This window comes from Bacteroides sp. D22, from assembly GCF_000163675.1.
Taxonomy (GTDB): domain Bacteria; phylum Bacteroidota; class Bacteroidia; order Bacteroidales; family Bacteroidaceae; genus Bacteroides; species Bacteroides xylanisolvens.
The window spans coordinates 56337-100867 of the sequence record NZ_GG774810.1 but is presented as its reverse complement, the minus strand read 5'-3'; the positions used below and the strand labels follow the sequence as shown (position 1 = coordinate 100867).

26 protein-coding genes and 1 pseudogene are annotated in these 44531 nt (G+C 42.4%); 3 read left to right on the top strand and 24 right to left on the bottom strand.

Features of this window, described 5'->3' with window-relative positions:
* From HMPREF0106_RS27120 to HMPREF0106_RS09530, 12 genes and pseudogenes are all read right to left on the bottom strand, one after another.
* Positions 1 to 132, bottom strand: a pseudogene (locus HMPREF0106_RS27120) (IS5/IS1182 family transposase); the annotation flags it as partial.
* Positions 133 to 491: 359 nt separating this feature from the next.
* Positions 492 to 1439: a cysteine synthase A gene (gene cysK / locus HMPREF0106_RS09480; protein ID WP_009040328.1), complete on the bottom strand. Its 948-nt coding sequence runs from the start codon at positions 1437 to 1439 to the stop codon at positions 492 to 494.
* A 121-nt stretch (positions 1440 to 1560) separates the two neighbouring features.
* A complete protein-coding gene (locus HMPREF0106_RS09485) occupies positions 1561 to 1902 on the bottom strand; it encodes a cupin domain-containing protein (protein ID WP_009040327.1) in 342 nt (113 codons plus the stop codon).
* A 28-nt stretch (positions 1903 to 1930) separates the two neighbouring features.
* The gene (locus tag HMPREF0106_RS09490; RefSeq protein WP_032851456.1) at positions 1931 to 2731 is read right to left on the bottom strand and encodes an alpha/beta hydrolase; all 801 of its coding nucleotides are present in this window, start codon (positions 2729 to 2731) and stop codon (positions 1931 to 1933) included.
* Between the two features lie 301 nt (positions 2732 to 3032).
* Positions 3033 to 4217, bottom strand: a complete 1185-nt coding sequence (locus HMPREF0106_RS09495) for a glycoside hydrolase family 26 protein (protein ID WP_009040325.1) — start codon at positions 4215 to 4217, stop codon at positions 3033 to 3035.
* Between the two features lie 13 nt (positions 4218 to 4230).
* Positions 4231 to 5715 carry a hypothetical protein gene (locus tag HMPREF0106_RS09500; protein WP_032851455.1) on the bottom strand — a complete coding sequence of 495 codons (1485 nt, stop codon included), beginning with the start codon at positions 5713 to 5715 and terminating at the stop codon, positions 4231 to 4233.
* A gap of 10 nt (positions 5716 to 5725) precedes the next feature.
* Positions 5726 to 7189: a hypothetical protein gene (locus HMPREF0106_RS09505; RefSeq protein WP_009040323.1), complete on the bottom strand. Its 1464-nt coding sequence runs from the start codon at positions 7187 to 7189 to the stop codon at positions 5726 to 5728.
* 17 nt (positions 7190 to 7206) lie between these two features.
* Complete coding sequence (locus HMPREF0106_RS09510; RefSeq protein ID WP_009040322.1) at positions 7207 to 8184, bottom strand: hypothetical protein; 978 nt, start codon at positions 8182 to 8184, stop codon at positions 7207 to 7209.
* Between the two features lie 16 nt (positions 8185 to 8200).
* On the bottom strand, positions 8201 to 9739 hold the full coding sequence (locus tag HMPREF0106_RS09515) for a RagB/SusD family nutrient uptake outer membrane protein (RefSeq protein WP_009040321.1): 1539 nt from the start codon (positions 9737 to 9739) through the stop codon (positions 8201 to 8203).
* A 10-nt stretch (positions 9740 to 9749) separates the two neighbouring features.
* On the bottom strand, positions 9750 to 12878 hold the full coding sequence (locus HMPREF0106_RS09520; protein ID WP_009040320.1) for a SusC/RagA family TonB-linked outer membrane protein: 3129 nt from the start codon (positions 12876 to 12878) through the stop codon (positions 9750 to 9752).
* A 224-nt stretch (positions 12879 to 13102) separates the two neighbouring features.
* On the bottom strand, positions 13103 to 14128 hold the full coding sequence (locus HMPREF0106_RS09525) for a glycosidase (RefSeq protein WP_008018960.1): 1026 nt from the start codon (positions 14126 to 14128) through the stop codon (positions 13103 to 13105).
* A 14-nt stretch (positions 14129 to 14142) separates the two neighbouring features.
* Positions 14143 to 15720 (bottom strand): sodium:solute symporter, encoded by a 1578-nt coding sequence (locus HMPREF0106_RS09530; protein ID WP_009040319.1) that lies wholly within the window; start codon positions 15718 to 15720, stop codon positions 14143 to 14145.
* A gap of 158 nt (positions 15721 to 15878) precedes the next feature.
* Between HMPREF0106_RS09530 and HMPREF0106_RS09535 the strand changes: the two genes are divergently transcribed.
* Complete coding sequence (locus HMPREF0106_RS09535; protein WP_004317421.1) at positions 15879 to 16745, top strand: AraC family transcriptional regulator; 867 nt, start codon at positions 15879 to 15881, stop codon at positions 16743 to 16745.
* Positions 16746 to 16755: 10 nt separating this feature from the next.
* Here HMPREF0106_RS09535 and HMPREF0106_RS09540 read toward each other — a convergent pair whose 3' ends face one another.
* From HMPREF0106_RS09540 to HMPREF0106_RS09575, 7 genes are all read right to left on the bottom strand, one after another.
* Positions 16756 to 19326 carry a beta-mannosidase gene (locus HMPREF0106_RS09540; RefSeq protein ID WP_022199449.1) on the bottom strand — a complete coding sequence of 857 codons (2571 nt, stop codon included), beginning with the start codon at positions 19324 to 19326 and terminating at the stop codon, positions 16756 to 16758.
* Between the two features lie 1020 nt (positions 19327 to 20346).
* Positions 20347 to 22851, bottom strand: coding sequence for a glycoside hydrolase family 31 protein (locus tag HMPREF0106_RS09550; protein ID WP_032851454.1), 2505 nt, complete (start codon positions 22849 to 22851; stop codon positions 20347 to 20349).
* A 36-nt stretch (positions 22852 to 22887) separates the two neighbouring features.
* Entirely contained in the window at positions 22888 to 24669 is a 1782-nt protein-coding gene (locus HMPREF0106_RS09555; protein WP_009040315.1) for a glycoside hydrolase family 66 protein, read from the bottom strand.
* 14 nt (positions 24670 to 24683) lie between these two features.
* Positions 24684 to 26201 (bottom strand): SusF/SusE family outer membrane protein, encoded by a 1518-nt coding sequence (locus HMPREF0106_RS09560; protein WP_032851453.1) that lies wholly within the window; start codon positions 26199 to 26201, stop codon positions 24684 to 24686.
* A gap of 36 nt (positions 26202 to 26237) precedes the next feature.
* On the bottom strand, positions 26238 to 27701 hold the full coding sequence (locus HMPREF0106_RS09565; RefSeq protein ID WP_410491999.1) for a RagB/SusD family nutrient uptake outer membrane protein: 1464 nt from the start codon (positions 27699 to 27701) through the stop codon (positions 26238 to 26240).
* 42 nt (positions 27702 to 27743) lie between these two features.
* Complete coding sequence (locus HMPREF0106_RS09570) at positions 27744 to 30743, bottom strand: SusC/RagA family TonB-linked outer membrane protein (RefSeq protein ID WP_050427876.1); 3000 nt, start codon at positions 30741 to 30743, stop codon at positions 27744 to 27746.
* Between the two features lie 212 nt (positions 30744 to 30955).
* Entirely contained in the window at positions 30956 to 32605 is a 1650-nt protein-coding gene (locus HMPREF0106_RS09575) for a DUF6377 domain-containing protein (RefSeq protein ID WP_009040311.1), read from the bottom strand.
* A gap of 170 nt (positions 32606 to 32775) precedes the next feature.
* On the opposite strand from HMPREF0106_RS09575, the gene HMPREF0106_RS09580 reads away from it, so the two are divergent.
* Positions 32776 to 33909, top strand: coding sequence for an AAA family ATPase (locus HMPREF0106_RS09580; protein ID WP_004298606.1), 1134 nt, complete (start codon positions 32776 to 32778; stop codon positions 33907 to 33909).
* Positions 33910 to 34152: 243 nt separating this feature from the next.
* A complete protein-coding gene (locus tag HMPREF0106_RS09585) occupies positions 34153 to 35880 on the top strand; it encodes an ATP-binding protein (RefSeq protein WP_004298610.1) in 1728 nt (575 codons plus the stop codon).
* A gap of 761 nt (positions 35881 to 36641) precedes the next feature.
* On the opposite strand, the gene HMPREF0106_RS09590 is transcribed toward HMPREF0106_RS09585, so the two are convergent.
* The 5 genes from HMPREF0106_RS09590 to HMPREF0106_RS09610 form a co-directional block, all read right to left on the bottom strand.
* Positions 36642 to 37103 (bottom strand): hypothetical protein, encoded by a 462-nt coding sequence (locus tag HMPREF0106_RS09590; RefSeq protein WP_009040310.1) that lies wholly within the window; start codon positions 37101 to 37103, stop codon positions 36642 to 36644.
* Between the two features lie 531 nt (positions 37104 to 37634).
* A complete protein-coding gene (locus HMPREF0106_RS09595) occupies positions 37635 to 39839 on the bottom strand; it encodes a glycoside hydrolase family 2 protein (RefSeq protein ID WP_085931325.1) in 2205 nt (734 codons plus the stop codon).
* Positions 39840 to 39844: 5 nt separating this feature from the next.
* Positions 39845 to 41512 carry an arylsulfatase gene (locus HMPREF0106_RS09600; protein ID WP_004298622.1) on the bottom strand — a complete coding sequence of 556 codons (1668 nt, stop codon included), beginning with the start codon at positions 41510 to 41512 and terminating at the stop codon, positions 39845 to 39847.
* Positions 41509 to 42696: a family 43 glycosylhydrolase gene (locus HMPREF0106_RS09605; protein ID WP_004307753.1), complete on the bottom strand. Its 1188-nt coding sequence runs from the start codon at positions 42694 to 42696 to the stop codon at positions 41509 to 41511. Before HMPREF0106_RS09605 ends, HMPREF0106_RS09600 begins: the two co-directional genes overlap by 4 nt.
* Before the next feature lie 47 nt (positions 42697 to 42743).
* On the bottom strand, positions 42744 to 44297 hold the full coding sequence (locus HMPREF0106_RS09610) for a sulfatase (protein WP_009040308.1): 1554 nt from the start codon (positions 44295 to 44297) through the stop codon (positions 42744 to 42746).
* Between the last annotated feature and the right edge of the window lie 234 nt (positions 44298 to 44531).

Sequence of the window (44531 nt, the reverse complement as noted above, 5' to 3'; positions counted from 1 at the left end):
TAGCGGGGAGAAAGCTTCTTCAAAACGGCGCCAGTCTATCTTATTGGCAAGCAGGTATAAGGGATGCCTGGGATTCAGCTGGTCTGTCAAAGAGCTGAACAAGGAGGGCTGAGGGGTGGTCTTGTTTATCATAATAATCTGCAAGTTTTCAACCATAAAGATACAAAAACTTGCAGATATATCAAAGCAATTTATATATTAATATGTTGATTATTAGGCGTAAAAGCACATTCTAAGGGGCGACTAAGTAGACATTTATAAGTAAATGCGCATTATTAATGTATACACTCCCGACAATAACTCTATGAGACACTGCGTTACTTTGTGGTGAATTCAAATTATCATCTAACCGGCTGAACAGCCTCTAACAGCTGTTCAACCAAATTTAAACAACCGCTCCTCTTGATCCAAACGACCGTATGTCTACAACAAAAAGACAATCGTTTGAGCCCAAAGGAGCGGTTGTTTTTATCTGAAGGAAAGCGGCATTATTACAAAGGGTATTCCTCAAAAGCATACAAAATGGTAGATAAATAACGTTCACCTGTATCGGGTAATAATGCAACAATCATTTTCCCGGCATTTTCCGGTCGCTTCGCCAGTTCCGTAGCAGCATATACGGCTGCTCCTGAAGATATGCCTACCAACAAACCTTCCTGTTTGGCTAATTCACGACTCGTACGAATGGCATCGTCATTCTGCACCTGAATAATTTCATCTACGACAGAAGCCTTGTACGTTTTAGGAACAAACCCTGCACCGATTCCCTGAATCTTATGCGGACCTGGTTTACCTCCCGATAGTACCGGAGAATCAGAAGGTTCTACTGCCACGATCTTTATACTCGGATCACGCATCTTCAGCGCTTCCCCTACACCGCTAACTGTCCCGCCAGTACCTACTCCGGCCACAAAGATATCGACTTTCCCCTCGGTATCTCTCCATATTTCCAGACCGGTAGTCCGTAAATGCATGGCAGGGTTAGCAGGATTCTCAAATTGTTGTAAGATGACAGCTCCCGGAGTGACCGCCTTCAGTTCTTCAGCTTTGGCAATGGCTCCTTTCATACCATCCGCACCAGGAGTCAATACTAATTCCGCCCCTAAAGCTTTCAGAAGATTACGCCGTTCGATACTCATGGTATCGGGCATCGTCAGAATCAGTTTATAGCCTTTAGCTGCCGAAACAAAAGCCAACCCCACACCGGTATTCCCGCTGGTCGGTTCAATGATAGTTGCTCCGGGATGCAAAATTCCTTTCGTTTCTGCATCCTCAATCATAGCCAATGCTACACGGTCCTTCACGCTTCCTGCCGGATTGAAAGATTCAATCTTTACAATCAGACGAGCTTTCAGGTCGTTACTTGTATTATAGTTACTAAGTTCCAATAACGGAGTATTACCCACCAAATCCGTCAATTTTCTTGCTATCTTTTCCATATATATCTGTTTTAAATTTCTCTTGTTTTAATATATGACAAAGATAGTGCGGATTCTGTTCAGGGTAAATACCATATATGTGGTAAATTCATACCACATATATCTGACTTCCTGCTAGATATTATATTAAGAAATCAGCTCTCATAGGGCTGAATGTATCAATCAATACACCTGCTTCCAGACAAACACATCCATGAGGCTGGTCAGGTTCCACATAATAACCATCACCTGTAGAAAGAATTTCTTTCCGATCTCCAATGGTCAATTCAAACTTACCGCTTGCAACATAAGTAACCTGGCTATGATAATGTTGGTGCATAGAACCGACGGCACCTTTCTCAAATTCCACTTTCACCATCATCAGTTGCCCGTCATACCCCATTATCTGGCGGCGGATTCCCGGAGCCGGTTTCTCCCAATCCAATTCTTTCCAAAACTGAAAAGCATCACTGCGTGTTTTCATCTTCCAATCTATTCTTATTATAACTATATTATTTGAATCTCTTCACATAATCTGCAATCAGATAACATGCCGGGCCAAGTACTTGACCATGATCGAATCCTTGCATTTCGTACAAAGTCACCTTCTCGTTACCTATACTTTTCAAGACAGCTTCCAACAACGCATTTTCTTCATATCTTGCCGCCATCTCCAGATGCTTGTCCCCCGTAATCAACACGAGAGGAGCAGTTTCCTTGCGGGCCTTATTTACCGGAGCATACTCATCAACCACCGGAATACCGTCAGGCAAACCTCGTTCCTTGCGAATAGTGAAATGTGTCACCGTCTGACCACTCACCGGAAGATAAGCAGCTACACTATCGGCATTTGCTCCGTATGCTGCCATGTACTTTTTATCCATTGCCAGAATCAACGAAAGATAGCCTCCCGCAGAATGACCGGAAACAAAAATGTGATCCTTACGACCACCATACTTCTTAATATTCTTGAAAACCCATGCCACAGCTTCAGCCGCATCTTCGATGTAAGCCGGATTTTTTGCTTTCGGACTCAAACGGTAATTCACCGCCACTACTGCAAACCCTTGTTCTCTCAATTCTTTGGGAATAAATTTATTTCCACCTTCCATACCACCACCGTGAAACCAGACAATAGTTGAGAAATCCTTCTTGTTTTCAGGATAATAAATATCCAGTTTACAACGTTCCAAACGATAGGTATCCGTTTCGGAACCAGAGACATAAGATATATCTTTGTCTGTGCGATAAGCATTTTGTGCTTGAGCAATGCAAGTACAAAACAAAAAGAGAAGAAGGCAAATCTTTTTCATGATCTTATTTATTTCAGTATTTTTTAGTATTCTTTCCCAATAAGCAGCATACAACCAAATGGCATCCACGTTTCTTATAAAATGCAATATTACGAAATTCTAATAAGAAATAGTCCTTCTACATACAGCTAATTCTGTTCATGCAAAAAATTATTCGTCTGACGACTGTTGAACTTTCGTCTAACAACTGTCAGACAAAAAGTATACAGTTGTCAGACGAATAAAGTTATTCAGCTAGAAAACTAGTCTTCTGTATACATAAGACTAATTCTTATATAAAAAGCGATAACATCAGCGTTTATCATTTCACATTCATTCCTTCAGCCATTGTATACATATCCGGCAAATCGGCAGAGAAAAGCGAAACCGGACTTTCATACATCTTTATAAAACTCTTTTCAGAGGCATGCCCTTTAAAAACAGAGTAGAAATGCGACTCACTTTCACTAGGATCATATTTGTTTCTCCACATCACAATCATGCTGACAAACTGTCCCGTAGCAGGGGTAAGGATTTGCTGTGTCCAGTAGTTTTTCTCCGGAACACCATCACGTTGAATACCCTCTACTCCGGTTTCTGTAACCCCACACGGTTTTTTCAGTTCTTTTGACAGACGAGACAAGGTATTCATATTGGTAGTCAGCACAACCGGACTCAAACCATGATAAGAATCCATTCCTAAAAAATCTACATAATCATTGCCGGGCCATCTAAATAGGAAGTTCTCACGTCCCTGCACAGAATCTATTTGCGGGGAAATCGCATAAATAAGGTTATGCACATTTTTTGTGTCCCGCAAATAATTGACGGTAAACTTCCAAAAGGAAGTAAATTCATCACTGGTCGTACATGAACTCCCCCACCACGACCATGTTTGGGTATGCTCATGATAAGGGCGGAAAATGACCGGAACTAATTCACCATTCTTACCTTTCAAATTCAGTGCAAAATTCGCCAAACGATCCAGCCAAGTTTTAAATTTAAGATGTGTAAGACTTCCCTCTTTAAGAATCTCCTTCACAACCTCATTACTGGAATTATCCCATGAATCACCTCCGGTCAACGGATTATTCAGATGTGCACATGCAATAAGTACCTCGCCACGCTCATAAGCCTCTAAAGCGACTCTTTTACGGATTTCATTTTCCGGGTTCTGATAACGATCATCCATTATTTCAGCAACATCAAAACTGAAAACCGCCGGATAGTCACCACAAACATCATGAGTGTCGGAGCGTCCTTCCTCATTATACCATTTACGACCATACCAAAGATCATCATGATGTCCGAACATGAAACCTTTTGACTGAATAGCCCAAAGATTCGAATACAAGGCTTTAGTCTCGGAAGTCGCATTTTTATCTACAATGGAGAGTTCTTTCACTTCTTCATATTCCGGATAAAGCGCCGATACCTCTTCCACATCGCTACAACTCATAAAGACGGATGCTAATCCGACCAAAAGTATATTGATTTGCTTTTTCATAATTATCTGTCTTTTAATCTATATTCGTTAATAAAATAAAACTTTGAGCCTTGAGGATAGTCTGATAAGTTCCATCAACAGTTAATCCTGTCTGGACAGGGACGGGGTGTCCTTCATTGTTAGTTTGCCTATTCCCTTCTTCATATACATATAAAGAAACATTCTCGAGAGCAGCAGGCAAAGAAATATCCAAAGATCGATCCTCGTCTCCTATATTAACGGCAGCAAAAACATATTTTCCTTGATATTCTCCAGCAGCCGCATAAACACCTTTCGTGCGATCAAGCGTTGTTTTAAGGATATTAGAACCAGTCGGAAAATAACGGCACATCAATGACCAAGTGTAATACCACGGACGGATTTCTTCCTGCGAAGGGTCATCGAAGACTTCTTCTCCTAAGATATTCCACATTCCCCACAACTTAATATCTTCCGTCTTACCAGAATCACCGCTACTGTGCATTGCGTCATCCAACATCCAGGCAGCTATTCCCGAATATCCTCCATTCATTACCTCCATACAGAGCAATGGCATATCAAGACCATAAAAATAGTCGTATACCAACATATTAGAATCTGTACCTTTAGTAAACGGATGACCTTCGACACGCCGGTTATACTCTTTCATTAACAACGAATCTGCTTCACGCCAATATTTGTAACCGGCCTCTCCCAACACAATCTTTTTACCAGCAGGAATAAATTCCTTATGGCGAGCCAGAATCTCCGCATATTGCCCAGAACGTACTTCATGTTGTCCGGGATAGGCATGAATATCGTAAATACCGATGTGCGAATCCAAGTCGGTGGCCGCCTGTTTCACCCATCCTGCCGCGTCAAATGGAGAAGACGGATTCTTGTAATCAACGACTGCATCAGGGCCGGCAAACTTCACTTTGCCGTCTAGTCCGGGATATTCTTTCATCTTATCCGCAAAACGGAGTAACATGGATTTCCACAGGTCGTAGTCACCGTCAGTTGAAGCCCAATTCCCATCAGGTTCATTAAAGATCACAAAATATTTGATACAGGAAAAGCCAAGATCATTGACCAGATAATTCAGGTAATCGACAGACATATCCACCCAACATTGTTCATCCTTCATAGCCCAAGTAGGGGGATTATATTCACCATACATCACCACAATATTATGATCCGTACAATACTGCAACAAGCGGGAAAGTGACGCTATATTACGTGTTTTATCATACTTTCCCGTCTGCGGATCATAATAACGAAAAGGACTGTTAATCATACAACGCACATACCCCATACGCATAAAGTCAAGGCGTTTAAACAGTTTCTGCCAGTCTTCGTCAGAAACGGAGGCTCCCCATGACTCGGCTTCATCGTAAGGGTCCCACTCCACACCATTTCCTATGTAACCGGAAGTAACAACCTCTTGAAATACATTCACTGTCAGCCGGTTGTCAGAGTGCGTACATGAAACAAGCAACATCCCCACCACAAAAGTTCCTATTATTGTTTTTAAATTCATCATTCTGTTTTTAATAATCGTAATTAGTATACACTATCAGTGATTCTGCCGGCATAGTCACTGTCTCTCCTTTCTCAAGGTGAAGAATCAAGTTCTCATCATTCGGCAAAAGGAGACAATCTCCTTTCTGTTTCAACGTACCGTCCGAATAGATGAACTTTTTACAACCTGACAGAGAAGAAAGAACATCACTTTTTAGTTTTACCGTTTTGGGACTATCAGAAACATTCACCAAAGCAATCATATATTTCCCATCTTTTCCTGATACGGCAGCCTTTACGAAAGGCTCTCCGGTGGTGTCTGTTCTATAAACCGCAGTTCCGGCAGGCATATACCTGGTCAGTAACGACCAGGCATAATACCACGGACGGACGTTTTCCTCTTCTGCCCCGAAACATTCTTCACCGAATATATTCCAGAATCCCCAAATCTTCAGTTTGTCAGGTGCTTCATTAGAGTGCATGGCATCATCCAGCATCCAGGCAATGGAACCTGAAAAACCTGTATTGACAGTTTGAATAAGAGCATCTGCCATATCTGTTCCATACATATAATCATAAACAAACATCTGCGAATCTTCCAACGAGGCGTTAACTTTACTCCTGGCTCTACGAATATTCTCCTTCTGATACAAAGAATCAGCCTTTTCCACAAATTTAAAACCAATTTCTCCCATCACGATTTTCTTTCCTTCAGGAATCTTCTCTTTATAGGCAGCAATAATATCTGCATATTCTCCAGAATTAACGGTGACTTTAGACGGATAAGTATGGATATCGTAAAGTTCTATTTGTTCGTTCAACTGCACTGCACAGCTATCTATCCATCTTGTCTCCGCTTTATCCCAGATGGCAATATCCGGACCGACGATACCAACTTCTCCGATCAAGTCAAATTCTTTCATATATTGATAAAACTGCCGGACAGATGATGCCCAAAGAGGAAAACTCTTATTAGTGGCAGCCCAATAACCATTCGGCTCATTCACTAGATTGTAATAGCGGATACAAGAATATCCTTTATTATGAACCAGATAATCAACCAAGGCAGCTGCGTGACGAAGACTTTGACTGTCAATCTCTGCTTCGCGGGCACGAATGACACTCCATCCCCAATCTCCGAACATGACAGTCACATTACGACTCTGGCAGTAGTCTAACATTTTGGATAATACTTCCATCCCCCGTTCCGGCACCAATCTCCCCTGGTCAACAAACGAAGAAGTATTAATCATGATACGAATAAACTGCGGACGCATAAAATCAAGTCTGTCATACAGTTTCTCCCAATCGGCTTCCGAAATAGTTAGTTTACCTTTGCCATAATCCAGTTGATAAGGATCCCACTGCGCCCCATTGCCTATATAGCAATCATTTAGCACCGTTTCCGTATCTATAGTGATTATTACATCCTGTTCTACCGGAGCACAGGATGCAAAAAAGGCAACTATAAAAAGAAAGAAGTATTTCTTCATATTTTATCATCCATTAGTTAATCCTCATTTTTTGTCACGAGTACAAAGAACTTACGTGCCTGTTTAGCAAACACATCATAATCAGTATAAATATAGGTCCACTCATCCACACCATTGATTTGGAAAGAGAAAGCATTATTCGGCAAAGTTACCGTATTGGTATAACCTCCCCCCTGGAATAATGTATAAGTTCCCGGATTTTCGAGTACGGCAGTCGATTCATTTCCGTCCGAATCAATAAAAGTAATGGTACCTAAACTGTAATTACGAATCCAACGGCTCTCTCCTACTGGGATTTTCCGATAATACTTCTTCAGATCAATATCCGTCTTATCTGCCGGATTAGAAGAACCTTTAAATATAAAATCTGCATATTTCCCGTCAGGCCCGGCAGCATTTATACATTTCCCGGATGTGTTTCCATCATCTGTGATATTCTCCATAATAAAGGTCAGTGTATTGTCATACTCTTTTTCCGGGGAATATTCATCATACCAGCACCATGATTTGTCCATAAACGGATAAACTCTTCCGCCACCCCATTCCGGACCTGTACCACCATAAATAATCAAATTATTAATCGACCATGTACCTTCCAGACTTTCACGGAATTCATTCACATAGATCATATATTCACGTGTTTTTCCAGTTGCGGAAGTTACAGTAAGAACCGACTTTCGCTCCGGATTACTAAAATCCAATGTACTGCCTTTACCTGCAGAAGCTGTGGCTTGATACGACAATTCAATAGATTCTATTTCAACTTTTGACAAATCAGGAATAGCCCCCACATTAAGGGTTACGGTAACTTCCCCGGTTGTATCATCAATGCGTTCAATTTCAGCCTGTCCCACCTGGTTCTTGAATTTAAGATTCGTTACAGACCTCTCGTTATTCCATCCTCCATCATTCAAATCATCCTGCATGTCTTTCACACAAGATTGCATTACCCCCATACAAAGGATAAACAGTGTGTATTTTAATAGTTTATTCATAGCTCACGATTTTTTATTATTCTCTTAAACTTGGATTAAGATTAATCTCGGTTTGCGGCAACGGATAGAAAGAATATTGACTTTCATTTAGTCCGGCATCCTTCACTTCTTTGATTTCTCCAATCCTGCCCCAACGACGAATATCGTACATACGATCTCCTTCAAAAGCCATTTCAAACTTACGTTCTTCATATACTTTCTCCCGGAATTCATCTATCGGCAATCCTGGAGTCAAATCCCCCAATCCTGCCCTATGTCTGATAAAGTTTATCAGTTCATAAGCCTTGGTAGTCGGGCCGACAGCTTCGGCATACACCATCGCAATGTCAGTAAAACGAATGAGAAAGGGGCGTGTACTAGTCTTATCCCCATCAAATTTGGGATCGATGTATTTTCGGCAGAAGGGGTACTCAAAATCACCGCCATCCGGTTTCCATTCCGCTTTTACCGTTCCATCTTCATTATACACCTTGTCCACAATGAGATCTTTCTTACGCAAATCGTTTCCATCAAACTCATTATAGAAATTCATTTCCGTACGATATTCTCCCCAACCGTCATGAGATTTTATATATTCATCTTTGTCTCCTTGCTTGATCCAGATAGTAGCACCCTCAATATAAGGAAGGAACATTTTGGATATCTTAGAATATTGTCCTTCTGCCTCTCCCGTTCTATCCATAGACATCAAGAAAATATTTTCTTTACCGGCAAAGTTCTCTACATCATAAATCTTGAGCAAATCACTTTCAAAACCATACGTATTCTGCGGATAATCCGGATCCAATCCTAATGCTCTTCCGGCATAAGTCATAGCATCTTGATAGAGAGAATTGACATCTTTCGCCATTTCCTTGTATAAAGGCACATTATTTGCTTTGGCAGAAGCTGCATATAAATAGATTTTAGCTAACAAAGCCTGTGCACCGACTCTATCGATACGTCCCATTATGGGGGCAGCGTATACAGGCAACAATTCTTCCGCTTTTTTACAATCGTCAATCATCAAATCATAAATCTCATCCATATTATTTGCCAAAGGAGTACCCGTTTGCGACAGTGTCTCCACTACTCCATAATGCATCGGTACCAAACCGAAGTTACGTGAAAGACAGAAGTAATTGTATGCACGTAAAAAATAAGCTTCACCCAAATACTGATCCTTTAGCTTGGAATCAATATCCGTACCCGGCATCTTCTTAATGACAGCATTCGCCCGATTAATAGCAATGAATGAGTATTTAAAGAAATTGACCAAAGTAGCATTGGTATCAAAGTTATCAATTCTCCACAGATTCAAGGCACGATTATCAACGGAGGCATCTCCTTTAGTAGTCATAATTTCAGTAGGCATATCACCGATGAAATAAAGAGCACGCGAATACTCGATATAGGTAAGAGTAGCATAAGCGTAATGAATAGCTGCCATTGCATCCCCCTCTGTTTTATAGAAGTTATCTTCGGAATAGAATCCGTAAGGCTCTTCATCAAGACTGCAACCGGAAAAGCCCAGGATACAGCTTATTAAAATGAAAGTGTATATATTCTTTTTCATATCATTTAATTTAGAATGTTATATCAAGACCTACTGTCCATTTCCTCAAGCGAGGATACCCACCAGAATAAATTCCGTTTTGCCCGACTTCCGGATCATACCCGTCGAACTTGGTAAATGTATATAAATTGGAAGCATTCATATATAGGCGTATTTTCGAGGCAAACACTTTCTGTTTAGGCAAATCAAAGGTATACCCTACTGTCAGATTCTGAATTCTCACAAAAGAGCCGTCTTCTATCCAATAGTCAGAAAAGCGAGTCTGACGTCCGTCACGCAGACTGGGATATTTGTTAGTCGGGTTGTCAGGTGTCCAACGGAGTGCAGCATTATGCGGATCACCAAAAGTCTTGGTGTTCAACACATCATTTCCAAACACACCATTCAGGAAAATACTCGCATCCAGTTTCTTCCAACGGAAAGAAAGATTCAGACTTGCCGTAAAATCAGGATTAGGATCACCGATAATACATTTATCGTTTTCATTCACAACACCTTGTGTCCCGTCCCCATCATACGTATTGACATATTTGAATTCTCCCGGCATAGCATCTTCTCCCGACAATCCTGCGTTAAGTCCTTCCGGCAAAGTCTGAATAATTCCATCACATTTATATCCATAAAAGACATTGATCGGTTGGCCAATAGCAAGTATATTAGTATAAGAGCGATACTGTTCACTCAAGTTACCGACAACTTCATATTCCATTCCCGTACGGGCATCTTTCAATAGACCCGATTCGACACTACTTCCCAAATCAACCACCTTGTTACGGTTCATAGAGAATATAAAAGTTCCATTCAAGCTCCAATCTTTTTTATCTACCATAACTCCGTCAATCGTTACTTCAAATCCCCGGTTGCGAATCTTACCATCATTCACCCACATGCGGTCATAACCGGAAGAAAGAGCCAGGTTTCTTTCTCTCAACAGATCAGACGTCTCTTTATTGTAAATATCCAAAGTGACGCGAAGTCTTCTGTTAAAGAAAGCCATATCAATACCAAAGTCCCATTGCGCAGTTGTCTCCCATTTCAGATCCGGATTAGGAATTCCACTCCAAATTTTCCAGATTCCGTCTTGCCCGGACTGCCCTGACTCATACCCGGGACCGATAGCAGTCAGCCATTGTCCCTGATGGTAATATTTAGTCGTTCCATAACGGCTAAGAGTCTGATAAGGACTGATTCCCTGATTTCCCGAAATACCGTAACTTAAACGAAACTTCAATTCATCAAATGTATTTAGTTTCTTTATAAACTTCTCTTCGTGAGCTTTCCAGCTGATAGCTCCGGAAGGGAAATACCCCCACTTGTTATTCTTACCGAATTTAGAAGAACCGTCGGCACGAAAAGTGGCAGTAAGCAAATACTTATTATCATAAGTGTAATTCAGACGGGCCATTCCGGAAACCAGTTTACTTTTCGAGAACCCGTTGGAAATAATATTGTTCGCTTTCTCTCCGGCTCCCATATTCTCATTTCCCAATGCTTCATTCACAAAACCATTAGCAGTCAGATACGAATCACGATATTGATACCACTCGTAAGAATGACCTACCATGGCGCCCACTTCATGTTTGCCGAACATTTGAGAGTAATTGGCAAATGTTTCGGAAACAAAATTTTGATTCTCTGTGTTACCAATGACTCCCCTACCACGATTCTCCGTACCGACTTGGGTGTATTTCTGTGGCAGATACTGGTCGTTGGTAGATTTTCCATATTTATAATTCAACTGGCTTGTGAGACGAAGTTGCGGTATCACTTGCCATTCAAAAGCTCCGGATGAGATAACATCCAGCATTTTGGTTTTATCCTTTTTATGCTCGCGAATAGCGATAGGATGACTATAATCTTGAGCAGTAGTCTGATAATAAGTTCCGTCTTCATTATACACAGGATAAATCGGATTTCTCCAATAAGCCATTCCGCCATTGTTATTACGGTTGCCAAGATATAGAATATTGGATGCACGAATCGTAAAGTTCTTATATATCTTATGACTGACATTCAGATTATACCCCCCTTTACTATAATCATCATCAATATACATTCCTTGGTCCGTATAATAATTAGCACTCAAGTTAAAACTCGTCTTCTCGTTAGCACTGGAGACAGAAACTGTTGTATTATTAGACACAGGCGCATCTCTAAACACTAATTCATCCCAACGGGTATTGGTTGTCCAAGTAGTCTGAAGCTCCTCAATAGACGGGTAATAAACACCGGCAGAATTATTTGCACCGATATAGAGCGGCTGTAATCCACCATTCACACGTCCCTCATTGTTCAACATTGCCATCATCACCGGGTCTCTCCACAAATCCAGTTTGGAAGAAAATTCAGAGAAAGTGAGCTGCTGTTTGACAGATACCGTCGTAGTTCCTTCTTTCGCCCTTCGAGTGGTTACAATTATAACTCCATTAGCACCTCTGGAACCATAAATTGCAGAAGCAGAAGCATCTTTCAATACTTCCATTGAAACAATATCATCGGTATTAATCTGTTTCAAATCACCGGCATCTCCCAATGGAAAACCATCTACCACAATCAAAGGTGAATTGGATCCGCGCAGCGAACTATTACCACGAATACGAACCGTTGATCCGGCTCCCGGATCCTGTGACGAATTGATTACTTGTACACCAGCCGCACGCCCCTGCAACAATCCTTCAACAGAATTAGCCGGTATATCACTTAATGCCTCCGGCTTTACCGTCGCAACCGATCCCGTCAAATCACTCTTTTTCACCGACCCGTACCCAATGACCACCACCTGATCAAGTAATTGAGTAGCATCACTAAGTACCGCATTTACCACCTTTTTTCCGGAAACCGATATTTCTATACTATTCATACCTACATAAGAAAACTCTAAAACCCCATTCACCGGCACATTGGCCAGAGAGTAATTCCCATCAAAATCACTGACTGTTCCTACAGCCGAACCTTTAATTTTAATAGTAGCTCCTATCAGAGGCTCACCTTGTACATCTTTAACCACTCCAGTCACAGTAATCTTGGAAGATGTTTGCTCTACCGCAGCCCATGCGGTAGAAAATACGGACAAAAAAAGGCATATCAACACAACTTTGCAGAGTGACATGCTACCAAGCCGTTTTTTCTGTTTATTCATCATAATATAAAATTTAAGCGTTGAATTCTTTACTGATAATTTGATAATACAAATATAGACTATAACCTTTCATTTTCATTCGCACTATTTACTCTATTATTATACTTTTTTGAACGATTTAATCTATGATTATCTATTTTTCGCATAGCAACCTCCCCAATGTACACATAAACAGTGTATACACATCACATTAAAAGACTAAAAGATAAAGGAGATTCAGTTAATTACACCTTGCAGTCGGTCAACAAGTAAGAGAGCAGTTCATTTACAGAGCAGGTAGCCACGCAGACATACTTATCCGCACTACCATAATACACAAAGAGCGTATCATCCACAATCACATTTCCCGTAGGGAATACACAACCGTTATAATACCCGTTTATCTCGAAGTCCTCTTCCGGTTCGAGAATTGATTCATGCGTTTTGGCTAGTATTTTCAGAGGGTTATCCAAGTCGAGCAATAAAGCCCCCACCCTATAATACCCTTTTCCGCCATGCTCCACACCATGATAGAGCATCAACCAACCCTTGTCCGTTTTCAAGGGAGGAGTACTTCCACCAATCTTTTCCTCCCAAGTATTTTCACGTCCTGTCAGAAGAAGATGGCTTTCCTTACCCTCCCAATCTAATAAATCATCCGAAAACTTTATCCAGATAGAAGGGTATTCTACACCAAATTTTTCGCCAATATACTGCTTGGGGCGATGTAACATAACAAATTGTCCGTTTACCTTCTCGGGAAAAAGAATCACATCGCGATCATCAAGCACCGGCGAAGTCAGACGTCCCAAACGGCGAAAATGGCAAAAATCTGTAGTAACAGCCAGCCCAGTATTACCTAAATTCTTAGCAATAGCTGCAGGAGCATACTTACCACATTCAGGAAGTAAAACTTCATCATGCCCAAACTTCCAATACTGCCCGGGTGGTACCGGCCGATAGGCATAAGTAATATAATACTCACCATCAAACTTCACAATACGAGGATCTTCCACACATCCGGAATCAGGCCCATCGACACTCGGAGAAAAAGCCGGCCGATCCGAGTGTCTTTCAAAATAAAACCCATCCCTGCTCGTAGCCAATCCCAAGCGGATAACATGTTCTCTATCATTACCTGCAGCACGATATAACATATAAAACATGCCGTTATCATAGAACACGCCAGGATTACAAGTCACCAAAGATTCCCAATCATTCTTTTCCGACGGAGAAAGAATCGGGTTTCCTTCAAATTTCTTTAATTTCATATATTCTATTTATTTTATTGAAAAATAATCCAAATCAATGCGCTTAACACAAGTAACACCCCTGCCCATACCTGATAGTTCTTATACCAGACTACTGTTTTCAAGGTTACATATTCTTCTTTCAGATCGCTAAAAGAAAAGGTGGTGTCAGTAAGCTTATCTTTACCCGGAGCCGCATAAAAGAAACTGCTGATGTAAATCACTATTATACTGAATATCAACAAGAAAGGAACCATCAATAAAAAGTGCAAATCACCAAAAACCGTATTTTTAAAGAAAAGTAAAAGAACCGCTACTACCAGACCGAGAATCAATCCCATAAAAGCTCCGCCACCATTCACTCTCTTATTAAAAATTCCAAGAAGGAAAGCCGCTACGATAGGAGGAGAAATATAAGAAAGCATTTCCTGATAATATTTTAGAAGAGATCCGAATTTACCAATTTGAGGTGCCCATAATGCAGCTAACAGAATAATCACACAAGAAGCGATTTTACCAACCAGTACCAGCTTTTTTGTATCAGCATGTTTATTAAACTTCGCATAAAAATCCATCGTAAACAAAGTAGAAGTAGAATTCAAGATAGCACTAATCGTAGAAGTCAATGCAGACAACAGAGCAGCCAGCATAATACCCAGCAAACCCACAGGCATTAATTGCATCACCATATTAGGATATACCATATCGGGTTTATCCAAACCTGGAAATAAATCACGGGCAATCAATCCGGGAATAGCGATAATAAACAATGTGCTCATCGTGAGAAAACCGGTGAATATAACACCTCTCCGACCTTCATCAATAGTTCTGGCACTCAAAACACGTTGTACTAAAGTCTGATTATTAGCCCAGAAGTAAATACCCAATATGGGCATCCCCACGATCAGCCCCAACCAAGGAGTGGCATTATCGGACAACGGGCGAATCAGCTTCACCAATATATCATCGTTTTCAAACAAATGATAGAAATAACTTCCTCCCTGTTGAAAACAGAAATAGGTAAGCAAAACCGAACCTAAAATCAAAACTACCGCCTGTATCAGTTCCGCGTTAATGGCAGAAGAAAGTCCTCCCGGAATTGTATATGAAGCTGCAATAATAGCAAAGACTATAATAATCATCTGAAGATCAGCTTCAGGTAATACCAGTTTGATAATTAATGCGGCTGCATAAAGCGCACCGGCAGCATCCAGAAAAATATTTCCGATAATACAAATAGCGGAAAAGTAGTAACGGGAACGCTTATCAAACCTCTTCTCCAGAAACTCCGGAATCGTAAAGACCTTCGACCTTATATATAAAGGTAGAAGGAAAACAGCAAAAAACACCATAACCACAATACCGGTCAGGTTATAATTGAAAACGGCAAGTCCCGTATCATAAGCATCACCCGATTGCCCGATAAGCGTAGTACTGGATATACTGGCGGCAAACAGAGACAACCCTACAACCCACCAAGGCATGGAACGTCCGGCAAGAAAATACGATTGGGCATCCGAACTCTTTCCGTTCTTTACACCCCACCATATAATAAATAGCAAATATACGACTACGATTATAATATCAATAGTTCCGATAGAAAATGATTCCATAGCATTCAATTAGTTATTAAGTATGATTCACTTTGCAAATGTAAGGCATATAATGATAGTTTTTTGATATTATATTGCTTAATAATTATACTTTTTTGAATAGCCTGTTTTTGTATTATTATTATTCGTACATTTGTATCAAGTTAAATACAGTTCTTATGAAAGACATTCAAAAGGAAATTACTCCCATTTCTTCTGATGATTTATTCATCGTTTTAAATCATCCCAATGCAAAATTTGATTATCCGGTACATTATCACTCCGACTATGAAATTAATCTTGTGATGAATACGTATGGAGAAAGAATTGTAGGCGATTCAGTCGAAAAGTTTGACAATCTGGATTTGGTAATGACTGGTCCCAATCTTCCGCATGCCTGGAAAGGGGAGATTGTAGAAGGCAATCATGTGGTGACAATTCAGTTCTCGGACAAACTGCTCAATTTTCCAATATTGGAGAAACGACTATTCAGCCCGATTAAACAACTGTTACTCGACTCACAGAAAGGAATTAGCTTTTCTGAAAACACCATGCTGGCAATGAAAGAGAAAATTCTCCAGCTTACCCGGATGCAAGGCTTCCACACCGTTTTAGAGTTTCTCTCTATCTTGTATGATCTCTCCACTGCCGACAGACATATTTTAGTCAGTAATCTCTATGACACCAAAGACACGATACGTACCTCAAAAAGTAGACGCATTGCAAAAGTCTGCGACTATATAGAGAAGAATTTTGAAGAACCTATCAAACTGGGAGATGTAGCAGCTCTGGTAAATATGTCGGAATCCGCTTTCAGCCATTTCTTCAGAAAGAAAACAAATTGCACCTTTATTGACTATATCAACAACCTCCGTGTGGCCCGTGCTTGCCAGATGCTGACTGAAACATCACACACGGTAGCAGAAATCTGCTACTCGTGCGGATTTAATAATCTATCGAACTTTATTCGGATATTCAAAAAGAAGAAAGGAAACACACCTAGCGAATACCGTACAATCCTGCAACAGATGTTGATTAAATATTAAGTGCATTTATTTAATATCCATCGACCAACGATTTGATTTTTAGCTGTCGGGAAAAGTCCGTATATGAAATATCGGTACGAACTTTCACTATCTTATCTTTTCCCGGCATCAAATCGAAATAATTATCTTCAAAGAAATTATCAATTCCATCAAGAGACAAGTATACAGCTCTTGCAAAACGGTCTGCTTTTAAAGTCAATTCATATCCGTCAGGCAGTGACTTTAATTGATATGATATATTCACTTGCGGATATAACATCTCCTTTTGCTTCGTCAAGAAATAATTATTTGTGTAAATCGTTCCTTGTTGATCGGTAAGGGTTGCGGAGATAACAAGCTGATTTTCCGGTTGTGATTTTATAAATGAATTCAATTTGTGGGACATAACGACTTTACTTTCATTAGCAGGAATAGTTACCGATCTTCTGATTGAATTAACAAGCTTTCCTTCCATGTCACAGACTTCCAGTTCCAGTATAGCGCTCGTTTTCCTTAATCTATCAGATACAATATATACATCAAGCCTGTCATTATTAACTATGGGAGATACAAGCACGTCCCGAAAAGCTGCCTTGGCAAAATAATGTTGCGCTTTCCAACGTCCGTAGTAATCACGGCTCGACCACGAAGCAACCGGCCAGCAATCATTATGTTGCCAAAATAATGTCCCCATACAGTAAGGCATATCCCTGCGATGTGCTTCAATAGCCGTCTTAATAGCATCCCCTTGCAGTACAAGGTTCATATACAGAAATGATTCGAAGTCTTTAGGTTTGCGATATTCGTTCAGCAAATAGTCTTCAATCAGTTTGTTCGCGAACTCACCTCCCCGTTGATGAGACATCATTACCTCGGAAGTTATTTCCCAGTCTTCAGGGTACGGAGCATACATTTTGACCGACTCAAATTCGGGAAAAGATTGAAAACCATATTCACTAAAGAAACGACTACGCACCTTATTATATTCGGAGATCGGCTTTTTTGCATGCCATACAGCCCAATAATGCGTATCCCCTTTATTATTCTCGGAAACTCCGTCATAACGACTGAAGGGCGATGAAGGCCAATAAAATGTTTCAGGGCTATTTTCTGTCACCACTTCCGGTAGCATTTTATGAAACAGATCTTCATACTGCTGCCAGATAATCCGGGCATACTCCGGATTCTGCTTCGCATAGTTTTCTTTCCAATTCCAACCAAACCAAGCTTCCAGACATTCATTATTACCACACCATAAAGCAAGAGAAGGGTGATTGCGCAAACGGCGAACATTATCAATCGCTTCCTGACGAATATTTTCCAGCAATTCACCTTCGGAGGGATATACGCTGCAGGCAAACATAAAATCCTGCCACACAAGAATACCATATTTATCGCATAATTCGTAGAAATAATCATCTTCATAAGTCCCTCCACCCCACACACGCAAAGTATTCATATTAGCATTGACAGCATCCAGGATCGTTTTCTCATACAGTTCCTTCGTCACACGAGGCAGAAAATTATCACAAGGGATATAATTAGCCCCTTTGGAAAATACAGGTATTCCATTAAGTTGAAAATAGAATGATCTTCCCTCTTTATCCTCCTTACGTATAACTTTTAATGAACGTATTCCTGTAGAAGTTATAAGACAGTCCTTATTTTGCTCGTTTGTTTTTACTTCGGTCCGGAATTCATATAGATTGGCTTTTCCGAGTCCATTGCTCCACCACAAATTAGGATTCTTTATAAAGAAGTTTACAGCAATCTTATTCAATCCTTTTGTCAGGCAGGTAGTAGTAGCACCATAAATCTTTCCAGTCTTATTGTCTCTGACCGTAACTTCAGCCTTCTCAATATCTTTATCGGCTAGTATTTCTACAATATTACTAATGTCGGCTTGTTTATAAGAAACCTCTTTTTGCCGGATAAACACATTTTCTATCCGCAAATCATCCCATGCTTCTAATAAAACAGGTCTCCAGATGCCAGAAGTTACCAGGCGAGGTCCCCAGTCCCAACCATAATGATAGCCTGCCTTACGGGCAAAAACACTAACCTTTCTATTGAATACTCCTCCATTCTCCGACTGGTCGTTGATTGCCTCATAGTGAAAAGGCAGCGCATCCCATTTAGGCATATCCCGTTTAATAGGAGAATGGAAATATATCCTTAATTTATTATCCTTTGCTTTCAGGTTATCTTTTACGGGAAGTTTCCATTCACGAAACATATTGTCTGCCTCCAATATCTTTTCTCCATTCAAATAGACATCTGCATAAGTATCAAGCCCTTTAAAATAAAGCCGTATATTGTTTTTATCCATCAATTCGGGTGCTACATCGAAGGTTGTTTCATAAATCCAGTCTTCCTTATCAACCCACTGTACACCTCTTTCATTTAAGCGATAAAAAGGATCTTCAATGATTTTATTATCAATCAAGTCAGTGTGTACTACTCCCGGGACTGTAGCAGGATACCAGTTAGAAAGACGAGCTTGTTTAAACCTCCATCCCGAATGGAGTTCTTTCTGAAGTGTATTGGCAGATATGTTACCATTCAGAGTGGAAAATGTAGTGACCATAGCTAGTGCAACCATCTTTAAATAAATTATCCTTGTTGATTTTCTCATAACAACTTTATTGTGTATTAGATTTCCATTTAAAATAACGTTGCAAACATAGGCAATTGTCAATCAATATTTTAATACTATATTACTTAATCATTATACTTTCTTGAAAAGGGTAATAGGAATTTATTTTATTTAAATAAACAACTGCTTATCGACTTGATAATATATACTTTCAATGTTCTATTTTTAATATTATACAAGGAAATGGCCAATTAGAAAATAACGAACCGGAAAATAAACTGCATAAATAAACGCATGAGCATACAAAAGAATGCCTAATATTGTATAAAAGCAAACAGGATATGCATCTTTCTCTATTCAGAAACCGCTCATTGCTTTAAAACCAACGAAGTGTTCCTCGGTGTGCATCGACTTGTTCCTCACCGAGGAAGCTATCGTTCCCCGGTGAAGAAGATAAAAATGAACTATTAAGAAACATTTTTTCTCTAGTTTACCATAATATATCGGAAAGGAAAAAATAATAAAATGATTAGTTATTCGGGCATCTGCTCTCCAAATAACAAAAATAATCAAAAATCTATCGCAGCTTGATTGGCATATTTTCGAAACAGCAGAAATAGAGAATCGTGTAATTACAAATACAGGACATTTTCTTGCTTTTCTTTACCAAACTGCAATTCACGTCCTTCTTGCAATGATTAAATATTCCTTTTTTAAGAATCATCGTTTTTTAAGAGGCTACTGATTCCTTCAGAAGGCTCTTTCAACTTTTATCCTTCAATAGTTCTTTTGTCTTATCCGCCAAAAACAGGGGGATATTAATCAAATTACCATCTTGTTTCAAATTCAGCATTGAATAGCGAACCAGGTAAGCGGGTTGGAAAAGCTTCTCATAATGAATCACACTTTTGATATCAGAAATGTGATAACTTACACATTTCTGATATGAGTTTCGTGCGAATCTACACATTATCCATATAAAACGAAAGAAAAACTCTAAATATTAGCTTGCCAACAGCTCCCTGTTTATTTAAAAGTAATCATCAGCTTTTCATCAATACCTTTATCAGGTATTCTCACACTACAGACACCTGTTTCCTTATCCCAACTCCACGCTACAGTTTCAGTGTCATTCTCTAAATCTTCTTCCAAGCGTTCCGGTTTAGTTTTCTTTATCTTCTTTCCTTTGACAGTTATCTCTTTCGGAGCTTTCGCAGAATAAATACGGAACAACAGATTTCTCGGACCGGGAACAGTGTATCCTTTTCCTTCACGGGCAGAGACGGTCAGTTCATATCCATTTGCCAGAGTGCTACAAATAATCGGTGTTTTGACAAATTCATCACGCTGATATCCTAAGTCTTCTCCTTCATCTTCGTAGAGAGTAAAGGCAGCCTGTGCACCTTCCTGTGCGGGGAAGACTTCAAAAGTAAGTGGATATACCGGTTTCTCATGGGTGTAGTTCATCACCGGCATGGTGGGGATGATGGAACCTTGCTTCACAAACATGGGAACAGAGGACAAGGGAGCATCAACAGTAGTCCATTGCTCTCCGGTGTAAACCATCTGCTTGTTGTTGTAGTCTATCCATGTGCCTTCGGGAAGGTACACGTTCTTTGTGCGGGCACCTTTCTTCACCACGGGAGCTACCAGTAATTCACGACCGAACAGGAATTGGGCATCCGTAGAAAATGTTTCCATATCCATTGGATATTCAAGAAACAGAGGTCGCATGATAGGCAATCCTGTATCATACGCTTCGCGGGCGTAAGTGTAGATATACGGTAACAAACGATATTTCAGCTCGATAGCCGCTTTCGCGTTCTTTTCCGCTTCCGGTCCGAAAAGCCACGGTTCCACCGGGTTATCTCCCTCATGGTGGATACGACTCAAAGGATTGAATGCACCGAATTGAATCCAACGGGTATAGAGTTCCGCCATAGCCGGATAATCCTCAATATCCCCACAGTAACCGGTAATATCACAGGAAGAAAATGGGATTAATCCCAAACCTGCGGAAAGCATTACAGGAATCTGATTGGCTAATTGTCCCCAACCTTGCAATACGTCGTCTCCGTTTCCGCTATCACCCGTCCAGCCGAACGTATAACGTTGCAATCCGGCATAAGCAGCACGAGTCATTTGAAAAACACGACGGTCCGGATTCCTCTTTTCAAATTGCTCCTTCACCACTTTGTCCCAGGTCAGGCCATAGACGTTATGGATTTCATCGTGCATACCCAAATGGTGCTTCATCACCAGGCGTTCCGTCTGCTCTTCGTTACTCCAGGCAGGTTCGCCCATATCTGTCCAGAAGCCGGAGATACCATCATCAATAGGTTTCTGCTGATAAGCCCCCCACCAGTCGGCTACGGCAGGCAGGGTGAAGTCCACCACTCCGCAGTTCCCACCCCACGGCCAGGGCATATCGTAGCTTTTGCCGTTCGTATTGTCCTTTACAAAATAGCCTAAGCGGTCAGCTTCTTCCCATTGTTTTTTATTGGCTTGTGCAATTACCGGGTCTTGAGATACGACTACCTTAAAACCCATCTCCTTCAAATCCGAAAGCATCTTTTTGGGGTTTTCATAGTTTCCTTTGCGCCATTCGAAATCCTGCAAGTATTCTGTCCAGCCGATATCCTGATAGATAATATCACAAGGGATTCCCCGTTTCCGGTAGCCTTCGGCTATTTCACGGCTTAACTTTTCACTTGTCAACAGACCGCGGCATTGGGCAAAACCCAACGCCCATTTCGGCGGCATGATAGGTTTTCCGGTCAGTCCGACATATTGGCTGATGATTTCTTTATAGTCTTTACCGAAGATAAAGTAATATACCATTTCCCCGTTCGGCGCTTCAAAACTGTAATAATCACGGCTTTCCGTTCCGAATTTGAATTCTGTCTTATAGGTGTTATCAAGAAAAATACCATACCGATAATTGCTCATAAAGAAAGGAATACTCTTGTAAAGAGGATCTTCTACCACACTATAACAAGGTTTGTCACTATTCCACATCTTATAAGACTCGCCACGACGATCCATCTTTCCCGCTTTCTCACCAAGTCCGAAGAAGTGCTCGTCACGACGAAGCACTTTATATTCCACCTTCTTCGTTCCTTCACTGACATGACCTTTATCGGCATAATCACTAAACAAGAGTTTCTGATATTTATCGAATATCTGAAGACTCATCGGAGATTTATTCACCCGGATACGCAACTTCGGAGTAAATATCTCGTAACAGGCCGCCTGTTCATCCACATGAATAGTTCCTACCTCTTCCAGTTCTTCATTAATCACTGCAAACGAAGCATTTCTTCGTTGCAATTGCCCGTCGGGTGAGAACCAGATTTTCACGACGGAAGAGCTGCAAAGTTGCAATTGCAAGGCGGCACTGTCCGCCAGGTGAAAAGTCACCTGACGTCCCTGCTGTGTAAAAGAAGTGCATGTACGTGTCTCATTTTCCGCCCAAACCCATGTTGGAAATACCAGGCACAACACCCATACCCATAATCTATATCTAATCATCATACCTATCATTTTAGTTATTCTGTAGCAACCGCTTTATTCAGCCACAATCATCGTCCAATATTTCAGGGAAGGCAATGTAAATGAGACAACCCCGTTCTCCTGTGTAAAGGCCAATTCCTGCAAAGCTCCTCCGTGTACATCCGGCGACGCTACCCATAACTTATTCACCTTTGCCGACAGATTCATTTGCAAAGCCGCTTTTGTAATCAGAGCCGGTTCCGGCATCGTACCGTCCACATCTCTCCAGCTAAGACTGTTCGCTTGCGAGAAATTAAGAAGATGTATCACTTGCTTGCCACCTACCTGCTTGGCATAAGTAGTAACTGATCCCTGTTGAGGAGGCCAACTATTCAATCTCATTTCGCCATTGGTACAATTCATGGAAACACTATTCTCCGTACCACCGTCACGAAGCAGATTCTGATAAGAAGTCAGGAAATCATAATAACGAACCATCGCTGTTTTCAATTCTTCGCTCATTGTCAGGTTCTCATTCGGAAAGTACTCTTTGCACAACATGTGATCGCCTCCCAACTCAAGGTGCGAACCACCCAAAGCAAACATGACAGCATCTGTCAATAAGACACCCGGCGTATTAAATTCTCCTCGGTTATTCGCTTTATTATAATTCATATAAGCTGCAAAAACCGTATTCAACTGATAATTGCCATAGACTCCATTTTCATAAAGAATGGCTTTCAGATTGGTAAAATCAGCCTCATCTGCCCACACCTCATTATAGAAGAAATCAACTTTACCTGTCTCCCCTATCTGACGGGCACCGTAACGGCTGACCGCATTCATCACCAAACTCTTGTCCGGATGAGCCTGCTTCGTCGCTTCAATAAAAGAAGCATATCCCTCACGCAGATTGACCGGAATACCGTTGTAATTGTACAACGTGCTGCGTCGTCCCAACTGGTCTATCTGATAGCCGTCGAAGGCAAAGTTCACATATACATCATCATTCCTCTCGTTCAAATATTTCTGCCATTCCTTATTAGAAGGATCTACCAGATAAATATTACTTTTCCATCCGCCCGGCAGATCATGACTGTCTTTAGTAGTGTGAGAAGCATCCTTAAACAAATACCATTCCTCCTTCACCCCGTCCGCAGCGGCATCCTTCAACGCCCCAAAACAAAGATTGTAAAACATAGACTTCATACCGAAACGATGCTGCGCTTCAATGTAATTTTTCACCGAACTTGTATAAACCTCCCGGTTAGCGATGTCCATATATACCTCGTCCAACTGTGTGCGTGTACCGCCCAACGGCCAGTGATGTTTATTATGCCAGTCCTGAAACTGTACCCAATTGATGTGATGACGATTCAGATACGCCATCTCTTCCTGTGTCTTTTCAGCCGTCTTCTCCCGACTGAAATCAGCGACAAAACCATAACGCGGAAAACGTGCCGGATCACTGGATACATCTACCGCAATCGTACCGACAATCACATCCGTACCATTCTCCTGACGGTACAGTTCCGCCATATATCCTTTGAAATCAGTAGTAGGCGGTTGCCATGTCCAACTGGTACCATTTACCACCGACTCTTCTCCGACAACCTCCCCTAAAAGACGATAACGAACTTTAGTTCCGGCAGGCAACGCATCTTCTGCTGTAAATACCACTTTCTCCCCCGGTTTATAGAAAGCCTTATCCGTAGACAGGTCCACACTTAAATCCGATGTTACCGGAGTCACTTCGGTGACACTGCCCGAAGCTCCTCCATTCTCCTGGTTCGACCCATGATCGTCACTGCAAGCCATACACAGGAAAGCAGCCACCAAATATATTATTTTCTTCATCTTGAATTCTTGTTTTATTGTTTCACAATCGAAATCGTCTCTTTCAACTGGTCAATCGTAATCCGATAAGAACCGGCTTCCTGAATATTCCATTTATAATCCAAACTACCCAAATCTGTATCCGGATACATACTGTGCAACTCCGCATCCGACTTGGTAACGAACAATGCCGTCTCTACTTCCCCCGTCGGAGCCTTGTTGCTCTTATCCGCCATAAACCAATCCCCGTTCCAGTCTGACTGCTTATCGCAGGAAATCTTCATCTCACCTGCCTTCAGCGTGCCGCTCCAAGTAAAGATATAAGGACTGTCGGCACTCTTAGTCATCGGAGTAGCATTGTCCAGACTCCATCCGTTCGGAGTTGCCTCACCCACCAGATACAATCCTTCGTAAGGAGTGAACGGACGCATCAGCATCTTTTCTTTTCCCTTTCCTGTGTAGAACCATACTTTATAAGGCTTGCCACATTCGGCTTCCTTCATCTGCCATTTAGTATCGTCATCTCCTCCAAGTACTACCGATGTCGAAGTGTACGGAGCATTAGCCACGGTAGGATGGAAGAAAGCATCCGCCTGACCGAAGTCTGCCACAGAAGCGAATTTAAATTCTCCGTCTGCTTTCCAGGGAATCACAGCTCCATAATGGAACAGATCCATTTGGGCAGCATCTTTAGACAGCGCTTCAAATCCCCAGCCACCGTTGCCAGTAAACGAACCGACAATGAAAAATTCCTCATATCTCCAGCCAATATCTTCTGTTTCGGTAAATGTCAACGTTAGGTCTAACAGGTTTACTTTTACGATGTAGGTTGCCTCTTTATCGATTGTAAACGGCTCGTCCGGTTGGTCACCCGATGTACGATAAATTAGTTTGAGTTCTTCTCCGGCAGTAGCGTCACGGTTGTACGACGGCAGGAATTCTCCTAAGGTCGTTATAAACTTGAGCGATCCGACGTTCAGTTTTCCTGTCCATGTAAACTGTCCATTATCCGTACGCTCCATTGCCGTTGCGTCATCGGCGCTCCATCCATTCGGGGCAGCATCGCCAATCAGGTAAAGCGTGGTAGTAACCGGCTGATAAGTAGTCACCGTAAAGGCAGTCGTCGCGCTCTGCTTCTGATCTTCCATTCCGGCAACGACGGCTGTAATACGTGCTTCCAGCTCCGCTTTTACGGCATAGCCGATACCAAACAGCGAATTTAAAAACTGGTTGAGTTCTTCCACTTTCTTGGTCCACTGGTACGTTCCCGTACCTAAATCCACCGAATAAGCATTTGCAAAGTCCGTTCCGGCTTTCGCCAGTTCCAACGTATAAGAGATGCGGTTACCGCTTCCATAATTCGTTCCGGTAGTCCATGAAAGCGCCAGCGCCTCCTGACTATGGTTCTTTTCGTTCAACACCAGCTCCTGCTGATTCACCGAAAGGGTGAGAGTATCATGTCCTTTATCTGTCTCCATATAATCCTCGGCACAGGCAACCATCGTTCCACCGATGAAAAGAGAGCATAACAACTGATATATATATTTCTTCATCATATTATTTGTCTAAATGAATGATTATAAAACGGATTAATAACCGGGATTTTGAGTCATCAGGTGATTGGAGTCCATCTCCGTCTGCGGAATAGGCAACAGGAGACGTTCTTTGGTCACATTATTCTTACCGATAGATTTCAGGAATGTCAATGCATAATTTCCATTATCAACCCGGATCATATCGAACCAGCGATGTCCCTCAAAAGCAAGTTCCATCCGGCGTTCGTGAATAATCTTTTCTCTCATTTCGGTCTGCGTCAGAGTGGTCGGCAGCTCTGCCAGTCCGGCACGCTTACGAACGATATTCAATGGTTCGGCAGCCTGATCCGGATGTCCCTGCTCGTTCAAAGCTTCCGCTTTCTTCAGTAAGACATCCGCATAACGGTATACTACAAAGTTGTTGGGGTTGGTATTATACTCCGGAGAGACGGTTTTCGATACAAGGAACTTACGTACGTTATAACCCGTATTCGACCAGGAACGTTTGTATTCCATGCCGTCAAAAGCAGGACAACCCTGATACAACACAGTGATGTCTTTCCGCAAATCACCATCCTCGTATTGCTTGATAAACTCTTCCGTAGGCAAGTTCCATCCATAAGCACCGGCTACCATACCCGAATTACGTGGTCCCATGAAAGTAGACAACCAGGACGCTTGATTATCGCCGCCCCAAAAGTCATATTCCGTACTACCGGAGTATTGCACTTCGAAGAGAGATTCCGCACCATTATTGATCGTCGCATTAAAGTTATCGGCATAATTGCATTGAGCCAGATCATATCCCATTGCAGCAATGTTATTGCACAAGGTCACTACTTCATTATAATAGTCACGATGATTGGGAGCCAGTGTCAGGTAAATATCCGCCAGCATCGCCATTGCAGCCTCTTTGCAGGCACGTCCCCTGTCAGCATCTCCATAACTGCTTTTCGGAGGAAGCATATTCACTGCATTTTTGCAGTCGGAAAGAATTTGAGCATATACCTCATCTACCGTATTACGGGCAATATCCGCAGATTCTCCCGGTTCAAACGGCTCCAAACGCAAAGGCACCCCTCCGTATAAACGAACTAGAATATAATAATAATGTGCACGCAAGAAATAAGCCTCACCCATGCAACGGGTCTTTATCTCATTGGAGATAGATGCCGAAGGCAGATTGGAAAGCACAATGTTGCAACGTCCGATCCCAACCCACGGAGAACGCCATACATACAAAGCAAAGCCGTTGTCGCTTTGGGTTATGAAGTTGGAAGCTTGAACAGTCTCCAAACCGTCAGTACCTCCTCCGGCTCCTACTTCACTGTTGCCTGCAATGATGTCGAGGCTCCAAATACGCTGGTTATACATATTAGATGACTGAAGAGTCTTGTAGCAGGCAGTAGTCAGTGCCACAGCAATCTCATTCGTCACTTCCGACTCGGGATCGACGCCATATTTAGGATATTTATCCAAGAAGTCGTTGCACGATGTCAATGCCAGCACGGCAGACATAAATACTAAAGTTATTATCTTTTTCATATTCTTTCTCCTGATTTAAAAGTTAAAGTTCAAGCCCATACTGAAGGTGCGTGAAATCGGGTAACGGCTGCTGTCGATGCCATTAATATCCACTTCCGGGTCGAAGCCGGAATATCCGGTGATAGTTGCTACATTCTCGCAAGAGAAAGAGATGCGGGCATTTTCCAGTTGAATCTTTTGCATCCACTTTTTGGGCAGTGTATACGAAAGCGTGATATTCTTCAGACGGAGATAGGAACCGTTTTCCACAAATCTGTCGGATACACGGCAGTTCTGGTTCGGGTCTCCCCAAATGGCGCGGGGCATAGAGTTGCTGGTACCTTCACCCGTCCAGCGGTTCAATACGGCTGTGGTTTGGTTGTAAGCGGCTGCCATTCCTTCGTTGTCAACATTGTTGGCATTATAAATCTTGTTTCCCGATACGCCTTGCAGGAAAACGGAGAGTTCCCATCCCTTATAAGAGAAATTATTGCTTAAAGAGAAGAACCAGTTCGGATTCGGGTTACCGATAACGGTACGGTCTTCATCGTTGATGACTCCATCGTTATTCAAATCCCGGAAACGGATATCCCCCGGAGCGGCTCCCGGTTGGGTGGCGTGGCGGTTTACTTCCTCCCAGTTTTGGAAAAGCCCGTCGGTCATGTATCCGTAGAATACATTGATCGGATAACCGGCTCTAAGCATAGTCACGTATGAATTACCCATCTGATTGATAAACATCGGGGTTTCGCTGTTCAGGTCCAGAATTTCATTCTTGTTATAGGTGGCCGTTAAAGCAGATTCCCAAGAGAAAAGACCTTTCAGGTTGATGGTGCGCAGGGTCATTTCCACTCCTTTGTTGCGCATCTTGCCGGCATTGGTAAAGGTTTCAGTAGTATCTTCAAAACCGGAGGTGATAGGGATGGAAGCTTTCACCAACATGTCTGCCGTCTTTTTGATGTAGGCATCCAACGAAAGGTTGACACGTGAATTGAACAGACTCATATCCACACCGAAGTTGGTCTGGCGTACCTCTTCCCAATGAATATTCGGATTGGAAAGGGTGGTAGATACCAAAGCGGTGGAGTTGTTGTTGCCGAAAGGATAAACTCCCGTATTATAGGAAGCCACAAAGCCGTAGTTACCGATTTCCTGATTACCGGTCACACCGTATCCGATACGCAGTTTGAGGTCATTCACCGGAGAGTTGTCTTTCGGGAACCATTCTTCCTGCGAAATACGCCATGCCAGAGAAACGGAAGGGAATGTTCCCCAACGGTTGTTCTTACCGAAGCGGGAGGAACCGTCACGGCGCACAGTGGCTGTAAGCAGGTATTTATCTTCGTAAGAATAGTTGAGACGTGCCATCAGAGAAAGCAGTGCCCAGTCGCTCTGGCTGCCACCGATACTATACATCTTCTCGCCGTTGTCCATTTCATGGATATTATCAAACATGAAGATATTCTTTTGAGCATTCAGGTAATCATAGTTGTTCCACTGGGCGGAAGAACCTGCCATCACACCTACACGATGTTTTTGGGCGAAAGTATGGTCGAATACAAAATAATTATCCCACAGGTAGGTAAATGATTTGTTGTCACTCTTATAGCGGGAAGATTCTTCTACCGGATTCGGTTTCCAGTCGTAAGCCGGAGTAAAGTTGTCGACAAACCAGAATTTGGCATCATAACCAAAGGTACTTTTCAACTTCAACCATTTGGTAAAGGCAATCTCTCCGGTGATGTTTGCCAGAAAGTTATATCCTTTTGTCTCGTTCGTCATCATATACAACGTACCGATCGGATTGCGGACACTTCCATACCATTGCGCTTCCTGTCCGGGACCGCTCCAGTTACCGTCTTCATTCTTCACCGGCTGGGTGGGGAGTGCTTTCATCGCATCTCCGATGCTATAGCTTCCTCCTTCTTTCACGTCCGTACTGAATGTCAGGTTAGTAGTGAACTTCAACCATTTATTGACCTGGGCATCACTATTTGCCTGGAAATTGAAACGACGGTAATTAACGCTTTCCACGATACCGGACTGGTCGAGGAAACCGCCGGATACATAGTAATGTGCCTTTTCCGTACCACCGGAATAGCTAACCGAATAGCTTTGTTTCACTCCCGTACGTAGCATCTCATCCAGCCAGTTCGTTCCTGTTCCCAATAAAGAAGGATCTGCCCAATAAGGGTTTGTATTATCATCATTATTAGACAGCATATCATTGCTCAAGGCGGCATATTGCGCAGCATTCAGCATATCGGGCACTTTAGTAGCGTTCTGAATAGCCCAGTTTGCGTTTACCGTTACTTTTCCGGCACCTTCGGCACCACGTTTGCTGGTAATCATCACCACACCGTTGGCACCACGGGAACCATAGATAGCTGTTGCCGAAGCATCTTTCAATACGTCTACCCGTTCCACATCAGCCATATTCAAGGAAGACAATCCCAAGTCGGTAGGAATTCCGTCAATGACAATCAGCGGGTTACTGTTGTTGATCGTACCCAAACCGCGGATTTTAATGGTGACATTATCACCCGGCTTACCGGCATCGATAATCTGCACGCCGGATACTTTTCCCTGCATTGCCTGACCGATATTAGCTACCGGAGAGTCTTTGATGTCCTTCACTCCGACAGAAGATACGGCACCAGTCAAATCGCTCTTTTTCATTGTTCCGTAACCTACCACTACTACTTCGTCCAATACTTCCGTATCTTCCTGCAAGGTTACTTTCAACGAGTTTTTCCCGTTCACCGGAACTGTCTGCGTTTTATAGCCGACAAAAGAGATAGTCAGCGTGCTGTTAGCCGGAACGCTTAATGAGAAATTACCGTCTACATCGGTTATCGTACCATTCGTTGTACGTCCTTCCACCACACTGGCACCGATCACCGGTTCACCCGTGGCATCTACTACATGTCCTTTTATTGAAATCTGTTGTGCGAATGCACTAAGAGATAGGAACAAGCCCCACATTATTAATAAGAGGCGGCGTTCAAAGCCTTTCGACTTCATACTCTGTTTCATGTACATTAATTTAAAGTTAATATTAGGGTTACTTTTGTTTTCGTTCTCTGTGTCATTGCTGAAATGACCGTGAAACAAAAGTATCCACATTTCATACTGCTTCTTTGAGCAGATAGCAAAAATATAGTGATTTACACAGTATCTCACAGCATAAACCACTAAATATAAGAACGTTATAAAATAGAAGTCAGACTAAAAAAGTAGTGATTTTCTTATTCTTCCACCTTCCCTATTTGCATTACTTTAGTCTCAAATTCATCTCTTTCTCCCAAAGCTTTGTTACGGACACGGGTCCGGTAATTATAAATGGTAGTCACGGAATAACGGAGGAATTGCGCTATCTTAGTGCTGTCCGTAATCCCCAGCCGGATAAGGGCAAAGATACGGAGTTCGGTGTTCAACAGTTCTCCCGGTTTGGATTGCATGGGTTCTGTGAGCAGCGCATTAAATTCCTCCACAAAATTGGGGAAAAGTTGCAGGAAAGTCATGTCGAAGTTTGCATAAAACTCTTTCAGTTCTTCGTCAAGGAATTGAGAAGATTTAATGGCTTTATATAGTTCTTCCACTCTTCCGGCAGCAGCAATTTTATTTAGGGAACGACGGTATAAATCCATCTTGTCGAGATAAGTGGAGCATTGGTCCATATATCGGCCGATATATTCCTCCTTGATATAATTGGCTTCCGAAAGCGTATGGTTCATCTCTTTCAGTTGCGAGTTAGAATCGTGAAGTTCTTCGTTCAGTTCTTGCAACAACGTATTGGTATCAACCACTTCGCGACGTGCGGCAGCAACCTTTTTCATCTGCTTGTAAACGAAGAAAATGGCAACCAACAAAAATACGGAAAGCAAACTGATACAAATCAATGATACTTTCATCTCCTGTTGCTGCCGTTTGGTTTTCAATTGGTAAGCCTGGTCAATGATAGGAAAGACTTGCGAGATTTCTAACGTACGAAGGCGGGCATTACAAAGAGTGGCATCCTCTAAGGAGCATTTCAGGTAATTGTAAGCACGGTCAATATCCCCTTCATCGTAGACAAGGGAAGCGAGTTTGCGCAAAGATACATATTCCTTTACCGCCGATTTCAGGTCGGCAATGGCCGAAAGGGCCAGGTAATGTTTTTGCCCCTGCTTGTCGCCTTTCAACCGGTAACCCTCGGAGAGAGTATAAGTAAGCATTGCTTTTGAATGGTCATCCAAAGAAGGTTTGTTGTAATATTCCATCAGCATACGGATGGCTTCATCGTATTGAGCATGTACGATGCACTTATCCGCCATCACCAATACGTGTCCCAAAGAGTCGGAAGCGTTGACCTGCAGAAGAGAGTCACGATACAGATCCGTCATTCGATAATACTCTTTCTTGACTTTCTCCGTAACGGCATAATCTCCCATCAATCCGTAAATAGTGCGATACAAATGATAATAATAACCATAGAGATAATCGGGCAGCATTTTCTTATCAATCTGCCCCAATAGTTCCAACGCTTCTTTATACATCCCGGTAGTTCCCATCACTTCCGCCATATTCATGGCAGCATCATCCAGATAATCCAGTTTATCCATGCGATGCGCCAGTTCCTCTTTCCGTTGAGCATAGACAAAAGACGAATCCAGATTATAAGCCCGGTATTCATCGAAAAGACGTCCGCAAAAACCATATCGTTGTTCATCGGAAGTAGCCTCCGCCAACAATTTCTTCAGGTCAGCGATACGCGCCTCCTTTTCCGCTCCATAAGTCTGACGGTTTTTAATGATACCATCAATCTCACGAAGTAACGCATCGGTACTCTTATTATCTTTTGCATAAAGCAGACCGGAAAGGACAATTGTCACAAAAATCAGAATCACTTTTTTCATAGTGCCGTATGTATTATAGTTGCAAAGATAAAAGTCTTTCAGAAACTTCCGGCTTTCAGGAGAAAATTATTGCAGGCAGAAAAACAATGTTTATTAAAAAGAGGAGGTAAATCGGATTTATTATAAACATAATTATTATATTTGTAATAATTGTATTTATAATAATCAGTATGGCAATCGTTAATAACCCTTTTATCGTAGGCGGATACCTATCTCCCCATTACTTTTGTGACCGCGAAGTGGAAACAGAACAGTTGATACGTAACATAACCAATGGAAGAAATGTCGTTATCATTTCTGTGCGTCGCATGGGAAAGACAGGTCTGATTCGTCATTGCTTTTATCAGGATGAGATTAAAGAGCATTACTATACATTCTTCATTGATATTTATGCGACAGCCAGCCTTAGGGAATTTGTATTCGCTTTGGGAAAAGAGATTTTCGAGAAGCTCAAACCCAAAGGAATAAAGTTCATCGAACGTTTCTTCTCCGTCATTTCCTCACTGCGCGCAGGTTTTAAACTGGATTCTGTTACGGGAGAACCCACCTTCGATATTGGATTAGGAGACATTCATACTGCAGAAACAACACTGGATGAAATCTTCGCTTATTTAGAACAGGCTGATAAACCTTGTATCGTAGCCATCGACGAATTTCAGCAAATAGGCAATTACACAGAGAAGAATGTAGAAGCCATATTGAGAACTAAAGTCCAGCATTGCCAAAATGCTCGTTTCATCTTTGCCGGAAGCCAGAAACACATTATGATGAATATGTTCAACAGCCCGGCCCGACCTTTTTATCAAAGTGTCAATATGATGCAACTAAAGAGCATTCCGCTTACGGCATACAGGGCATTTGTTGAAAGGCTTTTCCTTGAAAATAAGAAACGTATTGAAGAAGAACTGATAGACGAAGTATATAATTTCTTTGAAGGACATACCTGGTATGTACAACTCATGTTTAATGAATTATATATACTGACCGGAAAAGGGGAAGTGTGTGATCGTTCCCTCCAAAGTATTGCCCTGACCAATATCCTGCAGATGCAGGACTTCACATATCAGGAGATTTTCTCCCGCCTTCCGGAAAAACAGAAAGAAGTACTGATTGCTATCGGAAAAGAACAAAAAGCAACCGGAGTCACTTCAGGAAAATTTATAAAAAAATACAAGCTAAGTACTCCGAGTTCCGTACAAGCTGCACTCAAGGGATTACTGGAAAAGAATCTAGTCTCGCAGGAACAAAATCAGTATGAAATAGCTGATAAACTGTTGGGAGTCTGGTTACAAAAGAATTATTAGACTATAAATCCTAGAAATGAATAGTTAAGAATAAGGTTTCATTCATTTTTGGTACGGTTATTAGCAAAGCATCTCCATTATCAACATTATTTGGCTAATGACATAAAAACGCAAGAGGGTTTATATTCATCACTCTGGTGCGTCAACATCCCCAACTTTCTTTCCCTTTCTTTGTTCTTTCTGCGGGAATATGCTACTTTTGCATTATCTCATAAATATGAGAACTAAAGAAAGGAACAAATTATGGAAGAAGTAAAAAGAATCCCTTACGGAGTTTCCAACTTTGTGGAAGTGGTGGAACAGAATCAATATTACGTGGATAAGACTATGTATCTGCCGTTGTTGGAAAAACAACCTAGTAATTTGTTCTTTATCCGCCCCCGCCGTTTCGGCAAGAGCATCTTTCTGAGTATGCTCCGAACTTATTATGACATCGCTCAAAAAGAAAAGTTCGAAAAACGTTTCAGCAATTTATGGATAGGCAGTCGTCCTACACAGTTGCAAGGGACTTTCCAAATACTCTTTCTTGATTTCTCCAGAGTGGGAGGGCTTGACAGAACGCTTGCCGAAAACTTTGATGATTACTGTTGCGGCGGACTGGATGATTTTGCTTCTATCTATGAACCCTATTATTATCCCGGCTTTGAAGAGGAAATGAAAGCCCAATACGGCACTACCAACAAACTGAATTTCCTCGATCGCAAGGCACGCAACAACGGCTCCAAGCTTTATCTGATAGTGGATGAATATGATAATTTCACGAATGTGGTGCTAAACGAGCAAGGCGACAAAGTCTATCACGCCCTAACCCACGCCAGTGGTTTCTACCGCGAAATCTTCAAGAAGTTCAAAGGCATGTTCGAACGCATCTTCATGACCGGAGTCAGCCCCGTAACGCTGGACGACCTGACTAGCGGATTCAATATCGGCTGGAATATCAGCACCGATCATCAGTTTAATATGATGTTGGGATTCAGCGAGACCGATGTACGCGAGATGATCCAATACTATAAGGATGCCGGACAGTTGCCGGGCAATACGAACATAGATGCGATGATAGAGGAAATGCGACCGTGGTATGACAATTATTGTTTTGCCGAAGAAAGCTTGGAGCGTGACCCGAAGATGTTCAACTGTGACATGGTGTTTTATTATCTGCGTCATTATATGACTTTGGGCAAATCCCCCAAAGAAATGATAGACCCCAATACCCGCACGGACTATAATAAGATGAAAAAACTTATCCGGCTGGACAAATTGGACGGTAACCGCAAAGGAGTGTTACGTAAAATCACCGAAGATGGGCAGATTGTCACCACGTTGACAACTACCTTTCCCGCTACCGATATTACCAAACCTGAGATTTTCCCCAGTCTGCTTTTTTATTATGGTATGCTTACCATTACTGCCACTCGCGGCAACTATCTGGTGTTAAGTATTCCCAATAATAACGTGCGTAAACAGTATTACGAATTCTTGTTGGAAGAATATCAGGACAATCGACATATTAATCTGAACGACCTTGGCCTGATGTATTACGAAATGGCTTACGACGGCCATTGGCGTGAAACGCTGGAATTTATCGCCCATGCCTACAAGGAAAACTCTTCCGTGCGCAACGCTATTGAGGGAGAGCGCAACCTGCAAGGCTTCTTTACTGCTTACCTGAGTACGAATGCATATTACCTGATAGCCCCGGAAGTAGAATTGAACCACGGTTATTGTGATCTGTTCCTAATGCCCGACCTGATACGCTATGACGTGAAGCACAGTTATATCATCGAACTAAAATATCTCTCTGTCAAAGACTCGGAAGCGAAAGCCGAAGCCCAATGGAAAGAAGCTGTAGAGCAGATAAAAGGTTATGCTGCCGGTCCCAAGGTACGCAGGATGATATACGACACCGAGTTGCATTGCATCGTCATGCAGTTTCGCGGATGGGAGTTGGAACGGATGGAAGAAGTCAGATAGAAACTCTGCCTGATATAATTATTCTGAATACACAAATTTTCATTTCTCATAGTGTCTTTCCAGTCAACCTATAACAAGAATAAAAAAACAACTAGTCAACCATTATCAGGGAAGTACATATTCTTTTTGTCCCATATATTGTGGGAAAGTATTCCCTACTAACTGGGAAAAGATTCCCTCATTTTGTGGGAACAAATTCCCATAATATGAGGAAATACTTTCCCACAATATATGGGACGATCGGAACTAGTTTATCTTCAACTAGAAAAAGGAAGAAGACAGTATCTTGACTATGAGAAATACCTTGAAATACTATGAGAACAAGGTGAATTTTAAGCTAAAATAGAGGGTACGTTATGAGAAATACCATATTAGAAAGTATTTCTCATAAGCTACTTATTTGATTCTTTGTTGTTTATCAGTCATCAATGAGAATATGAGAAATAAAAATGAAAAATCGTGGTTCTTAATCAAATTCCGTGCTAGTAAAGCTCATTGAAAGGCCGATGGATAAAGGGATATCGGCATATTAGAAATAACAAATAAATTATCCAAACTATATGCATCTTAAAGTACTCCAGAATAGCCATGAATAAGGTAATTGAACATAAATAAGTAGCACGGAATTTGATTAAGAACCAAATCGTTTGCAGAGCTTGCTGAATTTTTAATTGATGTACTCATGACTGCACCGCTCTTAGTTAAATGGAAATTTAGGGGCGCTATGCCCCTAAATTTCCATGTTTGAGTTGGCATTTGCCTCATTTCCAGACCTTTGCAAACCAATTCAATTTTATTCTTTTGATTCTCATACACCACTTTTTTAACCGGCATTTATAACAGTTGAACTGTCCTAATTCAAGTTCTATTTCTAAATCCCGTACCCGTTCGTTTTGTTCCATCCACATGCCCCGTAACGCATCCCGCTGTGATTTGGCTTCCCTATACATTTCAAGCTCTTTGTCGCGTGCCCCTAAGAGGAAAGCATATATCAAGCACGTCTCGGATTTACTGATACAGAATTGTTCCAATGCTTTCACATATTCCGGATCAATGCCTTTCTCCCTGGTTTTCAGGAATCCACGGAGACTTTCATCGTTTACAACCGTTTTGTAATCCTTGAAATATGACATGATTACCCGCATATCCACCCAAAGTTGGATATATTCTTTTTTAAGATTGTATTTCTTAGCCGCTTCTTCTACGCTAATCCATTCTGACATAATGTTCGTTTTTTTATGTGTGATACAATGAAAGAGGGATACTCTTTTTATTATATTAGTGCAACGGGCATCTACGCTTCCTGCAGTCCGGTGGGCGGGGATTGGTCAGGTTATATTGGGGTATTATGAATAAACCGACCGGATACAAGAAAGGCGTAGATGCTGTTGCACCATTATCCGCTCATGAGGCTTAGCAAGACCTTTCCAAAGGATAATGATAACAACAGACACCCACGCCAATCGTTTATATATAACACATTCCTGACGGATATGTTGATATACACCGTTCGCGTGGAGTATCTGCTGAATCATCTCTCTTTGGTCGAAAGTTGCTAATTTTCATGAGCGAGAGATAATACGCTTTTACTCTAATAAGAGATAAAACCACTTTCCACCAGTTCCATCACGCTGATGGGCGGAAAGCGTGTGACAAAGATAAATGATTTATTTGGAATATATTGGAAATAAGGCAATAAATAATACAAAGGTACGTACCTTACAATAGAAACAGACAAAAGAAAAACAAGTCTGTTAATAAGCCCTCAACCCATAATCAAACCTCATCTTCTTGCTATCTTTCACTTCAATTCTCAACAAATTACTTCCTTTTCGCAAGTAACGGCTGTAATCGCTGATATTGTATTGATTATATTGCCTGGTCTGCTTTGCCTCCTGCGCAAAGACTTCCACTCCATTCAGCCAAACTTTGGCTTCTCCGGCAACATTCAGCCATAAAGACAGATGATTGAAATCCTTATCCACCTTAAAAGTAGCTTCTGATACTACCGTAGAACGAGGGGGACAGTCGAAAGGCAAAGAAGTCATTTTCAGCTCCTGACCGTTCATACCGACAAGGCGGGTATTCTTGCTTCCGTTCTGACTGTCTGCAATCAAAGTAACCGCTTTCACGGGAGTGATTTCATACAAACGGTTGTGCATCAGGTGTAACAAGCCTTCCGGTATTTTAGTTACTTTCCGGTCGTAAGTAATCAGGCCGTTCACTTCTCCTTCCACATCAGTGGTTTGTGTATAAACAGCCGCACTCAACCCTTGGGCAATCAGCGTTTCCAAATCATATACCAGACGGCCGTAACTATCAATCAGAGCCATTGCTCCGTCTATATTCTTATACCCCCAGTTCCTCATATTCGGATTCCAGATATGTTCCTTGATCGCCCAGCCATAGCCGCCGAATTCTCCCAGTACGGAAATGCGGTTACCGTTGTTCTCCGGCAGAATCATGGAAGTGACAGGATAATTATGTACGTCGTACATATCGCCTACGCCTCTGTCCGTCCAGCCGGTCACTCCGTTTATCAGGCGTGTATCGTCGTATTTTATCACTTTATTTACGATTTCCACCGTGTTATGCTGTCCCCATCCTTCATTGAAAACCACCCAGGTAGTGATACAGGGATAGAAACGGAGACGGTCGATCATTTCGAACATTTCTTTTTGCCATTGCCGGGTGTGTTCTTCGGGAGCGTTCCAATCAGTAGTAGCCAACGGATTGACGTGTTCCTCCTTCTTCCTTGACGTAGCAAAACCGGAAACCATGTCTTGCCACATCATCAATCCCAGAGAATCAGCGTAATAATAATATTGCTCCGGTTCTACTTTGATATGTTTACGGATCATATTGAATCCCATCTTCTTCAACTGCACCATGTCCCACAACATCGCTTCCTCGGAAGGAGGAGTCAACAATCCATCGGGCCACCAGCCTTGATCGAGCGGACCGTATTGGAAGATGGGTTGGTTATTCAGGCAAATACGGTTATATCCGCACTCATCTTTACAGACATCTACTTTTCTCAAGGCAAAGTAACTCTTTACCCGGTCTAAAACACGTCCTCCATTGGATAAGACAATATTCAAATGATACAGTTTCGGAGATTCGGGAGACCATAAGACAGCGTTTGGAACGTCTATCTCCATCACATCACGCAACTTCTGTTCCACCGTCTTGATTACTTTGCCATCATCCAACACTTCTATTTTCACTTCTTCATTGCCTTTGGCTCCGATTATATCGAAAGCCAGCTTCACGGATTTTCTTTCAATATCAGTGGAAGGAAGTACCTGACGGATATAGGTTTTATTCACCGCTTCCAGCCACACAGTTTGCCAAATGCCCGATACAGGCGTGTACCAAATACCTTCCTGATTAAGTTGTTGTTTCCCTCGGGAAATAGATTCCGTGTCCGTCGGGTCGGTGACGGCTACTTCAATGCTTTGAGGGCCACTCTTCTTCAGGTATTTAGTAATATCGAACGAGAACGGGTTGTTTCCTCCTTTATGCGTACCGACCAACCGGTTATTCACCCATACTTGACATTCATAATCCACTGCTCCGAAATGCAGGATAGTAGATTTGTTCTTCCAGGAAGGATCTAAGGTGAACTCACGTTGATACCATAGTTTATCCGTAGGAAGAAATGTTTTCTGCACTCCGGACAGAGATGATTCAATCGCAAACGGAACCAGGATTTCCCCTTCAAAGGAAACGTTCTTCCGAGGCGTGTTCTGATCCGTTACGGCATACTTCCACAATCCGTTCAGATTGATCCATTCTGCCCGTTGCAACTGTGGTCTAGGATAACTTTGCCACACATTTTCCGGCGTCACCTGTTCAGCCCATACTGTTTTAATTTTATCTCCTTTAGGCTCCCATGCATGGGTAAACACCTGCGACATGGCTCCTAAAGCCAGAGTTAGTAAGATTCTCTTATCCATAAGCATTAGCGGGTTTTATATTCTTTAAAATCTTTCCGTCGATTCTTATTGTAGGTATTCCACATTTTCTGGAAATACAAAACATCACTCTTGTCCGCCCATTCGAAATAGGCTGTTTCCAATTCTTTTGCCATTTCAGGATATTTACCGATCAGGTTGTGCTGTTCGGTACGGTCTTCCTTGATGTTGTACAATTCCCATTCATCTCCCTTGAAGTTGGCGGAAACCAGCTTCCAGTCACCTTTACGCACCATGCGGTTGCCTTCATGCTCGGCATAAATATATCTTTCGGGCATCTTCTTTCCTTTCACAATCGGAAGGATAGACTGACCTGCCGTAGGCAGAATCGCTCTTCCCTGATATTCTTTCGGATAAGTGGCTCCTGCCAGTTCCACACAGGTAGACATGATATCGGAGAATTGTGCAGGCTGATGATTCAGTCCGCCTTTGTTCTTCACATGATTACCCCAGGAAATGATACACGGAGTGGAAATACCTCCTTCGTGTGCATAATGTTTATAGAGCGTGAACGGCGTGCAGCAGACATTTGCCCAGCCTGTACCGTAATGATGATAGGTTCCGGGCAAACCCATCTGGTCGAGTTCTTCTCCGGTATGGGTATGGTATTCGACTCCGGTCTGTTTGTCGAAGCCAAATTCGTGCCATTCGGCACAAGCTCCGTTATCGGACATAAACATGATAAACGTATTGTCCAACTCACCGTTTTTCTTCAATTCATCCACTACCCGGCCGATGTTCGCGTCCATCACATCTACCATAGCGGCAAAAATGGACATACGGCGTGCGAGGTCGGTCTGCTGATCTTTCGTCAATGAATCCCATGCCGGTAGCGGATGCGTTTCATCTTCAAACAGACTTTCGGGAACTACACCACGCGGACTAAGTGCCGGCTTTCCCTGCATAAGTTTCAGGTCCACAATCCGTTTCCAGCGGGCGTCACGAATCTTGTCCCATCCCTGCATATAGAGAGACATATATTTATCGGTCACTTCTTTCGGTGCGTGCAAAGGGAAATGGGGAGCGTTATAGGCCAGATACAGGAACAACGGTTTCTTCTCCTGATGTGCCTGGTCGATAAAGTCAATCGCATAATCCGTTATCACATTGGTAGCGTAGAAAGTTCCTTCCTCATAATGTCTGGGGGTACGGTCTTTCGGCAAACGGGTATATACTGCCGGATTCCAGAAAGAATTAAATCCGCCCAACAAACCGTAATACTCCTGGAAACCACGAAGAATGGGATTCGACTTATTCCCTAGATGCCACTTTCCTGACATAGCCGTAAAATATCCGGCATCTTTCAGGACTTCTGCAATCGTGACGTTGTCCGAATTGGAACGGAAACCGGAATATCCTTTCGGCCAGGCAGGATGACTGCCGTCCATGTGTCCCAATCCCGTCTGATGCGGATAAAGTCCCGTCAACAGGTTGGCACGCGACGGGCAACTACGGGCACTGTTGTACATCTGCGTCATACGGACGCCATTCTTTGCCAGTTTATCCAGTACCGGTGTATGAATCTCACCACCGAAACAGCCGAGATCGGAGAAGCCCAAATCGTCTGCCAGTATGATAATAATATTCGGCTTGTCCTGCGCATACGTCATCGGGACCAGAGCCAGGCTGCCTGCTATCAATAAAGAAGTTTTCATTTGGTATTATAATTAAAGTTGGGTTTGAATTTACCATTCTCATAGATCATCGGAATTAATCCGGGACGGCACGTCACTTTATACTCTGCCGCCTGTGCCCCACGCGGATTGAAGAACATGGTAGCCCACCAGTTTCCATCCTTATCCTGGAAAAGATTGTTGTGTCCTCCTCCCGTGATGGCATTGTAGCGTTCGCTATAGGGACCATACACATTATCGGCTGTCGAGATGATGCAGTCGTAACTATAACGTGTCTTCGGCGAGGTTACTCCCTTTTTCTCGATATAGGTATCTCCCTCCGACGTACGGTGCGACCATATAGCCTGTACGAGGTGATATTTGTTATCATATTTGAAGATAAACGCTCCTTCAATATACGGTTCCGGATTATATTTTTTCTCTTTCAATGTTTTCAGTTCCTCGGCAAATCCGCTCATATCCGGTTTCATACGGGCGATATAATGGTTGTGCCCGACAAAGTAGACAGTGCCGTCCGTATCTTCGAACAAACTTCCGTCGATGTTCGGGAAGATAGCTTTGTCTTTATTACCTTCGATATTCTCGTACGGACCTTCCGGTTTTCCGGTCTTGCTCCGCAAAATAAAAGAACCTCTCCCGCCTGCCGACTCATTCATGCAGGCAACGATAAACCAGTTCTTCGCGCTTTTGATATAATGCATTTCCGGAGCCCACACTGCATGAAAGCGGTTGTCCATCGGATCACCGTTGATGGATTTCTTCTGATATTTCTCTCCTGCTTTATATACTTTCGGTTTCTTTTGCCAGGTTCCGTCTTTTTCCATCGACCATATTTGTCCTCTGGCTTCCCAGGACTTCATATCTTTGGAACGCCACAGGTACAAACCGTCGTTCCAGTCCCAGCAATGCCTCTGTCCCGGAAAGTAACGATCGGGAGTAGAGGTGGTTCCTGTGATATAATAATAACCGTCGGGACCCAGTGTAGCCCAAGTGTCCCTCATCCAATAATCAAATGCCGGCTTTACAGATGTCGGAACACGTAGTTCCGGAGCGTTTGTATCTGCCGTTCCATATAACTGTGCTGATGCTGTAGAGATGGAAATAAATCCTGTAAACAAGATCAATCCTAATCGCAAAATCAATTTCATATATTTCTGTTTTATGTTTACGGATACAAAAATAGGCCGTTGCGGGGCAGACTTCATGGAATCATGTTTTTAATATCCGTAGGTATGTACAATCTTCTTATTTTTTAGTATTCCGGATGGAGATAATTAAATGGATTCTGTTTAAAATGGTAACGTCTTTGCGGGAGAGGCAGCGGGTCCTGCAAACGCAACTCCCATGCCAGTAAACGGGTCAGAAGTTCTGTTTGAATTTCGCTGTATTTCTTCTCGCCAAACAGATTATGAACTTCCGAAGGATCTTTCTTTAAATTATAGAGTTCTCCGTTGCCATAATGATTCATGACCAGTTTCCAGTCATCCTTTCTTATCATGCGTGAGGTACCGCTTTGCGTCCAGGTGTTCAGTTCGTCGAAGTGGGCTATTTTGCCGGGAGTCAATGCTCCTTCCTGTTCAAAAGTCAGGGAGGCATCCAGTCCGACATCGGCTCCTCCGAAGCCTTGTTGTACGACCATGCTGGAGAATTCTTCTTTAGGGTAAGCTTTTCCGGTCAGCATCGGCCACAAGCTACGACCCTGAACTCCTGCCGGTATTTCGGCACCGATGGCAGAGCAGAAGGTGGGGAAAAGGTCGGCTATCGATACGTGGCTATCCATAGGGGCAGGCTGGTTCTTGATGTGATATCCTGCCCATACCATCGGGATACGTGCGAGGCTTTCGGAAAGTCCAGCTCCTTTACGGATCAATCCGTATTCCCCCCAGTAGTCACCGTGGTCGGAGAGTACGACAAAGATGGTGTTTTCATATTGTCCGCTGGCTTTCAATGATTCGATCAGTCTCTTGATCTGATCGTCTATCAACCGGATCATTCCGATATAGTTGGCACGGATTCGAGGCATGTCTTGTTCCAGGTTCGGGCAGGACGCGTCTTCCAGTTGCGCCAGAATACGGTATTTCTCTCCTTTCTTTGCCAAATCTTTGCGGGAGGTCTTTAAGACGGGAAGCTTATCGGGGGAGAACATGGAGTAATAGGGTTCACATACCTGATAAGGGTTGTGAGGTTCCGGAAAAGAGACCCATACGAAGAAAGGATTTTCTTTCTGCTGTTTAATCCATGCCAGTGCTTCGTTCACGATTTTGGTGGGATGCTGTTCTTCCAGCGAGATGGGAGATGGCTCCAACCATTGCCCCCTGGCTTGCTGATTCAGGAAACGGGCAGTCTCTTTCTCTGCGGGAGTCGTCTTTTTGTGCTTTCCCCAGTGTCCGTATTCAGACCAGAAATCAAGGTCGGCAGGTTTTAGGTAAGCGTGGTTCTTGCCGACCAATGCTGTTTTATATCCGTTTTCTTTCAATACGCCTACTAAGTCCTGTTTATAGGAAATATCGGCGATATTGTGATTCGTGCGTACGTGAGTGGCGGAAGGAAAACGCCCGGTGAACATGGAACAACGTGCCGGAGAGCTGGCCGGCATCACAGTGTATGCCTTATTGAACCATACATTCTCTTGCGCCAACCGGTCGACAAAGGGAGTCACTTCCAGCGGAAAACCTTCCCTGCCGCACAAATCGGCACGCTGCTGATCGGTCATAATAACCACAATATTCGGTTTGCCGGTTTGTGCCTGGGCTGATATTGTCAAACCTTGTATGGCAAGCCCTGTGATACAAAAGATTGCTTTCATTTTATTAATTTGCTATTTGACGATTAAAAAACTGTCTTGACTTATATCTCGGAATAGTAAATGATAATTTTGCGGAGTGCCCTGAAAGGGCTTAATTATATAGCGTAGGGCAACGCCCTACGTAAAAACGACAATCTGAATTTGCGCCCTGAAAGGGCATAATTGTATACAGTTCCGCCCTTTCAGGGCTTGTGGCTGGTGTGTCTTTTTCGTAGGGCGTTGCCCTACGCTATA

Bases quoted from the DNA above. Each gene is read 5' to 3' on its own strand.
- cysK (WP_009040328.1), bottom strand. From the start codon at position 1,439: ATGGAAAAGATAGCAAGAAAATTGACGGATTTGGTGGGTAATACTCCG.
- HMPREF0106_RS09485 (WP_009040327.1), bottom strand. From the start codon at position 1,902: ATGAAAACACGCAGTGATGCTTTTCAGTTTTGGAAAGAATTGGATTGG.
- HMPREF0106_RS09490 (WP_032851456.1), bottom strand. From the start codon at position 2,731: ATGAAAAAGATTTGCCTTCTTCTCTTTTTGTTTTGTACTTGCATTGCT.
- HMPREF0106_RS09495 (WP_009040325.1), bottom strand. From the start codon at position 4,217: ATGAAAAAGCAAATCAATATACTTTTGGTCGGATTAGCATCCGTCTTT.
- HMPREF0106_RS09500 (WP_032851455.1), bottom strand. From the start codon at position 5,715: ATGAATTTAAAAACAATAATAGGAACTTTTGTGGTGGGGATGTTGCTT.
- HMPREF0106_RS09505 (WP_009040323.1), bottom strand. From the start codon at position 7,189: ATGAAGAAATACTTCTTTCTTTTTATAGTTGCCTTTTTTGCATCCTGT.
- HMPREF0106_RS09510 (WP_009040322.1), bottom strand. From the start codon at position 8,184: ATGAATAAACTATTAAAATACACACTGTTTATCCTTTGTATGGGGGTA.
- HMPREF0106_RS09515 (WP_009040321.1), bottom strand. From the start codon at position 9,739: ATGAAAAAGAATATATACACTTTCATTTTAATAAGCTGTATCCTGGGC.
- HMPREF0106_RS09520 (WP_009040320.1), bottom strand. From the start codon at position 12,878: ATGAATAAACAGAAAAAACGGCTTGGTAGCATGTCACTCTGCAAAGTT.
- HMPREF0106_RS09525 (WP_008018960.1), bottom strand. From the start codon at position 14,128: ATGAAATTAAAGAAATTTGAAGGAAACCCGATTCTTTCTCCGTCGGAA.
- HMPREF0106_RS09530 (WP_009040319.1), bottom strand. From the start codon at position 15,720: ATGGAATCATTTTCTATCGGAACTATTGATATTATAATCGTAGTCGTA.
- HMPREF0106_RS09535 (WP_004317421.1), top strand. From the start codon at position 15,879: ATGAAAGACATTCAAAAGGAAATTACTCCCATTTCTTCTGATGATTTA.
- HMPREF0106_RS09540 (WP_022199449.1), bottom strand. From the start codon at position 19,326: ATGGTTGCACTAGCTATGGTCACTACATTTTCCACTCTGAATGGTAAC.
- HMPREF0106_RS09550 (WP_032851454.1), bottom strand. From the start codon at position 22,851: ATGATTAGATATAGATTATGGGTATGGGTGTTGTGCCTGGTATTTCCA.
- HMPREF0106_RS09555 (WP_009040315.1), bottom strand. From the start codon at position 24,669: ATGAAGAAAATAATATATTTGGTGGCTGCTTTCCTGTGTATGGCTTGC.
- HMPREF0106_RS09560 (WP_032851453.1), bottom strand. From the start codon at position 26,201: ATGAAGAAATATATATATCAGTTGTTATGCTCTCTTTTCATCGGTGGA.
- HMPREF0106_RS09565 (WP_410491999.1), bottom strand. From the start codon at position 27,701: ATGTCTGCCGTGCTGGCATTGACATCGTGCAACGACTTCTTGGATAAA.
- HMPREF0106_RS09570 (WP_050427876.1), bottom strand. From the start codon at position 30,743: ATGAAACAGAGTATGAAGTCGAAAGGCTTTGAACGCCGCCTCTTATTA.
- HMPREF0106_RS09575 (WP_009040311.1), bottom strand. From the start codon at position 32,605: ATGAAAAAAGTGATTCTGATTTTTGTGACAATTGTCCTTTCCGGTCTG.
- HMPREF0106_RS09580 (WP_004298606.1), top strand. From the start codon at position 32,776: ATGGCAATCGTTAATAACCCTTTTATCGTAGGCGGATACCTATCTCCC.
- HMPREF0106_RS09585 (WP_004298610.1), top strand. From the start codon at position 34,153: ATGGAAGAAGTAAAAAGAATCCCTTACGGAGTTTCCAACTTTGTGGAA.
- HMPREF0106_RS09590 (WP_009040310.1), bottom strand. From the start codon at position 37,103: ATGTCAGAATGGATTAGCGTAGAAGAAGCGGCTAAGAAATACAATCTT.
- HMPREF0106_RS09595 (WP_085931325.1), bottom strand. From the start codon at position 39,839: ATGGATAAGAGAATCTTACTAACTCTGGCTTTAGGAGCCATGTCGCAG.
- HMPREF0106_RS09600 (WP_004298622.1), bottom strand. From the start codon at position 41,512: ATGAAAACTTCTTTATTGATAGCAGGCAGCCTGGCTCTGGTCCCGATG.
- HMPREF0106_RS09605 (WP_004307753.1), bottom strand. From the start codon at position 42,696: ATGAAGTCTGCCCCGCAACGGCCTATTTTTGTATCCGTAAACATAAAA.
- HMPREF0106_RS09610 (WP_009040308.1), bottom strand. From the start codon at position 44,297: ATGAAAGCAATCTTTTGTATCACAGGGCTTGCCATACAAGGTTTGACA.